Source organism: Planomonospora antibiotica (assembly GCF_014647955.1).
In the GTDB taxonomy this organism is placed as follows: Bacteria; Actinomycetota; Actinomycetes; order Streptosporangiales; family Streptosporangiaceae; genus Planomonospora; species Planomonospora parontospora.
The window spans coordinates 1-55,515 of the sequence record NZ_BMQE01000021.1; the positions used below are offsets into that span (position 1 = coordinate 1).

Annotated in this window: 56 protein-coding genes (1 of these 56 only partly in view); 29 read left to right on the top strand and 27 right to left on the bottom strand. The window is 71.2% G+C overall.

Features of this window, described 5'->3' with window-relative positions:
* Positions 1-354: 354 nt before the first annotated feature.
* Complete coding sequence (locus IEZ06_RS19555) at positions 355-1,521, bottom strand: trypsin-like serine peptidase (RefSeq protein WP_189238148.1); 1,167 nt, start codon at positions 1,519-1,521, stop codon at positions 355-357.
* Between the two features lie 206 nt (positions 1,522-1,727).
* Complete coding sequence (locus IEZ06_RS19560; RefSeq protein ID WP_189238149.1) at positions 1,728-3,299, bottom strand: trypsin-like serine peptidase; 1,572 nt, start codon at positions 3,297-3,299, stop codon at positions 1,728-1,730.
* A 553-nt stretch (positions 3,300-3,852) separates the two neighbouring features.
* Here IEZ06_RS19560 and IEZ06_RS19565 point away from each other — a divergent pair.
* Complete coding sequence (locus IEZ06_RS19565) at positions 3,853-4,149, top strand: type II toxin-antitoxin system VapB family antitoxin (RefSeq protein WP_203872027.1); 297 nt, start codon at positions 3,853-3,855, stop codon at positions 4,147-4,149.
* On the top strand, positions 4,146-4,589 hold the full coding sequence (locus IEZ06_RS19570) for a PIN domain-containing protein (protein ID WP_189238150.1): 444 nt from the start codon (positions 4,146-4,148) through the stop codon (positions 4,587-4,589). The genes IEZ06_RS19565 and IEZ06_RS19570 overlap by 4 nt, the downstream gene beginning before the upstream one ends.
* A gap of 180 nt (positions 4,590-4,769) precedes the next feature.
* Here IEZ06_RS19570 and IEZ06_RS19575 read toward each other — a convergent pair whose 3' ends face one another.
* Positions 4,770-5,921 (bottom strand): trypsin-like serine peptidase, encoded by a 1,152-nt coding sequence (locus IEZ06_RS19575; RefSeq protein ID WP_189238151.1) that lies wholly within the window; start codon positions 5,919-5,921, stop codon positions 4,770-4,772.
* 319 nt (positions 5,922-6,240) lie between these two features.
* On the opposite strand from IEZ06_RS19575, the gene IEZ06_RS19580 reads away from it, so the two are divergent.
* Both IEZ06_RS19580 and IEZ06_RS19585 read left to right on the top strand, forming a co-directional pair.
* Entirely contained in the window at positions 6,241-7,746 is a 1,506-nt protein-coding gene (locus tag IEZ06_RS19580; RefSeq protein WP_189238152.1) for a TLP1 C-terminal extension domain-containing protein, read from the top strand.
* A gap of 35 nt (positions 7,747-7,781) precedes the next feature.
* Positions 7,782-8,738 carry a zinc-binding dehydrogenase gene (locus tag IEZ06_RS19585; protein ID WP_189238153.1) on the top strand — a complete coding sequence of 319 codons (957 nt, stop codon included), beginning with the start codon at positions 7,782-7,784 and terminating at the stop codon, positions 8,736-8,738.
* Between the two features lie 204 nt (positions 8,739-8,942).
* Here the strand turns inward: IEZ06_RS19585 and IEZ06_RS19590 are convergent, their stop codons facing one another.
* The 6 genes from IEZ06_RS19590 to IEZ06_RS19615 form a co-directional block, all read right to left on the bottom strand.
* Entirely contained in the window at positions 8,943-9,674 is a 732-nt protein-coding gene (locus IEZ06_RS19590) for a PadR family transcriptional regulator (protein ID WP_189238154.1), read from the bottom strand.
* Between the two features lie 55 nt (positions 9,675-9,729).
* Complete coding sequence (locus tag IEZ06_RS19595; RefSeq protein WP_189238155.1) at positions 9,730-10,527, bottom strand: DUF4097 family beta strand repeat-containing protein; 798 nt, start codon at positions 10,525-10,527, stop codon at positions 9,730-9,732.
* 138 nt (positions 10,528-10,665) lie between these two features.
* Complete coding sequence (locus tag IEZ06_RS19600) at positions 10,666-10,842, bottom strand: DUF6104 family protein (RefSeq protein ID WP_189238156.1); 177 nt, start codon at positions 10,840-10,842, stop codon at positions 10,666-10,668.
* A 111-nt stretch (positions 10,843-10,953) separates the two neighbouring features.
* Positions 10,954-14,616, bottom strand: coding sequence for a multifunctional oxoglutarate decarboxylase/oxoglutarate dehydrogenase thiamine pyrophosphate-binding subunit/dihydrolipoyllysine-residue succinyltransferase subunit (locus IEZ06_RS19605; RefSeq protein WP_189238157.1), 3,663 nt, complete (start codon positions 14,614-14,616; stop codon positions 10,954-10,956).
* A gap of 191 nt (positions 14,617-14,807) precedes the next feature.
* Positions 14,808-15,470 carry a B3/B4 domain-containing protein gene (locus IEZ06_RS19610; protein WP_189238158.1) on the bottom strand — a complete coding sequence of 221 codons (663 nt, stop codon included), beginning with the start codon at positions 15,468-15,470 and terminating at the stop codon, positions 14,808-14,810.
* A 10-nt stretch (positions 15,471-15,480) separates the two neighbouring features.
* Positions 15,481-15,810, bottom strand: coding sequence for a hypothetical protein (locus tag IEZ06_RS19615; protein ID WP_189238159.1), 330 nt, complete (start codon positions 15,808-15,810; stop codon positions 15,481-15,483).
* Between the two features lie 111 nt (positions 15,811-15,921).
* Between IEZ06_RS19615 and IEZ06_RS19620 the strand changes: the two genes are divergently transcribed.
* The 3 genes from IEZ06_RS19620 to IEZ06_RS19630 all read left to right on the top strand — a co-directional run bounded on the left by IEZ06_RS19620 (position 15,922) and on the right by IEZ06_RS19630 (position 17,786).
* Complete coding sequence (locus IEZ06_RS19620; RefSeq protein ID WP_189238160.1) at positions 15,922-16,722, top strand: transcriptional regulator; 801 nt, start codon at positions 15,922-15,924, stop codon at positions 16,720-16,722.
* A gap of 279 nt (positions 16,723-17,001) precedes the next feature.
* Positions 17,002-17,310: a helix-turn-helix domain-containing protein gene (locus IEZ06_RS19625; protein ID WP_189238161.1), complete on the top strand. Its 309-nt coding sequence runs from the start codon at positions 17,002-17,004 to the stop codon at positions 17,308-17,310.
* Positions 17,311-17,567: 257 nt separating this feature from the next.
* Positions 17,568-17,786 (top strand): hypothetical protein, encoded by a 219-nt coding sequence (locus IEZ06_RS19630; protein WP_189238162.1) that lies wholly within the window; start codon positions 17,568-17,570, stop codon positions 17,784-17,786.
* 162 nt (positions 17,787-17,948) lie between these two features.
* On the opposite strand, the gene IEZ06_RS19635 is transcribed toward IEZ06_RS19630, so the two are convergent.
* Complete coding sequence (locus IEZ06_RS19635) at positions 17,949-20,489, bottom strand: glycoside hydrolase family 9 protein (RefSeq protein WP_189238163.1); 2,541 nt, start codon at positions 20,487-20,489, stop codon at positions 17,949-17,951.
* Positions 20,490-20,770: 281 nt separating this feature from the next.
* Complete coding sequence (locus tag IEZ06_RS19640) at positions 20,771-21,667, bottom strand: glutathione S-transferase family protein (protein WP_189238164.1); 897 nt, start codon at positions 21,665-21,667, stop codon at positions 20,771-20,773.
* Positions 21,668-21,771: 104 nt separating this feature from the next.
* Here IEZ06_RS19640 and IEZ06_RS19645 point away from each other — a divergent pair, with 104 nt between their 5' ends.
* The 8 genes from IEZ06_RS19645 (at position 21,772) to IEZ06_RS19680 (ending at position 30,075) form a co-directional block, all read left to right on the top strand.
* Positions 21,772-22,833, top strand: a complete 1,062-nt coding sequence (locus IEZ06_RS19645) for an MBL fold metallo-hydrolase (protein WP_229798401.1) — start codon at positions 21,772-21,774, stop codon at positions 22,831-22,833.
* Positions 22,834-23,229: 396 nt separating this feature from the next.
* Positions 23,230-24,246 carry an ABC transporter substrate-binding protein gene (locus IEZ06_RS19650; protein WP_203872028.1) on the top strand — a complete coding sequence of 339 codons (1,017 nt, stop codon included), beginning with the start codon at positions 23,230-23,232 and terminating at the stop codon, positions 24,244-24,246.
* A 199-nt stretch (positions 24,247-24,445) separates the two neighbouring features.
* Positions 24,446-25,237, top strand: a complete 792-nt coding sequence (locus IEZ06_RS19655; protein ID WP_373293889.1) for an ABC transporter ATP-binding protein — start codon at positions 24,446-24,448, stop codon at positions 25,235-25,237.
* Positions 25,230-26,096 carry an ABC transporter permease gene (locus IEZ06_RS19660; protein WP_189238167.1) on the top strand — a complete coding sequence of 289 codons (867 nt, stop codon included), beginning with the start codon at positions 25,230-25,232 and terminating at the stop codon, positions 26,094-26,096. Before IEZ06_RS19655 ends, IEZ06_RS19660 begins: the two co-directional genes overlap by 8 nt.
* Positions 26,093-27,421, top strand: a complete 1,329-nt coding sequence (locus IEZ06_RS19665; RefSeq protein WP_189238168.1) for an LLM class flavin-dependent oxidoreductase — start codon at positions 26,093-26,095, stop codon at positions 27,419-27,421. The genes IEZ06_RS19660 and IEZ06_RS19665 overlap by 4 nt, the downstream gene beginning before the upstream one ends.
* Before the next feature lie 61 nt (positions 27,422-27,482).
* Positions 27,483-28,007, top strand: coding sequence for an NADPH-dependent FMN reductase (locus IEZ06_RS19670; protein WP_189238169.1), 525 nt, complete (start codon positions 27,483-27,485; stop codon positions 28,005-28,007).
* Positions 28,004-28,510 carry a flavin reductase family protein gene (locus IEZ06_RS19675; RefSeq protein WP_189238170.1) on the top strand — a complete coding sequence of 169 codons (507 nt, stop codon included), beginning with the start codon at positions 28,004-28,006 and terminating at the stop codon, positions 28,508-28,510. Before IEZ06_RS19670 ends, IEZ06_RS19675 begins: the two co-directional genes overlap by 4 nt.
* Before the next feature lie 182 nt (positions 28,511-28,692).
* Positions 28,693-30,075 (top strand): GAF domain-containing sensor histidine kinase, encoded by a 1,383-nt coding sequence (locus tag IEZ06_RS19680; protein WP_189238171.1) that lies wholly within the window; start codon positions 28,693-28,695, stop codon positions 30,073-30,075.
* Between the two features lie 42 nt (positions 30,076-30,117).
* On the opposite strand, the gene IEZ06_RS19685 is transcribed toward IEZ06_RS19680, so the two are convergent.
* On the bottom strand, positions 30,118-31,239 hold the full coding sequence (locus tag IEZ06_RS19685; protein ID WP_189238172.1) for a S1 family peptidase: 1,122 nt from the start codon (positions 31,237-31,239) through the stop codon (positions 30,118-30,120).
* Positions 31,240-31,546: 307 nt separating this feature from the next.
* Here IEZ06_RS19685 and IEZ06_RS19690 point away from each other — a divergent pair, with 307 nt between their 5' ends.
* Complete coding sequence (locus tag IEZ06_RS19690) at positions 31,547-32,026, top strand: hypothetical protein (protein ID WP_189238173.1); 480 nt, start codon at positions 31,547-31,549, stop codon at positions 32,024-32,026.
* A 145-nt stretch (positions 32,027-32,171) separates the two neighbouring features.
* A complete protein-coding gene (locus tag IEZ06_RS19695) occupies positions 32,172-33,068 on the top strand; it encodes an SDR family oxidoreductase (RefSeq protein ID WP_189238174.1) in 897 nt (298 codons plus the stop codon).
* A gap of 97 nt (positions 33,069-33,165) precedes the next feature.
* Here the strand turns inward: IEZ06_RS19695 and IEZ06_RS19700 are convergent, their stop codons facing one another.
* Genes IEZ06_RS19700 through IEZ06_RS19710 form a run of 3 tightly spaced genes read right to left on the bottom strand, consistent with a single transcriptional unit; the run spans position 33,166 to position 34,474 of the window.
* Positions 33,166-33,609 carry an SRPBCC family protein gene (locus IEZ06_RS19700; RefSeq protein WP_189238175.1) on the bottom strand — a complete coding sequence of 148 codons (444 nt, stop codon included), beginning with the start codon at positions 33,607-33,609 and terminating at the stop codon, positions 33,166-33,168.
* Between the two features lie 47 nt (positions 33,610-33,656).
* Entirely contained in the window at positions 33,657-34,025 is a 369-nt protein-coding gene (locus IEZ06_RS19705) for an ArsR/SmtB family transcription factor (protein WP_189238176.1), read from the bottom strand.
* Positions 34,022-34,474 (bottom strand): SRPBCC family protein, encoded by a 453-nt coding sequence (locus IEZ06_RS19710; protein WP_189238177.1) that lies wholly within the window; start codon positions 34,472-34,474, stop codon positions 34,022-34,024. Before IEZ06_RS19710 ends, IEZ06_RS19705 begins: the two co-directional genes overlap by 4 nt.
* Positions 34,475-34,770: 296 nt before the next feature.
* Between IEZ06_RS19710 and IEZ06_RS19715 the strand changes: the two genes are divergently transcribed.
* The 5 genes from IEZ06_RS19715 to IEZ06_RS19735 all read left to right on the top strand — a co-directional run bounded on the left by IEZ06_RS19715 (position 34,771) and on the right by IEZ06_RS19735 (position 40,742).
* Positions 34,771-36,264, top strand: a complete 1,494-nt coding sequence (locus IEZ06_RS19715) for a sugar ABC transporter ATP-binding protein (RefSeq protein WP_373293890.1) — start codon at positions 34,771-34,773, stop codon at positions 36,262-36,264.
* A complete protein-coding gene (locus tag IEZ06_RS19720; RefSeq protein ID WP_229798405.1) occupies positions 36,261-37,328 on the top strand; it encodes an ABC transporter permease in 1,068 nt (355 codons plus the stop codon). The genes IEZ06_RS19715 and IEZ06_RS19720 overlap by 4 nt, the downstream gene beginning before the upstream one ends.
* A gap of 177 nt (positions 37,329-37,505) precedes the next feature.
* Positions 37,506-38,570: a substrate-binding domain-containing protein gene (locus IEZ06_RS19725; protein WP_189238179.1), complete on the top strand. Its 1,065-nt coding sequence runs from the start codon at positions 37,506-37,508 to the stop codon at positions 38,568-38,570.
* Positions 38,567-39,733: a Gfo/Idh/MocA family protein gene (locus tag IEZ06_RS19730; RefSeq protein ID WP_229798407.1), complete on the top strand. Its 1,167-nt coding sequence runs from the start codon at positions 38,567-38,569 to the stop codon at positions 39,731-39,733. The genes IEZ06_RS19725 and IEZ06_RS19730 overlap by 4 nt, the downstream gene beginning before the upstream one ends.
* Position 39,734: 1 nt before the next feature.
* Positions 39,735-40,742 (top strand): sugar phosphate isomerase/epimerase family protein, encoded by a 1,008-nt coding sequence (locus IEZ06_RS19735; protein ID WP_189238180.1) that lies wholly within the window; start codon positions 39,735-39,737, stop codon positions 40,740-40,742.
* Between the two features lie 72 nt (positions 40,743-40,814).
* Here the strand turns inward: IEZ06_RS19735 and IEZ06_RS19740 are convergent, their stop codons facing one another.
* Positions 40,815-41,177: a VOC family protein gene (locus IEZ06_RS19740; RefSeq protein WP_189238181.1), complete on the bottom strand. Its 363-nt coding sequence runs from the start codon at positions 41,175-41,177 to the stop codon at positions 40,815-40,817.
* 167 nt (positions 41,178-41,344) lie between these two features.
* Between IEZ06_RS19740 and IEZ06_RS19745 the strand changes: the two genes are divergently transcribed.
* A complete protein-coding gene (locus tag IEZ06_RS19745; RefSeq protein WP_229798409.1) occupies positions 41,345-41,797 on the top strand; it encodes a helix-turn-helix domain-containing protein in 453 nt (150 codons plus the stop codon).
* Between the two features lie 18 nt (positions 41,798-41,815).
* Positions 41,816-42,004, top strand: a complete 189-nt coding sequence (locus IEZ06_RS36465; RefSeq protein WP_229798411.1) for a hypothetical protein — start codon at positions 41,816-41,818, stop codon at positions 42,002-42,004.
* 76 nt (positions 42,005-42,080) lie between these two features.
* Here IEZ06_RS36465 and IEZ06_RS37665 read toward each other — a convergent pair whose 3' ends face one another.
* Together IEZ06_RS37665 and IEZ06_RS19760 are read right to left on the bottom strand one after the other, a co-directional pair.
* A complete protein-coding gene (locus tag IEZ06_RS37665; protein WP_189238243.1) occupies positions 42,081-42,269 on the bottom strand; it encodes a type II toxin-antitoxin system RelE family toxin in 189 nt (62 codons plus the stop codon).
* Between the two features lie 124 nt (positions 42,270-42,393).
* The gene (locus tag IEZ06_RS19760) at positions 42,394-43,209 is read right to left on the bottom strand and encodes a dioxygenase family protein (protein ID WP_189238182.1); all 816 of its coding nucleotides are present in this window, start codon (positions 43,207-43,209) and stop codon (positions 42,394-42,396) included.
* 304 nt (positions 43,210-43,513) lie between these two features.
* Here IEZ06_RS19760 and IEZ06_RS19765 point away from each other — a divergent pair, with 304 nt between their 5' ends.
* A complete protein-coding gene (locus IEZ06_RS19765) occupies positions 43,514-44,458 on the top strand; it encodes an AraC-like ligand-binding domain-containing protein (RefSeq protein ID WP_189238183.1) in 945 nt (314 codons plus the stop codon).
* Between the two features lie 212 nt (positions 44,459-44,670).
* Here the strand turns inward: IEZ06_RS19765 and IEZ06_RS19770 are convergent, their stop codons facing one another.
* From IEZ06_RS19770 to IEZ06_RS19780, 3 genes are read right to left on the bottom strand one after another with little or no spacing between them, the layout of a single operon-like run.
* Positions 44,671-45,756 (bottom strand): alcohol dehydrogenase catalytic domain-containing protein, encoded by a 1,086-nt coding sequence (locus tag IEZ06_RS19770; protein WP_189238184.1) that lies wholly within the window; start codon positions 45,754-45,756, stop codon positions 44,671-44,673.
* A gap of 28 nt (positions 45,757-45,784) precedes the next feature.
* Positions 45,785-45,994 (bottom strand): ferredoxin, encoded by a 210-nt coding sequence (locus IEZ06_RS19775; RefSeq protein WP_189238185.1) that lies wholly within the window; start codon positions 45,992-45,994, stop codon positions 45,785-45,787.
* A gap of 14 nt (positions 45,995-46,008) precedes the next feature.
* The gene (locus IEZ06_RS19780) at positions 46,009-46,482 is read right to left on the bottom strand and encodes a pyridoxamine 5'-phosphate oxidase family protein (RefSeq protein ID WP_189238186.1); all 474 of its coding nucleotides are present in this window, start codon (positions 46,480-46,482) and stop codon (positions 46,009-46,011) included.
* Between the two features lie 140 nt (positions 46,483-46,622).
* Here IEZ06_RS19780 and IEZ06_RS19785 point away from each other — a divergent pair, with 140 nt between their 5' ends.
* A complete protein-coding gene (locus tag IEZ06_RS19785; protein ID WP_189238244.1) occupies positions 46,623-47,255 on the top strand; it encodes a class I SAM-dependent methyltransferase in 633 nt (210 codons plus the stop codon).
* 14 nt (positions 47,256-47,269) lie between these two features.
* Here IEZ06_RS19785 and IEZ06_RS19790 read toward each other — a convergent pair whose 3' ends face one another.
* Genes IEZ06_RS19790 through IEZ06_RS19800 form a run of 3 tightly spaced genes read right to left on the bottom strand, consistent with a single transcriptional unit; the run spans position 47,270 to position 50,330 of the window.
* Entirely contained in the window at positions 47,270-48,310 is a 1,041-nt protein-coding gene (locus IEZ06_RS19790) for a prenyltransferase (protein WP_189238187.1), read from the bottom strand.
* A 3-nt stretch (positions 48,311-48,313) separates the two neighbouring features.
* Positions 48,314-49,027 carry a class I SAM-dependent methyltransferase gene (locus IEZ06_RS19795; RefSeq protein ID WP_068897703.1) on the bottom strand — a complete coding sequence of 238 codons (714 nt, stop codon included), beginning with the start codon at positions 49,025-49,027 and terminating at the stop codon, positions 48,314-48,316.
* A 40-nt stretch (positions 49,028-49,067) separates the two neighbouring features.
* A complete protein-coding gene (locus tag IEZ06_RS19800) occupies positions 49,068-50,330 on the bottom strand; it encodes a glycosyltransferase family 4 protein (RefSeq protein WP_189238188.1) in 1,263 nt (420 codons plus the stop codon).
* Positions 50,331-50,636: 306 nt separating this feature from the next.
* Here IEZ06_RS19800 and IEZ06_RS19805 point away from each other — a divergent pair, with 306 nt between their 5' ends.
* Positions 50,637-51,665, top strand: a complete 1,029-nt coding sequence (locus tag IEZ06_RS19805; RefSeq protein WP_189238189.1) for a GDP-mannose 4,6-dehydratase — start codon at positions 50,637-50,639, stop codon at positions 51,663-51,665.
* 196 nt (positions 51,666-51,861) lie between these two features.
* Here IEZ06_RS19805 and IEZ06_RS19810 read toward each other — a convergent pair whose 3' ends face one another.
* Positions 51,862-52,182: a helix-turn-helix domain-containing protein gene (locus IEZ06_RS19810; protein ID WP_189238190.1), complete on the bottom strand. Its 321-nt coding sequence runs from the start codon at positions 52,180-52,182 to the stop codon at positions 51,862-51,864.
* Entirely contained in the window at positions 52,179-52,616 is a 438-nt protein-coding gene (locus tag IEZ06_RS19815) for a type II toxin-antitoxin system RelE/ParE family toxin (RefSeq protein WP_189238191.1), read from the bottom strand. Before IEZ06_RS19815 ends, IEZ06_RS19810 begins: the two co-directional genes overlap by 4 nt.
* A 1-nt stretch (position 52,617) precedes the next feature.
* Between IEZ06_RS19815 and IEZ06_RS19820 the strand changes: the two genes are divergently transcribed.
* Complete coding sequence (locus IEZ06_RS19820) at positions 52,618-53,610, top strand: polyprenyl synthetase family protein (RefSeq protein ID WP_189238192.1); 993 nt, start codon at positions 52,618-52,620, stop codon at positions 53,608-53,610.
* 126 nt (positions 53,611-53,736) lie between these two features.
* Here the strand turns inward: IEZ06_RS19820 and IEZ06_RS19825 are convergent, their stop codons facing one another.
* Positions 53,737-54,933, bottom strand: a complete 1,197-nt coding sequence (locus IEZ06_RS19825; protein ID WP_189238193.1) for a cytochrome P450 — start codon at positions 54,931-54,933, stop codon at positions 53,737-53,739.
* 336 nt (positions 54,934-55,269) lie between these two features.
* Here IEZ06_RS19825 and IEZ06_RS19830 point away from each other — a divergent pair, with 336 nt between their 5' ends.
* A protein-coding gene (locus IEZ06_RS19830) for an aldo/keto reductase (protein ID WP_229798413.1) crosses the window boundary here: on the top strand, positions 55,270-55,515 show its 5' end (the start). Its footprint extends 693 nt past the window's final position; 246 of the gene's 939 nt are visible here — the first part of the coding sequence; it begins with the start codon at positions 55,270-55,272; its stop codon lies off the right edge, out of view.

A 55,515-nucleotide genomic window follows, 5' to 3' on the forward strand; every position in this document is an offset into this window, starting at 1 on the left:
CCCATGCGTCAGTAAAGGGATAGCCAGGAACATACAGGCCCGATCTTGAAAAACGGAAGCCGTTCGGGAACCGGCGAAGTCGGTCACATCCGCCGATACCGTTCCGTGACCTATGGCGACCTCTGAAGGTCCCGCCGTCCTCGGACGTGGATCATGATGTCTTTGCAGCTAGGCCTCAGGTTGGGGCGAATGTGGCCAATGTTGCGTAATCGATCGACTGCTCTCGGTGGCGACACCTCTGTGATGCAGATCACACTGAAGAGGTGGCACCGATTCAGCGTCCGGCACGTCTAAAGGAACTCGAAAGGGGCCCCGACGGATCGTCGCGGCCCCTCTCTCCTCCGGTCGGGCGGGTCAGCCCACGTGCTGGCCTCCCGCGTACCGGTAGACGACGTAGGTCGACAGGCTGAAGTACGGCGAGGAGATCAGGTCGTAGCGCTTGTTGATGTCGGTGTCCCAGGCGAAGCTGTTGACGCCGTTGAGGTAGCCGAGCGCGCGCCCGGTGTCGTAGGCGATCAGCCAGGGACCGCCGCTGGCGCCGGCGGTGAACCCGCATTTCAGTGCGACGCCGTACTCGACCAGGTAGGTCGGGGCCGTCCTCTTCTGGGTCAGCCCGTCACAGGACTTCAGCTCCTGACCGTTGAAGGGCTTGGTGCCGTCGAGGTAGGGGGCGGCGGGGTAACCGAAGGCGAAGGTGTATCTCCCCGGGCCCCGCTTGAAGACCAGGCCCTGCCCGCCGACGTTGTCCTCCAGACTGCCGACGCTCTCCATCTCGTAGGAGCCGGCGGTCTTGCCGGGCTTCCACCGGAAGCCGTCGTGCACGGTGACGAAGGCGTAGTCGTAGTCGTAGTCGCCCTTGCCGACGAAGCTCTCGTGCAGGTTGAGGGAGTGCCCCACGTAGATCCCGTACGGGGTGGCGCCCCTGTCGTAGCCCGGGATGAAGATCCAGTATTCGGCGGACCTGGCCGACTTGGCGTCGTAGGCGCAGTGCGCCGCCGTCGCGACCAGGCTCCGGTTGGCTGAGGCCACCGAGGAGGCGGAGCACCAGTAGTCCTTGCCCCCGATCCGGAAGAACACCTTCCCGACGGTGATGGGGGCGGTGCCGACGGCCGAGGCCCTCTTCTTCGGCGAAGTGGGTTCGATGACCGGAGAGGAGTCCGTGGTGGTCGCGGTGGTGGCGACCGTCTGCTCTCCGGCCGCCGCCGCAGCAGCGGTGGTGGCCCTGCCCGTGCCGCTGGGGGTCGGGGAGGCCGGGGACGGGCTGGAACCGCTCTCACTGGGCTTCACTCCGGGGATCGCCGGGGTGTTGTCCTGCGCCTGCTTGAGCCGCGCCGGGCTCCAGTAGCTCGCGATCCGCTTCATGTCCGCGCTGTTGCGGGTCAGCTTGATGGACGTGACGCCGTTCGGCACCCCGTCGTAAGGACTGGCCTCAGCACCCCCGGGAAAGGCGGACAGCATGGTCACACAGGCGGCGACCAAGGCGCCGAGTGTGACTGCGAGCCGCCGGACGCGGGGGGACATGAGGGCGGTCCTTCCAGGGGTTCAAGACTTGGTAAGGGATGTAAAGAGTGATTTTTCCAGATCAACTGGGTTTTGGGCAGCTTGGTGTATGAATCCGATTCGACATCGTCATCCCGCCAAGCGTGCCCCTCAGGGCGTAAGAGCCCCGTGAAGACGGGGAAGGACCCGGCGGCCACCGGGCCCTCCCCGCATCGGGCCGCGCTTCCTCAGCTCGGGAGCTTCCCGGTCCAGCGGTTGGCGGCGGACTTGTAGATGCCGTAGGTCTCACCGTTGAAGTACGGGGTGGTGACCCGGTCGTAGCGGTCGTTGCCGTCGCTGTCGATGGTGAGGCTCACGACGCCGTTGACGTATCCGGTCCGCTTGCTGTTCTTGTACTGCAGCAGGAAGGGGCTGCCGCTGGCGCCCGGGGTGAAGGCGCACTTGATGGCCTGGTGCTCCTGGGCGTTGTACTTCGGCACGTCCGGGGCGTTGCCGGTCTTGCCGTAGCACCACTTCATGGTGTGCCCGCTGTACGGACGGTGGCCGTCCAGGTGGGCGTAGGCCGGGTAGCCGAAGGTGAAGACCTTCTTGCCCAGCTTCTGGTTCCAGCTGAAGCCCTGGCCGCCGACGTTGTCGCCCAGGCGGCCGGCGTCGGCCATGACGATCACGAAGTACCGGGTGTGGAAGTACAGCTCCTTCACCGTGGTCTTGACCCACTTCTTCACGAAGTACTGGGACTTGAACCAGGCGATCTCGGTGCCGTTGACGTCCTTGGTGGCCTCGAGCTTGCCGAGGAAGCCGCCGTCCGCCTTCTGCTTGACGAGCTTGTCGTACTCCTCCTTGCTGATCGGCGTCCTGACGGTCTTGCGCTCGAACTTGTTGCCGTTCTCCAGGCCCTTGGGCGCCTTGTCGTAGACGCTCTCGACCACCTCGACGGCCGTCAGCTTGACGCCGTTGCGGCCGGTGGCGACGTACTCCTCGATGTACTTCGCGGCGTCGGCCGGCTTGGCGACGTGCTCGACGGTCGGGTCGACCGCCTTCTTCCAGTACGGGCCGAGCTCGCCGTACTTCTCGTAGCCCTTCTCGAACTCGTCCTTGGAGATCGCCCGGTCCTCGGTGTACTTGAAGCCCTTGGCGGCCGTGTACGTGGACTTGCCGACCTCCTTCACGCCCGTCTGCTTGATGCCGTTGTAGACGTTGACGAACGCGTAGTCGTAGTCGTAGTCCTCGTAGACGTCGAAGTCGTGGTGCATGTTGACCCTGGCGCCGACGTAGATGCCCCAGGGGGCCTTGCCCTGGTAGTAGCCGGGGATGAACACGAAGTTGCTGAAGGGCTTGTTCGTGTCGGTGTCGTAGACGCAGTGGCCCGCGGTGGCGACCAGGTTGCGGTACTTCGACTGGATCGAGGTGCCGGAGCACCAGCGTTCCTGGCCCTTGTCGTCGAGGAAGAAGACCTTGCCGACGGTGATGGGCAGGTTGACGTTCCTCGACTTGCCGGCGGACTTGCCGCCCTCGCCGGTCGGCGCGACGATGCCGGGCCTGCCGTCGGCGGAGGCCGTGGTGCCGCCCACCCGCAGCCTGCCGGTGGCGGTGGACTCGGCGAGGTAGGTTTTCGCCTCCTTCAGCTTGGAGGAGGTCCAGTAGCCCGCGATGGCCTGCGCGTTGGCTGACGGGGCGAGTGTCGCGGACTTCAGGTCGGGCTCGGCGTTGGCGGTGCCGGAGAAGGCGCCGCCCGCCACGGAGGCGGCCACGAGAGCACCTCCCAGAGGGAGGGCGAGGTGCTTGACTCGGGGGTTCACGGTAGCTCCTTCTTTGTCATGAGCGCTCGGGTGGCTCACGCGTACGTAAAGAGACAAGAGGAGACCGTACTCAGCAAAGATGGTGTAAAGGAGCAGTAATCCGGCATCGGTATGGACCGTTATGATTTCGTTGCCGAATCGGCGGAACCGAAAGATCTCGGTCGGCGTCCAACCCGCTCCCCATCGGAAATCGTCGGCCAGACCCGCCAGGCGACCGCCTTGAGCTGCGGAGACTCCGAACCGCTCGCTGTTCGGGTGCGGTATCCCCGGGGTGCGGATGGAGCCTTCCATATCCGGGGCTTCGCGAATCGACGGTCAATCCACCGGTCGGTGCTCGGTGGGCTCCTGTCAAGCGTGCGCTTCATCGGGGAGGCCTTCCGGCGGCCCGTCTCCCGGCCTCGCGGCGGAAGGGACTTGCGGTCGTTCCGGCTTGTGATCTCGCGTCGATCCGCAGTCGGGCGAATGCCGTAAGTGGTTATGGTGTGATCGCAGGACGGGGTGCAGGGAGACGACTCCCCTCGGTGATCATGGGCGCTGGTGCTGTCTTCGACGGATGACTGCCCATGGATATCAAAAACGCATCCGACCATATATCATCAGCCTGAGTGATGATATATCTGTCGAGAGGCTTCCTGTGAGTAAGACCCTTATAGACCTTGATGACGAAGCTCTGGCCCTTGCTGCTGAGGAACTCGGTACGGGCACCAAGGTCGCCACTGTCAACGCGGCTCTTCGGGAGATCGCATACCGGCGGGCGGCGAAGAATGTCGCAGCGCTGCTGGATGAACTGGACCTTCCTCTGGGTCGGGACGATGCCTGGCCGGCGGGTGCGCATGAGGGTGTCGCGTGACCCTTTATCTCGTCGACAAGTCGGCGTGGGCGTGGCGGCAGCAGGATCCGGTGGCCCGTGCGGACTTCGACGGCATCCTGACCGAGCACAGTGTTGCCACGTGCCATGTGACGATGCTGGAGATGCTCTACTCCGCACGTAATCCGGCAGAGTACGAGAAGCTGCGGTTCCGGCTGCTCGGGATGAAGCAGCTGCCTGATCGAAAGGACCCCTCCTACGGGGAGGCCCTGGCGCAGGTCATGGATCGGGCGATGGATGTGCAGCGTCTGCTCATGGAGAAGGGGCAGCAGCGGCGGCCTGTGCAAGACCTGATCATTGCCGCATGCGCCGAGCAGGCCGGTGCCACGGTGCTCCACGTGGACAAGGATTACCCGATCATCGCAGCGGTGACCGGCCAGGCGGAACGCCGTCTGGCCACCACTCCGGGAACGGCCGGCTGAACCACCAGGGCCGGGGGTCATGGGGTGTTCCATTGCCATCCTGCTCTCCGTAGTGCTTCCAGGCATGACAGAGAGCGCACATAAGCTCTGGCAGTCAGAAGCGTCAAAGCTTGTATCCGCTGGTGAGGGCAGCAGAGAAGACGGCGCCCAGGTGGTCCGGGCGCCGTCTCCCGAGGAGGGCTACTTGGTCCAGCGGTTGGCCGCGACCTTGTAGACCTGGTAGGTGTCGCCGTTGAAGTACGGCGAGGAGATGCGGTCGTAGCGGTCGTTCTTGTCGGTGTCCCAGGCGACGCTGTTGACGCCGTTGAGGTAGCCGGTCCGGGTGGCGCTCTTGTACTTCAGCAGGAACGGACCGCCGCTGGCGCCCGCGGTGAAGGCGCACCTGAAGCCGACGTGCTCCTGGATGTTGTACTTCGGCGCGGCGGGCATGGCGCCGGTGGTGCCGTAGCACCACTTCATCGTGCGCCCGGTGAACGGCTTGTCGCCGTCGGGGTGGGGCCCGGCCGGGTAGCCGAAGGAGAAGACCTTGTTCTTCACCTTCTGGTTCCAGGCGAAGCCCTGGCCGCCGACGTTGTCACCGAGCCGGCCGACGTTCTTGACGATCGGCTGCCACTTGCCGTCCTTGTCCTTCTCCCAGTTCACCTTGTACCCGGAGTGGACGTTGACGAAGGCGTAGTCGTAGTCGTAGTCCTCCTTCACCACGAAGTCGTCGTGCGCGTTGAACCACTTGGCCGCGTAGATGCCGTACGGGTTCTTGCCGTCCCACGCCTGGTTCCCGTCCCAGTAGGACGGGATGAAGATCCAGTTGTCGTAGAACTGGTTGGTCTTCACGTCGTAGACGCAGTGCGCCGAGGTGGCGACCAGGTTGCGGTACCTGCCCTGGACCGAGGTGCCGGAGCAGTACTTCCAGCTCTTCGGATCCAGCGGGTTCGCCTTGGGCAGCGTGAAGAAGACCCGGCCGACCGTGTTGGGCAGGTTGACCTGCTTGCTCCTGGTGGTCGGTCCGCCTCCCGGGCCGCTCGGCGGGACGGCCCCGGCCTTGCCGGTGGGCCCGGCCGCCGAGGAGGCCTTGCCGCCCCGGACGCTGAGGTCGACGTCGCCGGTGGCGTCGGTGGCCCTGCGCATGCGCTCCGGCGACCAGAAGGAGGTCGCCTCGGCGGGGGTCTCCGACGCGGTGGACGTCACCACGTCGGAGGGGGCGGCGGTGGTGGTGCCGGCCGTGGTGCCGGTGGTGCTCGCGGCGCTCGCGCCGGCGGAGGTGGCGCCCATCGCTCCGGCGACCAGGAGGAGGCCGGTGAGGGGGACGGTGAGGCGCCGTGCTCGGGGATTCAATGGAGCTCCTTTCGTCTTCGGCGGCGGGCGGGACTTCCCGTCGCCAGGAAAACGCTGGGAACGCTACTGAGTGGATCACGAGTTAGGCCATGAATTGACGGGAAAAAGTCTGGGACGGTTCCCTCCGATGCGCTTCCGTTATTGAAATGCCGATTCGCTATCATTTAACGAATGGGCATATCCGCAGGCAGGGGCCGCTGTCGGCGGCTTCGAAAGGCGTCTTCCGTATCACCGGCATCATCGATCGACGTGCATTCCTCCGGTAACTCCGCGCACTTCGCGCTATCCAAACCGAACGACGTTCTGGTTTGATGTCCGCATGAGCGTGGACCCACGGACCCCCTGCCTCGTCGGCGTCGCCCAGCACACCGTCCGCGAGCAGCCGGGGCCGGAACCGCTGGACCTGTGGGAGCTGGTCGCCCGCCGGGCCGCCGCCGACGCGGGGGCTCCCGGCCTGCTGGAGCGGCTCGACTCGATCCAGGTCGTCTACACCGAGTCCTGGCAGTACGACGACCCCGCCGCCCGGCTCGCCGAACGCCTCAAAGCCGCACCCCGCCACCACGCCTACTCCACGGTGAGCGGTACGGCCCCGCAGACGCTCCTCGGCGCGGCCGCCGCCGCGATCGCCGCCGGGGAGACGGACGCGGCCCTGGTCGTCGGGGGCGAGGCGCTGGCGACGAGGAAGGCGTTGCGCAGGGCGGGGGAGCGCCCCGCGTGGAGCCACCGCGCCCATCCCCGGCCGCCCTACGGCTGGGAGCGCCCGCCGCACCCGGCCGAGTTGGCCCACGAGCTCTTCCTGCCCGTGCACACCTACGCGATCATGGAGACCGCGCGCCGGGCCGCGGCCGGGGAGTCCGCCGGGGACGAGCGGGAGGCCCGGGGCAGGATGATGGCCCCGATGACCCGCGTCGCCGCGGCCAACCCGCACGCCTGGCACCGGCGGGCGTGGACGCCGGAGGAGCTCGTCACCCCGGGCCCGGACAACCGCGTCGTCGGCTGGCCGTACACCAAGCGGACCGTCGCGTTCATGGACGTCGACCAGGCCGCTGCCGTGATCATGGTCAGCTCGGGGCTCGCCGACCGGCTCGGGATCGATCGCGACCGCCGCGTCCACCTGCGGGGCTGGGCGTACGCCGAGGACACCTGGGAGGTGGCGGCCCGGCCGGCCTTGGGGGAGTCCCCCGCGATGGCGGCCGCGGCCCGGCACGCACTGGACCGGGCGGGCACGGACCTGGACGGGATCGGCGCGCTGGACCTCTACAGCTGCTTCGCGGTCGCCCTCCGTACGGCCTGCGCCGCGACGGGCCTGGACCCGCTGGACGGGCGGGGGCTGACGGTCACCGGCGGCCTGCCGTACGCCGGGGCCCCGGTCAGCGTCTACGTGCTGCACTCCACCGCGGCGATGGCCGAGCGGCTGCGGGAAGGGGCGGGAGCGCCGGGGCACGGCCTGGTCACCGGGGTGGGGATGCACCTGACCAAGCACACCTGGGCCGTCTGGTCCACCGAGCCGGGCGACGCCTTCCGGGAGGGGCGGGGCGACGGGCTCGCGGCGCTGCGCGGGGCGGGCGGGCCGGTGCACGTCGCCGGGCCCGTGCCGATCGCCGACGTCTTCGAGGGGACGGGGACCGTCGCGGGCTACACCGTCGCGCACGGCAGGGACGGCGCGGCCGAGCGCGGGATCCTGGTCGTGGACCTGCCGGGCGGCGCCCGCGCGCACGCCGTCGTCCGCGACTCCGGGCTGGTCGCCGAGGCCGAGGAGGTCGAACTCGTCGGCCGGGAGGTCCGGCTGACCCCCGACGGGCCGGTGAACGTCGCCACCTGGTGAGGGGATCGGAGAGGGCGGGAGCGTAGGGTGCGGCCATGTTCGCCGTAACCGCAACCCAGACCGATCCCGACAACCCCCTCGCCGGGCTGACGCTCGGCGAACACCCCGAACCGGAGGTCCCCGACGGCTGGACCACCGTCACCGTGAAGGCCGCCGCCCTCAACCACCACGACCTGTGGACCCTCAAGGGCGTGGGCATCCGGCAGGAGCGGCTGCCCATCGTGCTCGGCTGCGACGCCGCCGGGCTCGACGAGGACGGCAACGAGGTCATCGTGCACTCGGTGATCGGTTCGGGGGCCGACGAGACGCTCGACCCGAAGCGGTCGCTGCTCTCGGAGGTGCACGACGGGACCTTCGCCGAGCGGGTCGCCGTGCCCCGGCGGAACCTGGTGCCCAAGCCCGCCGCGCTCGGCTTCGAGGAGGCGGCCTGCCTGCCCACCGCGTGGCTGACCGCCTACCGGATGCTCTTCGACAGGGCGGGGCTGGAGCCCGGCTCGACCGTGCTGGTCCAGGGGGCGGGCGGCGGCGTGGCCACCGCGCTGATCGCGCTGGGCCGGGCCGGCGGCTACCGGGTCTGGGCCACCAGCCGGTCGGAGGCCAAGCGGGCCCGCGCCCTGGAGCTCGGCGCCGACCAGGTCTTCGAGCCCGGCGCCCGGCTGCCCGAGCGGGTGGACGCGGTCATGGAGACCGTGGGCCAGGCCACCTGGGACCACTCCCTCAAGTCACTGCGCCCCGGCGGCCGGATCGTGGTCTCCGGCGCGACCAGCGGCGCCGTGCCCCCGGCCGACCTGAACCGGGTCTTCTTCCTGCAGCTGTCGGTGGTCGGCTCGACCATGGGCAGCCGGGACCAGCTCGCCCGGCTGGCCCGCTTCCTGGAGCAGACCGGCACCCGTCCCCTGATCGACCGGGTGCTCCCGCTGGCGCAGGCCCGCGAGGGCTTCGCGGCCATGCACGGGGGCGAGGTCTTCGGGAAGGTCGTCTTCACTCCCTGAGCGCGCCGGGGTCACCGGGTGCGCGAGGTCCGCGGAGTGCGCGGAGCACGCCGGGCACGCCGTGCACGCCGGGCGCGCTGTGTGCGGCCACGTGTGCCGAGTGCGCCGAGTGTGCCGTGCAGGCCATGTGCGCCGCGTGCGCCGAGGGCGGCGAGGGCGGCGGCCCCGCCCTGAGGAGGGGCGGGGCCGCCCGCATCAGGAGGATCACCGCAGGGCGTCGCGGATCCGGCGGGCCGCGTCGTAGAGCGCGTCCTGCGCGGCGGCCAGCGTCTCCTCCGTGACCTGCCGGCCCGCCGCGTCCCCGCGGACCTCCTCGGCGAACTCGGCGAGCATCTGCCCGAGCCGGTCGTCGCCGGCGGAGGAACCGGGCCCGGTGAAGCCGGTGGCCCAGATGCGCCGCCACTCCCGCTGCCAGCGCTCGGTCTCGTGCCTCCACTCCTGGCCGTGCCGCTTCCACTCGGCCTTCTGCTCCCGCCAGGCCTCGCGCTGCTCCCGCTTGGCCCGCCGGAACTCGTCCTTGGCCGCGCGCTCCTCCTGCTTGGCGCTCTGCCGCACGTCGCGGGCCATCTGGGTGAGCTCCTCGCGCAGCGACCGGACCGTGTCGCGCACGTCCTCCTTGACCTCGCGGGCGATGTCGCGGACGGAGTCGGAGATCTCCTGCTCCAGCTCGGCCAGCTCGTCCATCCTGGCCTCCAGCTCGGCGCGGCCGGCTTCGGTGAGGGTGAAGACCTTCTTGCCGGCCACGACCTCGTGGGTGACCAGGCCCTCCTCCTCCAGCCGGGCCAGGCGCGGGTAGATCGTGCCGGGCGAGGGGGAGTAGACGCCGAGGAAGCGGTCCTGGAGCAGCCGGATCACCTCGTAGCCGTGGCGGGGGCTCTCCTGGAGCAGCTTGAGCAGGTAGAGCCGGAGCCGCCCGTGGCCGAAGACGGGGCTCATGACGCCCTCCCGCCCGGGACCGTGCCGGAGGCGCGGCCGGTGTCGAACGAGCCGTTCACGAAGGGTCTCCCTTCAGGAGAGTGACGTCGCCGGAGACGGTGGTGGCCGACAGGGAGGCCATGCCCCCGCCGATCCGGCCGGTGAGCGCCTTCCTGCCGGGCTGGTCCACCCGGTCGAGCCCGGGGAAGGCGGTGCCGATCCGGCCGGAGGTGGAGCGGATCGCGACGTCGGTCTCCACGGAGTGCGGGAGCCGTACGACGACCTCGCCGGAGACGCTGTTCAGCGTGACGTGGCCGGTCGGCGGGAGCTCCAGGTCGGCGGTGATCCGGCCGGAGACGGTGCCGGCCTTCAGCCGGCGGGGCCTGCCCCGGGCGACGGTCAGGTCGCCCGAGACGCTCTTGAAGGACAGGTCGCCGACCAGCCCGCGGCTCTCCACGGGGCCGGAGACGGTGTCGGCGTTGATCTCACCGCTCACCCCGTCGAGCACGACCTCGCCGGAGACGCTCTTGACCGCGGTGCGGGCTTCGAAACCGGCCACGACGGCCGAGGCGGAGACCACCCCGGCGCCGACCGGGCAGTCCTTCGGCACGGTGAGCGTCAGCACGCTCTCCCGGCGGCCGGGGCGGAGCCAGCTGAGCAGCCCGTCCCAGGTGAGGTCCTTGTAGGAGACGGTGAGCGTGCCGTCGTCGTCGTGCGTCACGATCAACGGGATGTCTCCGACGGAGGTGACCTCCAGTGCGGGCGGGCCGTCGCTGGCCAGCACCGCCAGCCTGCCCGCCACGATCCACACGTTCAACCCGCTCACCGGGCCGAACGTGATCTGCTCGGGTTTTCCGACCGTCCATTCACGCATGTCCGTGACCTCCTTGTGGAAGACACGATATGTCGCGTCATTCGGGAGGTCAAGATATATCGTGTTTTATCCGCCGGGAGCCGATCCGTCCTGGGCCGTTCCCGTGTCGTCCGCCTCGCCGCCGGCCGTTCCCCGCCGCTACTCGTCCTCGTCGTCCAGCCGGGCCAGCCAGGTGGCCAGCCGGTCCACCGGGATCTCGAACTCGGGGTTGAGGTCCACGAACTCGCGCAGCCGCTCGGCCAGCCAGCCGATGCCGACCTCCTCCTCGCCGCGGCGGGTGACGAGCTCCTCGATGCCCCGGTCGGTGAAGTACATCGTTTCCCTCCTGATAGCGGGAGGTCCCCCACAGCCGTGCTGTGGGGGACCTCCCGGGTGGACTCCGAAGATCCGGGCCGGGAGCCGCCGTCGCGGCCCCCGGCGCCCGGATCAGGCGTAGACCTCCGACAGCATCTGGCGCAGTTCCACCTCGTGCGTGGAGTGCGACCCGGTGGCCGGGGACGAGTTGGCCTTGCGGGAGACCCGCTTGATCGGCCGGCCGCCGAACACGTGGGGGTTCTCGGCCAGCTTGAGCGCCAGGAACGGCCACGGCCCCATGTTGGCCGGCTCGTCCTGCGCCCAGATCAGCTCGACGTCCCCGTAGCGGTCCAGCTCCGTCGTCAGCGGGTTCGCCGGGAACGGGTAGAGCCGCTCCAGGCGGACGATCGCCACGTCGGTACGGCCCTGCGCCTCGCGGGCCGCGGCCAGGTCGTAGTAGATCTTGCCGGAGCAGAGCACGACCTTGCGCACGCCCGCCGGGTCCACCGTGGTGTCGCCGATGACCGGCCGGAACGAGCCGGACGTGAAGTCGGCGACCGGCGAGACCGCCGCCTTGTGCCGCAGCAGCGACTTGGGCGTGAAGACCACCAGCGGCCGGTGCCGGTTCGACTTCGTCTGCCAGCGCAGCAGGTGGAAGTAGTTGGCCGGGAGCGTCGGCTGGGCCACGGTCATGTTGTCCTGGGCGCACATCTGCAGGAAGCGCTCGATGCGGGCCGAGGAGTGGTCCGGGCCCTGGCCCTCGTAGCCGTGCGGCAGCAGCAGGGTCACGCCGGAGCGCTGGCCCCACTTCTGCTCGCCCGCGGTGATGTACTCGTCGATGACCGACTGGGCGCCGTTGACGAAGTCGCCGAACTGCGCCTCCCAGCAGACCAGGGCCTCGGGGCGCTCCACGCTGTAGCCGTACTCGAAGCCGAGCGCGGCGTACTCGCTGAGCAGCGAGTCGTAGACGTAGAACTTGGTGGTGCCCTCGTTGAACGTCTTGAGCGGGGTGTGCTCCTCGCCCGTGACGCGGTCCACGAGCACCGCGTGCCGCTGCACGAAGGTGCCGCGCCGGGAGTCCTGGCCCACCAGGCGGACCGGGTGGCCGTCGATCAGCAGCGAGCCGAAGGCCAGGGTCTCGCCCATGCCCCAGTCGATGCGGTCCTCGGCGACCATCTGGCCGCGGCGCTGGATGACCGGGAGCAGGCGCGGGTGGACGGTGAAGCCCTCCGGCAGGTTGAGCTGGGTGTCGACGATCCGCTTGATGGTCTCCTCGGACACGCCCGTCGGGGTGTCCTCGTGCGACCAGGGGATGGCCTCCAGGTCGGTCGGGCGGGCGAACTCGCCCGTCTGCTCCCTGGTCGCCTCGCGGGTCTCGGCGAAGGCGTTCTCCAGCTTGGCCTGGTAGTCGCGGAGCGCGCTCTCGGCCTCCTCCACCGTGATGTCGCCCCGGCCGATCAGCGCCTCGGTGTAGAGCTTGCGGGTGGAGCGCTTGGCGTCGATCAGGTCGTACATCAGCGGCTGGGTGAAGCTGGGGTTGTCGGCCTCGTTGTGGCCCCGGCGCCGGTAGCAGATGAGGTCGATCACGACGTCCTTGCGGAACGCCTTGCGGTACTCGAAGGCCAGGCGGCCGACCCGGACCACGGCTTCGGGGTCGTCCCCGTTGACGTGGAAGATCGGGGCCTGGATCATCCGGGCGACGTCGGTGGCGTACACGCTGGAGCGGGAGCTCGCCGGGCTGGTGGTGAAGCCGACCTGGTTGTTGACCACGATGTGCACGGTGCCGCCGGTGCGGTAGCCGCGCAGCTGCGACAGGTTCAGCGTCTCGGCCACCACGCCCTGGCCGGCGAAGGCCGCGTCGCCGTGGATGAGCACCGGCAGGACGCTGAAGCCCTCCTCGCCGCGCTCCAGCAGGTCCTGCTTGGCGCGGACCACGCCCTCCAGGACCGGGTCGACCGTCTCCAGGTGGGAGGGGTTGGCCACGACCGAGGTCTTGAGCTTGGAGCCGTCGGGCGAGACGAAGTCGCCGGTGGCGCCCAGGTGGTACTTCACGTCGCCGGAGCCGTGCGAGGTGCGCGGGTCGAGGTTGCCCTCGAACTCGCCGAAGATCTGCCCGTAGGACTTGCCGACGATGTTGGCCAGCACGTTGAGGCGGCCGCGGTGGGCCATGCCGATGACGGCCTCGTCCAGGCTGTCCTGGGCGGCGGCGCAGAGCACCGAGTCGACCAGCGGGATCAGCGACTCGCCGCCCTCCAGCGAGAAGCGCTTCTGGCCGACGAACTTGGTCTGCAGGAACGTCTCGAACGCCTCGGCGGTGTTGAGCCGCTCCAGGACGCGCAGCTGCTCCTCGCGCGCGGGCTTGTCGTACGGCCGCTCCACCCGCGCCTGGATCCAGGCCCGCTCCTCGGGGTTCTGGATGTGCATGTACTCGACGCCGATGGTGCGGCAGTAGGAGTCGCGCAGCACGCCCAGGATGTCGCGGAGCTTCATCAGCGGCTTGCCGCCGAAGCCGCCGGTGGCGAACTCGCGCTCCAGGTCCCACAGGGTCAGCCCGTGCGACTTGATGTCGAGGTCGGGGTGCTTGCGCTGCTTGTACTCCAGCGGGTCGGTGTCGGCCATGAGGTGGCCGCGGACCCGGTAGGCGTGGATCAGCTCCAGCACGCGCGCGGACTTGGCCACGTCGTCGTCGTGCGTGGTCGAGATGTCCCGGACCCAGCGGACCGGCTCGTAGGGGATCCGGAGGGACTCGAAGATCTCGTCGTAGAAGGAGTTCTCCTCGCCCAGGAGCAGGCGGTGGATCTGGCGCAGGAAGTCGCCCGACTGGGCACCCTGGATGATCCGGTGGTCGTAGGTGCTGGTGAGCGTCATGATCTTGCTCACCGCGAGGCGGGAGAGCGTCTCGGGGGAGGCGCCCTGGTACTCGGCGGGGTACTCCATCGCGCCGACGCCGATGATCGTGCCCTGGCCGGGCATCAGGCGCGGCACCGAGTGCACGGTGCCGATGGTGCCCGGGTTGGTCAGCGAGATCGTCGTGCCCGCGAAGTCGTCGACGCCGAGCTTGCCGGCCCTGGCCTTGCGCACGATGTCCTCGTACGCCGTCCAGAACTGGCGGAAGTCCATCTGCTCGCAGGCCTTGATCGACGGCACCAGGAGCTGGCGGGTGTCGCCCTTCTGGATGTCGATGGCCAGGCCCAGGTTGACGTGCTCGGGCTTGACCAGCACCGGCTTGCCGTCGACCTCGGTGTAGGAGTGGTTCATCTCCGGCAGGACCGCGAGGGCCTTGACGACGGCGAACCCGATGAGGTGCGTGAACGACACCTTGCCGCCGCGGCCGCGGGACAGGTGGTTGTTGATCACGATGCGGTTGTCGATGAGCAGCTTCGCCGGGACGGCGCGTACGCTGGTGGCCGTCGGGACTACGAGGCTGGCCTCCATGTTCAGCGCGGTCCTGGCGGCCGCGCCACGGAGTCGGACTTCCTCGGCACCGGCGGGCAACTGCGTCTCCTGCTTGGGCTTGTCCGCCGGGGCTGCCTGGGCCTTCGGCGCTGTGGGGGTGGTCGTCGCGGCGGCCGGGGTGGCCGGGGCCGTGGCGGGGGTCGGGGGAGCGGCCGCAGCCGTTCCCTGGGCCGCGGCTCTGCCGGACCCGGAATCAGGGGTGTAGTCAGCGAAGAAGTTCCACCAGGCACGGTCCACGGACTCGGGATCCTGGAGGTACTTCTGGTACAGCTCGTCGACAAGCCATTCGTTTTGACCGAAGGCTGCCAGCGGGTTTGTCCGCGACGACTCAGACGACACGGCGGAAATCGCCCTCTTCCGCAGATCGGCGTTGATGATAAGAGAACCTGTCCAAGGCTACTCTCCTGGGCATGGGCCCGCGCCAGTCTGGCCGCAGCCCCCGGAACGATCCTCTCAGAACAGCTGAAAACGGTCACGTTCGGGGGGTCTGACCGGAAGGTGTGAGTAGGGTCACCCTCCTGCCGGGCGTGTCAGGCGGTGATCAGGCGGGTCTCGGCGTGCAGGCCGGGGGTGATCTCCTCCAGCAGGACGGTCAGCTCGTTCCCGGCGGCCCGGAGCTCCTCCAGCGACATGGGGGCCAGCCGCTCCAGCAGGAACAGGGCGTCGGAGGTCTCCTCGGTGATCCGGGTCCGCACGCACTGCCGCCAGTTCCACCGCCGGCAGGTGACGCCCAGGTCGTCCCGCCAGACCACCTCGCCGATCTCCGGGTGGTCGATCGCGGGCTCGCCCTTCTCGACCACCTCGAACGGCTCGTCCCCCGCCGCCCGCACCAGCCTGGCGGTGCCCGCGTAACGCGCCAGGTCCTCGCCGCCGATCGGCAGGCCGTGGCCGACGCTGACCGCGTTGTAGGCGTCCACCACCAGGTTGATCTCCGGCAGCGGCATCCGCCGGACCAGCGCGTCCACCGACGGCCGGGTCCGCTGCGGCTTGGCGCCGAAGGCCCGGTAGGCGTCCCGCCACGCCTCGACCTTCGGGTCGTCCGGCGCCACCGCCCGGTCGGCCGCCTCGGCCAGCCACGCCCGGGACCTGTCGTCCGTCGGGCCGTTGCGCAGGCCGTACACCGCCATGGCCAGCACCGCGAAGTCCGGCCTGAGCTCGGTGACGGCCGGATCCACCCAGATGTCCTCGATCACGTCCGCCAGTTTAGGACTCCTCCGGGCCCGAGGGCGTGCCCGTCCGCTCGCGGTGCGACCGGGCGGCCTCAGGACACCGGAGCGGCCGCCGCGCACGCCTGATCGCGGGACGCGCGGTCGCGGTCGCGGTCGCGGCGGCCGGTACGGCCAGCACGGCGAAGGCGACGAGCACCGCCGCCGTTCCCCCCACGGAGAAGGAGGTCGGCATGTCGACGGCGAGCAGGACGGCACGCATCAGCAGCCGGGCCGCGATGCCGACGACCAGACCCGCGGCCAGCACCCCGCCCAGCACGGCCGCGACCGTCCGCACGACCCTGAGCCGTTTCCTGCTTTCCTGCATGGAATCCTCCCGCTTTGGTGATAGAAGGGGGGTTATAGAGGCTTACTGCGCAAGGCGGTGAGTGCGGTTCGCAGTGCATTCGACGCCTGCCGATACGACGACCTGTCAGCCATGCTGCCCAAGGTCGCGGCCATGGCTCAGGCGACCGTTGCACAAGTTGACGGACGAGAACGTGATCAGGCTCGTGCCCACCTCGCCGACGCCTACATGCTCACCAGCGAGCTCGCCGTCAAGCTCAATCAGGACGGCATGGCCTGGGTCGCCGCCGATCGAGCTCTCAATACGGCGACCGTCTCGGGTGACCCGTTCGCGATCGCCGGATCGTCCCGCGCGGTGGCGATCGCGATGCGCCGTCAGGGGCGGCATGACGGTGCGGTCGACGTGCTCACTCGCGCGGCGCTCGGGCTTGAGGCCGATCGGGGCTCTCCTGAACCCGAAACCCTTCAGATCTACGCCGCGCTGTTGTGCACCGCTGCCTACGCCTGTGCCCAGAGCGGCCGCCGCGCCCAGTCGCTCGGTCTGATCGAGGAGGCGGAGCAGGCCACGGCGCGCCTTCCGGAGCACACCGCTCGAGGCAGGCTTCCCACGCCGGCCAACGTCGCCGTCTACCGCATCGGCATCCACACCGCGCTCGGTGAGCCGGGAGTCGCTCTCGATCATGCTCGTAAGGTGGACACCGGTCTACTGCCCACTCCCGAACGGCATGCTCGCTGGTGCGTGGACATGGCACGTGCTTGGGAGCAGTTCGGCCGCCGGGACCGTGCCGTCACCGCACTCCTCGCCGCCGAACGGACCACGCCTCAGGAGGTCCGCCGCCCCTCGGTCGTCGCGTTGATCTCGGGAATGCGGTACGGCACCGGTCCGGTCCCGCCCGAGCTTCACGCCTTGGCCGCGCGTAGCGGCCTGACCTGATCGGGTGGGACGGCGCCCGCACGAGCCGGTTTCCAGGGGTGCTGTCGAGATGATCGAAAATGGCGATCACTTTCCATAGTTCTTTCAAAAAAAGCTCGATATTTGAAAGAAGCGAGCTAGTCTGGTCATATGGCTGAACGTGATGAGCAATCCCGGCTGGTTGTGGAAGACCTGGCCGATCTACTGTCCCTGGCCCGATGCCGCGCGACGGATCGAGCTCTTCAGGCCACGATCCGGCGGATGTCGCTCCGGCATGACCAAGGGCCTCAGCCTTCGGCGGTGAGGCTGGCCTGCGCGGCGGAGATGCTCGGTGTCAGCGTGCCCACGGTTCGTTCCTGGGTGGCGCACGGGGTTCTGCAGGCCGTACCGGGAGAGAAGGTCACCAAGGTCTCCGCGACCTCGCTGGCCAGGGCGGTGGCCGTCGTCCGGGAGATGCAGGAGGGCGAGACCGGGCGCCGCAGGCTGGCACGCGTCATCGACGCGCTGAGAGATCGCGACCTGCTCGAACAGGCCCAGGAGGCCGCCCGGGAATCGGAGGACCTCCTTGAGTACGGTGACAACGAGCTGACAGAGCTTCTCCGTCGGTGAGCAGGGGAAACCCACGATCCGGCGGCCGTGAGGAGCGATCGAAGTTCACCGTTCTGGTTCCCAAGAGCGTAGATGCGGTCGTACGCGACGCGGGAACCCCTCGACGGGTGCGAGAGGCATTCGTCCAGGTGTATCGGGAGGTGGGACGGCGGGGGTGCGCCGCCGCGCACTACCGTCTGTCCGGTCCAGGCAACTGGCCGCGGTTCTGCGTGATCCGGCTGTCCGACGGGTGGAGGCTCGTCCTCTCCTTCCCTGAAGTGGACACCGTGGTGTTCCTGGTTCTGGACAGGCATGACAACCGCACGGATCCCTACGCGTTCCTGGAGGAGGCGTTCGACCTGCCCGGACGTGCGGGACATCGGGCCCAGGCGGGCCAGGTGAAGCCGGCATGCTGCGGTGACGATGGTGGGCCACCGCTGACCGAAGATCAGGATCTGATGGCCGCGATCGACCAGATGGTGCGGCGAAGGTTCTGAGCCCGAGAAGAGCGGTCGCGGGACCGGGCTGCCACCGGTCAATGTGCTTCCCGTCGCAGGACGGGCCTTCCGGGGAACGGGCAGGGCGGCCGCCGGAGGAGTGCGGCCGCCCTGGTCTCGGGGGGCGTCCGCCCGGCGGGGTTCCGCCGGGCGGGAGGGGGGCTACCGGGCGAGGGTCCCGTTGAGGATGAAGCGCTCCGGCTTGGGGTTGGGGCCGGGCGCGTCGGCGCCGATGAAGCCGACGGTGACCGAGCGGCCGGGCTTGATCACGCGGTTCCACTCCAGGTTCTTCGCGGTCACCGTCGCGCCGTCCTGGGACAGGTCGGCGTTCCAGTGCCGGCGCACCTGCTGGCCGCCGAGGAAGGACCACTTCAGGGTCCAGCCCTCGATCGGCTCGTCACCGGTGTTGGTGATGGTGATCTGGGTGTTGAACCCGTCGGGCCACTGGCCGTGGTTGGTGTAGGTCACCTTGACGTCGCCGGTCGGGACGGGGTCGGCGAGGAAGGAGGCGATCCAGGAGAGCGGGGAGTTCCAGTTGATGGTCAGCTCGTTGGTGGACCACGACTCGATGTCGTCGAGGTAGCAGAACTGCGGCTTGCAGCCCTGGAGCTTGGCCTGGGCGACCGGGTCCTGGATGGCGGAGTTCGGGCCGCCCGACAGGGTGCCCTTCGGCGGGTTCGGCAGGTCCGGGTTGAGCTGGCGGGCGTACCAGCGGCTGTGCTGGTTCTTGGCGGCGACCTCGCCGTAGCCGGTGACGTAGGACTGGTTGAGCGCGTTGCGGCCCAGGATGTAGTCCATGCCCTCCAGCACGGCCTCGCGGTACTTCGCCTCACCGCTGATGTCGTGCGCGACGGCCATCACGACCATGTTGTTCAGGACGAGGTTGTTGGAGCCCCAGTCGAAGTCCGGCGGGTTGTACGGCAGGCCGTACGCGCTGGCCTTCTGCACCGCCAGGTACTTGTCCGCGCCCTCCAGCACCGAGGCGCGCACCCGGGCGCGGTCGGGCAGGGCGTTGGGCACGGCGGCGAGCTGGAGCCTGCCGAGCTGGGCGGTGTTGCCCCAGTCGAAGCCCCGGTCGCGCCAGATGTCGGCGGTGTGGTGCGGGGAGGCCAGCACGAAGTCCCTGAACTCCTTGTCGCCGGTGGTGATGTAGAGCTCGGCGGCGGCCCAGTAGAACTCGTCGGTCACGTCGTTGTCGGGGTAGGCGCCGCCGCCGGTGCCGTCGGCCGGGTCGGCGTAGCGGGCCGGGTCGGCCTTGGCCGCGGCCCACGCCTTCTTGGCCGCCGCGAGGTTCCGCGCGGCGAACGCGGCGTCGTACGGCGCGAAGAGCCGGGCCGCCTGGGCGGCGGTGGCCGCCAGGTTGAGGGTGGCGGCGGTGGAGACGGGGTGCAGCTCGCGCTTCTGCGGGTCGAGGTGGGGCAGGAGCGGCAGGCCGGTCCAGGCCGCGTCGTGGATCTTGTGGTGGACCATCCCGGCGTGCGGCCTGCCGTCCGGGACCTGCATGCTGAGCAGGAACTCCTGCTCCCAGCGGGCCTCGTCGAGGATGTCCGGCACGCCGTTGCCGCTCTCGGGGATGTCCAGGTCCCCGTCGGCATGCGTGCCGTCGGCCTTGGCCCGCTCGAAGGTGGACATGATCTGGTGGACGGAGATGCCGCCGTTGACGACGTACTTGCCGTGGTCGCCCGCGTCGTACCAGCCGCCCCGGACGTCGAGGGTGTAGTCGCAGACGCCGGCCTGGCAGGGCACCTGGGTGTCGCCCTGGTTCGGGGCGGCGCCGAGGTGGCCGGCGGGCCTGCCGTACCCGGGACGCAGGTCGTCGAGGATCTCGATGCCGCTGCGCTGGGTGTAGTAGAACTTCAGCGCGTCGGTCTTCAGGTCGTCGTAGAGGCCGGCGGCGATGTCGAACGGGCGGCTGGTCTCACCGTCGGCGGTGAGCGTGTAGCCGGTGCCGGCGGCCTCGACCGAGCCGAAGTCGATCGAGTGCACGTTCTGGCCGGAGCTGGCGTCCACGCCGCGCGGCACGGTCTCGCCCTTGGCGACCGTCTGGCCGTCGCGCTCCAGCTTCCAGGCCACGGCCTCGGTCTTCTCGGTGACCAGGGTGGCGTTCTTCGGGCCGGACGGCAGGTAGCCGACCATGTTCACCCGGACGCGGGGTCCGGTGTCGGGGGTGTAGACGTCGGGTTCGGCTCCGCCCTTGAGCGAGACGTTGTCCACGCAGAACCTCCAGGGGGTCGCGCTGCCGCCGACCTGGAAGGCCACCTGGGCGTTCGGCAGGTCCACGGGCGCGGTGAACGTGTACGAGTAGTCGTTGCCGGACACGCTCAGCTCGGGGTTGACCGCCAGGAACTGGGTCCACGGATCCACCGGGAGCTGGACCAGGGCCTTGGCGACCCTGCCGGGGGACGCGACGCCGAAGAACGAGAACTCGTAGGTCTCGTCCTTGACCAGGGGGATGTCGTTCTGGCCGATGATGACGTCCCACGGGTTGGCGGTCTCGCCGGGGATGTCGGCGCAGAGCCGTCCGTCGTCGAGCTCGAGCGTGGTGTTGGCGGTGCTCCACCAGGGAGCGGTACCGGTGTCGAAGGTGCCGTTGACGATCTGCTCGGGCCCTTCGGCGGCGGCGGTCGCGGAGACCGGCGCCAGTGCGACCGCGGCCAGCGCGGTGGAGAGGCAGAGAGTGAGCCAGGCGGGGGGTCTGATCACGGGGGGAGTCCTTCGGGAAGGGTGGCGCGACCATGTGGGAGCGCTCCCACGTGTGGAGTCCACCGATTGTTTCCAGGCGGTTTCCGCCCCGTCAACGGAGCGGCGCCGCGATCTCCCGGCTGACCGGCCCGATGTCCGCTTTGCCCGATGAAACTTTCATGGACCGCACCCGCCGCCGCTCTCCGCCCGCATCACCCGCCCGGCCGCCGCGGGCGGTGCGGGCGGTGCGGCACGCGGGGCCCGGTACGGCACGCGGCGGCCGGCGGGGGTCCGGTGGCGGCTCAGGGCGCGGTCCAGTCGATGTCGGGGCCCTGCGGCACGATCCCGGTCGGATTGATGTTCGTCTGCGTCACGTAGTAGTGCCGCTTGATGTGGTCGAAGTCGGTGGTGTCGCGGAAGGCCGGGATCGCGTACAGGCGGCGCGCGTACGCCCACAGCGCCGGGTGGTCGACCAGGCGGCGGATCGCGCACTTGAAGTGGGAGTGGTAGACGGCGTCGAAGCGGGCGAGCGTGGTGTAGGTCCGCACGTCGCTCTCGGTCAGCGCCTCGCCGTGCAGGTACGGCCGGCCGTCCGACAGCCGCTCCTCCAGCATGCCGAGCGTGGCGAAGACGCCCGTGACCGCCTCGTCGTAGGCCTCCTGAGAGGTGGCGAACCCCGCCTTGTAGACGCCGTTGTTGAGCCCGTGGAAGACGGCGTCGTTCAGCGCGTCGATCCGTTCGCGCAGCGGCTCCGGGTAGAGGTCGGGCGCGCCCTCGGCGTGCCAGGGCGCGAAGGCGGTCTCCAGGGTGAGCGTGATCTGCGGGTAGTCGTTGGTGACCAGGCGCTCCGCCGTACGGTCCCAGACGCAGGGCACGGTGTAGCGGCCCCGGTAGCCGGGGTCGCTCGCCAGGTAGAGCTCGGAGAGGAACTCGGCCCCGGTGACCGGGTCCCCGCCGGGCACGCGCCAGCCGCGCTCGTCCCTGATCGGGTCCACGATCGTCACCCCGACCACCTCCTGGAGGCCGAGCAGTTCGCGGACGATGAGCGCGCGCTGCGCCCACGGGCAGGCGTAGGAGGCGTAGATCTGGTAGCGGCCGGGCTCGGGCGGGTGCTCGCCGCCCTCCTCGATCCGGGCGGTGAAGCGGTTGGGCTGGCGGACGAACCGCCCGTCGGCAGAGGTCTCACGTTCCAGCTTCATGATTCCGACCGTACGGGATCTGCGGCTTCCGCCCGCGAGGGGCCCCGCATAGAACATAATTCGGTTCAGCGGGCACAATCGGGGGCGACGAAGGGAGATCGGCGATGACCATGGTGACGCCGGCCAGCGAGGCGCAGCGGGACGCGTGGCGGAGCAAGGCGCTGCCGGAGGTGGAGCGGGTCCGGCCGGGACTGTGGTCGATCCCGGTGCCGCTGCCCATCCCCCTGCGCTACGTGCTGGTCTACGCGCTGGAGCTGCCCGGCGGGGTGGCGCTCGTGGACGCGGGCTGGAACACCGACGAGGCGTACGGCGCGCTGGCCGCCGGGCTGAAGGTCGCCGGATACGAGATGACCGACGTCAGGGCGGTGCTGGTCACCCACATCCATCCCGACCACTACGGCCTGGCCGGGCGGATCCGGGAGGTGTCGGGGGCCTGGATCGGGCTGCACCCGGCGGACGCGCGCCTGATCCACGGCCGCTACGACTCCGCGGCCGTCGACGCGCTGGTGGAGCAGGAACGGGCGCTGCTGGAGCGCTCCGGGGTGCCCGCGGAGACCCTGGACGAGCTGGCCGGCGCCTCGCTGATGATCCGGCAGTTCGTGACCATGGCCGGACCCGACCGGCTGATCGAGGACGGCGACCGCCTCGACCTGCCCGGCTGGGACCTGCGCGCGATCTGGACGCCCGGCCACTCGCCGGGGCACCTGTGCTTCGCCGAGCCGGAGCGGCGGCTGCTGTTCTCCGGCGACCACGTGCTGGCGAAGATCACTCCGATCGTGGCCGTGCACGCGCAGTCCGTGCCCAACCCGCTGGCCGACTACCTCGACTCGCTGGCGGTGGTGCGCAAGCTCGACGTGGACGAGGTGCTGCCCGCGCACGAGTACCGGTTCCTGGAGCTGGCCGAGCGGGTCGACCGCGTGACGGGCCACCACGAGGAGCGGCTGGCCGAGATCGAGGCGCTGGTCGGCGCGACCGGCGGGGGCGTCACCTGCTGGGCCGCGGCCACCCGGCTGACCTGGTCGCGGCCGTGGGAGACCATCCCGCCGCACATGCGCCGGGCGGCCAACAACGAGACCCTGGCCCACCTGGTCTGGCTGGAGGCGCGGGGCCGCCTGCGCCGCGTCTCCGGCGGCCCGGACGAGCCCGAGCTCTGGTACCCCGCCTGATCCGCTCCCCGTCCCGGGCGGTCGTCGAGCCGGTCGAGCTCGGCCCGTAGCCGCTCGCTCCCCGTCCCGGGCCCGGGGCTTTCCGCGGACCTCCGCGGCGATCCCCGGCGGCGGCCCCCGCGGGGGCTCGCCCGCCTATTTTCATGCAAAGCAAGTAGGAAATGTTGACTTAGTGCTCCGGGGTGCGTACCTTCATGGGCATGGGCCTTTACCTGACCCGGTGCGCACACGTGGACTTCTGCCGCGTCGCCAGCGCCCAGTGTCTGTGATCACGAGCTGACGCGAGTCCCGTCCCCGGCACGGCCGCCGCTGCCCGTGCCCTCCCTCATGACGTGAGCCCTCCGGCGTGCACCGCCCGGCGCGAGCATGCCCAGATTCCGCAAGGACCGAATCCCCGTGATCAGAACCAGGCACGTCCTCCTCTCCGTACTGCTGGCCGGCTCCCTGACCGCCTGCTCCGCCGCCTCCGGGGCCACCGGGAGTGGCGGCGAGGTGACCGAGATCCGCTACCAGGGCTGGGTCGGCCAGGTCACCTACCCCGAGCTCGCCGAGAGCCTGGGCTACCTCGGAGACCTCAGACTGAAGTGGGTCGGCAACACGATCTCCGGCCCGCAGGACATCCAGGCGACCGCGACCGGCCAGGTCGACGCCGGCGGCGCCTTCAACGGCGCGATCGTCAAGCTCCGGGCGAGCGGCGCCCGGGTCAAGGCGGTGGTCGGCTACTACGGCGTCGACAAGGAGGCCTACACCGGCTTCTACGTGCTGGACGGCAGTCCCGTCACGACACCGCGCGACCTGATCGGCAAGAAGATCGGCGTCAACACCCTCGGCGCGCACAGCGAGGCCGTCACCAAGGAGTACCTCAAGCGGGGCGGCCTCACCCCGGAGGAGGTCGACAAGGTCGAGCTGGTCGTCGTGCCGCCGGTCAACACCGAGCAGGCGCTGCGGCAGAAGCAGATCGACGTCGCCTCGCTCAGCGGCATCCTCCGCGACAAGGCGCTCTCGCGCGGCGGGATCCACCCGCTCTACACCGACGTCGACCTCTTCGGGCCGTTCACCGCGGGCAGCTTCGTGCTCCGCGAGGACTTCATCGAGGAGAACCCGAAGACCACGAAGAAGTTCGTGGACGCCTTCGCCAGGGCGGTCGAGTGGACGCAGTCGCGCCCGAGGGAGGAGGTGGTCGCCAAGTACAAGGAGATCATCGCCAAGCGCGGGCGGAACGAGGACGCCTCGGCCATCGACTTCTGGAAGAGCAGCGGGGTGGCCGGCAAGGGCGGGGTGATCGCCGACAGGGAGTTCCGGACCTGGATCGACTGGCTGGAGCGCGAGGGCGACGTCAAGCCCGGCCAGGTCGAGGCGGCCGACATCTACACCAACGAGTTCAACCCCTTCAGGCCCGGGAGCACCTCGTGAACCGGGACCTCGACCGGCGGCGTGCCCGGACGGCGCAGCAGGAGGAACGATGACCGTCACCCCGACCCGGACCGAGACCCGGACCGAGACCCGGACGCACGGCCCGGCGGAGAACCCGGCGGCGGAGAGCCCGGCGGCGGAGAGCCCGGCGGAGGACCGGGCGGCGGAGAGCCCGGCGGAGGACCGGGCGGAGGTCCAGGTGAAGATCGGCGTCCGCGGCGTCGGCAAGGTCTTCCGGATCCGCGGGGCCGACCGGCCCTTCACCGCGGTCGACGGCGTCGACCTGGACGTGCGGGACGGGGAGTTCCTCACCCTGGTCGGCCCGAGCGGCTGCGGGAAGTCCACCCTGCTCGACCTGATCGCCGGCCTCACCGCCCCGACCACCGGCCGGATCCTCATCGACGGCCGGGCCGTCACCGGTCCCGGCCTGGACCGCGGGATCGTCTTCCAGCAGTACGCCCTCTTCCCGTGGCGCACGGCCCTGGCCAACATCGAGTTCGGCCTGGAGGCGAAGGCCGTACCGAAGAAGGAGCGCCGGGAGCGGGCGCGGCACTACCTGGACCTGGTCGGGCTGACCGGGTTCGAGCACCGCTACCCGCACGAGCTGTCCGGCGGCATGCGCCAGCGGGTGGCGATCGCCCGCAGCCTCGCCTTCGACCCGGGCGTGCTGCTGATGGACGAGCCGTTCGCCGCGCTCGACGCGCAGACCAGGGAGTCGCTCCAGGAGGAGCTGCTGCGCATCTGGGAGAAGACGGGAAAGACCATCGTGTTCATCACCCACGGCATCGACGAGGCCGTCTACCTCGGTCAGCGGGTCGCGGTGATGACATCCCGGCCGGGCCGGATCAAGAAGGTCATCGACATCGCGTTCGACTCGCGCGAGGGCGACCTGCGCGCGGACCCGCGCTTCGGCGCCTACCGGCACGAGATCTGGACCCTGCTGCGCGACGAGGTCGCCGCGGCCCAGGAACAGGAGCGGACCATTGGCTGACACGCTCGCCGCCCCCGCGTCCACGCGGGGGGACGCGCCCACCGCCGACGACCGGGCGACCAACTTCTTCAGGGTCGCCGCCGGGACGCGCTTCCCGGCGCTGGCGCGGCCGGCGCTGCTGCTGCGCCGGACCGCGGCCCTGGCCCTGCTGGCCGCGCTCTGGGAGGCGCTGCCCCGGATCGGCGCGGTGGACCGGGTGTTCGCCCCGCCGCTGTCGGAGGTCCTGGTCGCCTGGTACGACCTGCTGGTCGGCGGGCAGCTCGTCGAGCACTTCCAGGCGTCCCTGATCAGGTCGCTGTCGGGCTTCGCCCTGGCCATCGCGCTGACCATCCCGCTCGGCCTGGCGATCGGCTGGTACCGGCCGGTCGCCGACTTCCTCAGCCCGGTACTGGAGCTGTTCCGCAACACCTCGGCCGTCGCCCTGCTGCCCGTCTTCATCCTGGTCTTCGGCCTGGGCGAGCCATCGAAGATCATCTTCGTGTTCTACGCCTGCGCCTGGCCGATCCTGCTCAACACCATCAGCGGCGTGCGGACCGTGGAACCGCTGCTGGTCAAGTCGGCCCGGTCCATGGGACTCGGCCCCTTCCGCCTCTTCCAGAAGGTCATCCTGCCCGCCGCGGTGCCGACCGTCTTCACCGGCATCCGGCTGGCCGGGGCCTACTCGATCCTCGTGCTGCTGTTCGCCGAGATGGTGGGGGCCAAGGCCGGACTCGGCTACCTCATCCAGGACGCCCAGTTCAGCTTCCGCATCCCCGACATGTACGCCGGGATCATCACCATCTCCGTGCTCGGCCTGCTGTTCAACCTGCTGCTCGTCACCGTGGAGCGCCGCTTCTCGACGTGGAGGACCACCTCATGACCGCCCGCAAGCTGCACCTGAACGCCTTCCTGATGGGCGTCGGCCACCACGAGGCCGCCTGGCGGCACCCGCGGACCGAGCCCTCCCACCTCACCGACGTCCGGCACTACCAGCGGCTCGCCCTGGCCGCCGAGCGGGGCAGGCTCGACTCGGTCTTCCTGGCCGACGGCCTGGCCCTGCAGGGCGACGTCCGGCACAACGCGCTCGGCGGGCTCGAACCCCTCACCCTGCTGTCCGCGCTGGCCGCCGTCACCGACCACGTCGGCCTGATCGCGACCGTCTCCACCACCTACAACGAGCCGTTCCACGTGGCCCGCAAGTTCGCCTCGCTGGACCACATCAGCGGCGGCCGCGCCGGGTGGAACATCGTCACCTCCGCCGGCGAGGCCGAGGCGCACAACTTCGGGATCGAACGCCCCGCGCACGCCGAGCGCTACGCCAGGGCGGCGGAGTTCCTGGAGGTCGTCACCGGGCTCTGGGACAGCTGGGAGGACGACGCGATCCTGGGCGACCGCCGCAGCGGGCGGTACGCCGACACCGGCAGGATCCACCCCCTCGACCACGCCGGCGCCCACTTCCGGGTGCGCGGCCCGCTGAACACCTCCCGCCCCCCGCAGGGCCACCCCCTGCTGGTCCAGGCCGGGTCGTCGGAGGGCGGCAAGGAGTTCGCCGCCCGCTTCGCCGAGGCGGTCTTCACCGCCCAGCAGACCCTCGCCGAGGGCCGGGAGTTCTACGCCGACCTCAAGGGCCGCCTGGCCCGGTACGGCAGGCACGAGGACGAACTGCTGGTCCTGCCCGGCATCTCCCCGATCATCGGCTCCACCGAGCGGGAGGCGCTCCGCCTGGAACGGGAGCTGGAGGAGCTCGTCATCCCGGCGTACGGCCTCAGCCAGCTCTCCCACATGGTGGGCATCGAGCTGACGGAGGACGCGCTGGACCGGCCGCTGCCCGAGGTCTCCGCCGAGACGGAGGGGGCGCAGAGCCGCCGCAGGCTCGTCATCGACCTCGCCCGCCGGGAGCGGCTGACGGTGCGGCAGCTCCTCGGCCGCCTGGCGGGCGGACGGGGGCACCGGGTCGTGGCCGGGACCCCGGAGCGGATCGCCGACGAGATCCAGACCTGGTTCGAGGGCGGCGCGGCCGACGGCTTCAACATCATGCCGCCGCTGCTCCCGAGCGGCCTGGAGGACTTCGTCGACCACGTCGTCCCGGTGCTGCAGGCCCGCGGCCTGTTCCGCACCGAGTACGAGGGCCGGACCCTGCGGGAGAACTACGGGCTGGAGCGCCCCGCCTCCCGCCACGCGCGGAAGGTCGCGGTGGCCTCGTGAACGCGCCGCGGGACGAGCAGGCCACGGGTGCGGGTCCGCACCGGGAGACGGGAGGAGAGCGATGAGCGTCGTGACCCTGGTGGGCAACCCGCGCAGCGGGTCGCGCACGCACGAGGCGGCGGTCCGCGCCGCCGGGACGCTGGCCGGGCGCATCGGCCACGACGGGCCCGGCGAGGTGGTCGACCTGTCCGCGCTGGCGCCGCTGCTGCTGGCGCCCGGCGCGTCGGCCGGCGTGGAGGTCGCGCTGGAGCAGGTCGCCGAGGCGCAGGTGCTGGTCGTGGCGAGCCCGGTCTACAAGGGCGGCTACACCGGGCTGCTCAAGGCGTTCCTCGACCGGCTGCCGGGCGGGGCGCTGGCCGGGACCGTCGCCCTCCCGCTGCTGGTGATGGGGGACGCCCGGCACTCCCTGGCGGTGGAGGTGCACCTGCGGCCGCTCCTGGTCGAGCTGGGCGCCGCGGTGCCCACGCCGGGGCTGGCACTGCTGGAGTCGCAGCTGGCCGACCTGGACGCGCACCTCGGCCCCTGGGCCGACCGGGTGGCGCCCCAGACGGCCGCCCTCCTGGCGGAGCGGAGCGTGGCCCGATGACCGAGACGCTGCCGGAGCAGGCGGTCGACGCGGAGCGGTTCCGCCGGGCGCTGGCCGTGCACGCGGCCGGGGTCGTGGTGGTGACGGCGCAGGCCGAGGGCGTGCCGGTCGGCCTGACGGCCACCTCGTTCTCCTCGGTGAGCCTGGAGCCGCCGCTGGTCTCCTTCTACGTGGACCGGGCCTCGACCACCTGGCCCTGGCTCCGCCAGGCGGGGCACTTCGCGGTCAACATCCTGGCCGGCGACCAGGCCGACCTCGCCTCCCGGTTCGCCCGCAGGGGTATCGACCGCTTCGCCCCGCCCACCCGGTGGCGCCCCGGCCCGCTGGGCGTCCCCCTGCTGGGCGGCGTCTCCGCCCACCTGGTCTGCGCCCCGCACTCCACCGCGGAGATCGGCGACCACGTCCTCGTCGTCGGCCTCGTGACCGAGGCCCGCCTCGGCGTGGAGCACCGTCCGCTCCTCTACCACCAGGGCCGGTTCGGCCGGTTCGCCCCGCACGTCTGACATCCCCGCACCCGACGGAGCCCCTCCGGCGGGTGCGGGCCCGCCGGAGGGCCGCGCCGGAGGCCCGGACGGCCACCGGTGCGGCCCGGGGCATAACCTGGCTGTGAACCGGCGGCCGGGGGAGGCCGGACGGGGTCCCCCGGCCCGGCGGCGGTTCCGGAAGCCCGGGGGAGGCGCGATCGATGGCGGAGACGCCGACACCGCCCGACGAGGCCGAGCGGCTGCGGGATCTGGACGAGCTGGGGGCGCTGGAGGCCCCGCTCGAACCCGACTTCGACGCCGTCGCCACGCTGGCCGCGCACATTTGCCGGGCCCCGGTCGCGCTGGTCAACCTGCTGGACGGGGAGCGGCAGTACTTCAGGGGCAGGGCGGGCACCACCTGGACCTGTGCCGACCGGAGCAGCGGCTACTGCCAGTACGCGATCTTCGGGCGGGAGCTGCTGGAGATCCCCGACACGCTGGCCGACCCGCGCTACCGCGAGAACGCCGTCGCGCAGGGCGAGCCGTACGTCCGCTACTACGCGGGCATGCCGCTGGTCAGCGGCCGGGGGCACGCCCTGGGCACCGTGTGCGTGGTGGACCACCGCCCGCGCCGGCTGACCGCCGAGCAGCGGGAGACCCTGGGGATCCTGGCCGGGAGCGTCGTCACGATGCTGGAACTGCACCGGCGCGCCCGCGACGCCGGGAGGACCGGGACCGCGCGCCCGCCGGAGCTGGAGCGGCTCAAGGACCGGTTCCTGACCAGCATCAACCACGAGCTGCGCACCCCGATGACCTCGATCCGCAGCGCCCTGCAGCTCCTGCGGGAGGGCGGCCTGGACGAGGACACCGAGCGCCGCTTCCTGCTGGTGATGGAGCGCAACAACGAGCGCCTGCTGGGCCTGCTGGACGAGCTGCTCCTGGTGACCAGCCTCAACGCCGGAACCGCCCTCTTCTCGCCGCGCCGGGTCGACCTGGCGGAGACCGTACGGCGGGCGGTGGACGACGTCGCCGACGGCGCACGGCGCCGGCGGCACACCCTGCGCGTGCACGCCCGGAGCGGGGTGGCGGTGCGCGCCGACGCGGAGCGGCTGCGGCTCGCGCTGCGGCACGTGCTGGACAACGCGGTCAAGTTCACCCCGCCCGGCGGTGCGATCGACGTCGCGGTCACGGCGGATCCGCGGCCCGCCGTGGAGGTGCGCGACACCGGCATCGGCATCCGGCCCGAGGACCTGGACCGCGTCCTGGAGGACTTCTACCGCGCTCCGGAGGCGGAGGAGCGGGCCATCGGCGGCACCGGGCTGGGCCTGGCCATCGCCGACAAGGTTCTCCGGCTGCACGGGGGCGAGGTGCGGGTGGAGAGCGAACCCGGCAGGGGCACCCGCGTGCGCCTCACCCTGCCGGTGTTCACGGGTCCCGGCCCGGATCGGGCGTCCTCCCCTGACTCCTCCGGCTCCGACTCCTCCGGCTCCGACTCCTCCGGCCCGGACGCTTCCGGCCCGGACGCTTCCGGCCCGGACGCTTCCGGCCCGGACGCTTCCGGGCGGGCGGGGGACGGCGGCGAGGCCGCCACCGGAACCCGGTGACGGCCTCGTGTCGTCCTCCCCGGCCCTGCGGCCGGACCGCGGTCAGCCGACGCGGAGCGTCAGTCCGTACGCCGAGAGGATCTCGTTGACCGGCTGGTGGTAAGTGGTGCCGCCGGTGGTGCAGTTGCCGGAGCCGCCCGAGGTCACGCCCTGGGCCTGGCTGCCGGAGATGAACGAGCCGCCGGAGTCGCCGGGCTGGGCGCAGACCGTGGTGCGGGTCAGGCCGCTGACCGTGCCCTGCGGGTACCGGACGCTGCTGTTGTGCTGCTGGATGACGCCGCAGCGCCAGCCGGTGGTCGAGCCGGAGCGGCAGATGGACGCGCCGACCACGGCCTGGGCGGACCCGCGGACGATGACGTTGGCGCCGCCCGAGCCCCGCACCCACGGCTGGGGGGTGTGGCCGGGGGTGGCGACCCACGCGTAGTCGTTGCCGGGGAACGAGGAGCCCTGGAAGGTGCCGGTCGGGTTGGTGGTCCTGGCGCCGGCCCTGCCGCAGTGCCCGGCGGTGACGAAGCCGGGGGTGCTGCCGCGGGTGACGGAGAAGCCGACGCTGCACCGGCTGGAGCCGATGTAGTAGGCCGTGCCGCCGATGATGTTCATGAAGGGCTGCGGCTGCTCGCCGGAGACCTCCACCCGGACCGTGCCGGCCTCCACGCCCGCGGCGGCGGCGAGCGCCTCACCCGCGGCCTGGTCCGCGGCCTTGATCACCACGCTGTTGGTGGGGACGTCGACGTACCACAGGGCGGCCCCGGCCTTGGCCTCCTCGGAAGCCTGGTCGAGCCGGTCCTTGGCGGCGTTGAGCTGGGCCAGCGTCCGGGTGACGACCAGCGGCCGGGCGCCCTGCGCCTTGATCGCCTCGGTCTGCGCCGGGTCGGTGGTGGCGACGGTGAGCCGGGAGGCGTCCCCGTTGAGCCAGGAGCCGGCGTAGGCCTCGCCGAGGGAGGAGTTCAGGGAGGAGTCCGCCCGGGCGGCGCGTTCCTCGTTGGCCAGCCGGGTGACGGCCTGCTGCTCGCTGAGCCCGAGGTCGCGCTGGAGGGCCTCGAGCATCGAGGCCCCCGGCGCGGAGGGGGAGGGTCCGGACTGCGCGGAGGCGGTGGTCGTGGTACCGGCCAGGCAGAGGGCCACGAGGGCGGTCCCGGCCAGCAGGGAGCGTTGACTGAGCATGTGCACTCCTGTGTGAGGGGTGCCGTCAAGGTATTCCCCGGACCCGGGCGGTGTGATGTAGCAAAAGCTTCCTATCGCGGTGTTATGGGGCCGTGAGGCGCCCTGCGGACGACGGATCGTGTGGTGACGGGCATTGTTCTCACGACGGGGCGTGCACTTGCCGCTCCCGGTGCCTCCAGCCGGGGACCACCGGATCGGAATCCGTTCTCCTCCGCGGACGCCTCCACCGCGAAAAGGCGGATCGGAACGGCCTGCGAATGCCGTACGTTCATCATCGGGAGCGGTTGTCGAGCCCTTTGGAGGGCAATTGTCAGTCGAGGACATGGTGGACCTGGGCCAACTCGTCATGGCGGGGCTCGCCTTTGTCATCGCGATTCAAACCATCCGGTACGCGGCCCGGCAGACCGCCGCGGTGGCGGAGCAGGCGAAGGTCGGCAACGAGATGGCCGGCACGTCCAACCTGAACCTCGTCCTCGCCGGACATCATCAGGTCATGCAGTTGCTGATCGACCATCCGGAGCTGTATCCCTATTTCCGCGAGTCCAAGCCGCCGCCTCGGCGCGGGAAGGTCCGGAACCGGATTCTCGTGACCGCGGAAATGCTCGCCGATGTCCTGAACACGGGGATGCACGTGTCACGGCAGATTCCCGAGGCGAACGGTGGCCTGGATCCGTGGCCCGGCTATTGCTCCGACGTGATGAGCACCTGTCCTGCGTTGCGGGAGATGGTGGAAGAGCACCCGGACTGGTGGCCCAACCTCAGCGCTCTGGGATCGCCGCCGAAGTAGGAGGCGGGCGGCGGCATGTGCGGCACGCAGTCGGCGTCCAGGGCGAGGATCCGCCCCTGGGGTCTGGGCGGGGCCGTGGCTTCGCGGGGACGGGCGGGCTATCCTGTCCTCCGACTAGAACTTTATTCTCGTAGGAGGGCTGCTCATGTCAGAGCTGCGGTTCGACGGCAGGGTCGCGGTCGTCACCGGCGCCGGGCACGGCCTCGGCCGGTCGCACGCGCTGTCCCTGGCCGAGCGCGGCGCCAAGGTGGTCGTCAACGACCTCGGCGGCGCGCTGGACGGCACCGGCGCGTCCACCGGCCCGGCCGCCGAGGTGGTCGAGCTGATCACCAAGAACGGCGGCGAGGCGGTCGTGAGCGGTGACAACGTCGCCACCCCGGAGGGCGCCAAGGCGATCGTGCAGTCCGCGATCGACGCCTTCGGACGGGTCGACATCGTCGTCAACAACGCGGGCATCCTGCGGGACAGGTCGTTCGGCAAGATGAGCGTCGAGGAGTGGGACGCCGTCATCGCCGTCCACCTCCGCGGCGCGTTCCTGGTCACCCACGCGGCCTTCTCCCACCTGAAGGAGCAGGCCTACGGCCGGATCGTCAACACCTCCTCGCCGTCCGGCCTGTTCGGCAGCTTCGGCCAGGCGAACTACTCCACGGCCAAGATGGGCCTGGTGGGCCTGACCAAGACCCTCGGGCTCGAGGGCGCCCGGGCGAACATCCGGGTCAACGCGATCGCGCCGATCGCCTGGACCCGGATGACCGAGTCGCTGCTCCCGGCCGAGTTCGAGGCCAGGTTCACCGCGGAGCGGATCAGCCCGCTGGTGGCGTACCTGGCGCACGAGTCCTGCGAGACCAGCGGCGAGGTCTTCAGCGTCGGCGCCGGCCGGGTCGCGCGGGTGTTCGTCGCGGAGGGGCCGGGCTGGAAGCAGGACGACCACACCGCCGAGGACATCAGGGACAACTGGGAGGCCATCATGGCCGAGCAGCCCTACCTGACGCCGACCACCCTCGGCCAGCAGTCGGGTGCGTCGTTGAAGGCCATGCTCTGACGCCTCGACGCCTCGACGCCTCGACGCTTCGACGCTTCGACGCCTCGGCGCCTCGCCCCGGTGGTCCGGGGCGAGGCCCGCGGTCCCGGACCGGACGTCAGTCCCAGTCGTCGATCTTGACGTCGTGGGGGTGCGGGGCGCCCTTCCCGGTCTCGGCCAGCGACTTCAGGCTCATCAGGTAGGTCGCCCACTTGGTGCTGCAGTGGTGCATGAACGCCACCGGCTCCCTCCAGCCCTCGTGCTTGAAGAGAACGACGGTGCGGTCGCCGGACCGAGCGAGGTTCCAGTCCACGTGCGTGCCGATCCACTCCTCGGGTCCGTCGATCACCTCCCACCGCACGCGCTCGGCCGGGCGGAGCTCGGTGACCTTCATGTCGAACCCGCCGGCCTCGAACCGGAAGCAGAGCACGCCGCCGAGGCCGTCGCCCTCGCCCTGCGTGTCCGTCGTCCACCAGCCGGTGAGCCCTTCGACGGTGGTCAGGGCCGTGTAGACCTCGGCCGCCGGTGATTCGATCCCCACCCTGTGCAGGATGTCCGCCATTTTCGATCCCTCTTTCCGATGTCGGTTCTCGTCCGGGTCCGGTGGATTCACCGCTGTGCGCCGGGCGGGCTCTCACCGCGCGGGCCCTCGCCCTGCCGGATCGCCTCGGCGATCCGCTTGATGCGCTGGAGCCTGGCGTCCCAGGCCGCCCCCACCGAGGACAGCTGGGCGACCGCGCGGGCGAGTTGCGCCTCGTCCACCCGGTATCTCCTCTCCCGCCCGGCGGGTGACGCGTGCACCAGGCCGACGCGGTCGAGCACGCCGAGGTGCTTCGCGACGGCCTGGCGTGTCACGGGCAGCCGCTCGCTGAGGCTGGTGGCGGTGCCGCTGCCGTCCGCCAGGAGGAGGTCGAGCATCCGCCGACGGGTCGGGTCCCCGACCGCGGACCACAGGTCGTCGTCGACGGCGGCGGTCACGGGGCCGACACCAGCCGCGCGGCGTACTCCCCGAGGCGGGGGACGAAGAGGTCCCAGCCGGAGACGTGATCGCGGTACCGCTCCGCCAGCTTGGCGGCCTCCCAGCCCATCTCCCGGAACCCGGTCTCGGTGAGCCGGAGCCTGGTGCCCGCGCCCGACGGGGTGAGCTCGAAGGTGATCAGCAGGGAGGCGGCGGAGGCGTCGGCCTCGCCGTCGGGATAGCACCAGCGGAACGAGAAGCGCCGGGGCGGCTCGGCGTCCACCACGGTGATCGGGAGGACGTCCGTCCTGTCGCCCCAGACGAGCTCGCCGACGGCGCCGGGAGTCGCCTCGACGTCGGCGCCGTCGCTCCACCACTGCGAGATGTGCTCGGGGCGGCTGACGACCTCGAAGACCACCCCGGGCGGGGCGTCGACGTGGATCTCGCGTTCGATGCTGCCGTACTCCATGCTCTGTGCGCCCTCTCGATGTGCAACTTTCGGTTGCTCTTCACGCTAGCGGGCGATCCGCAGTGATGCAACCTCTGGTTGCGTGTGGCGTGCGGCAGGAAGGGCGGCCCGCCGGACCCCCGCCCACCGGTGCTCCTACTTTTGCTGAAATCAGCGAAAGTATGACGACTTTCGATAAAAGGGTCTTCACAAGCAGCCGGAACAGGATTAGCTTCTGCATCACCAACTCCGAATCCCGGATGTTGGGAGCTTCCGAGACGGGAGGGCCCGTGTCCGGAGACACCCCTCTGCTGCTGATGCGGGGGATCGTCAAGCAGTTCCCCGGCGTCCGCGCCCTCGACGGGGTCGACCTGGAGGTGCGGCGCGGTGAGGTGCACTGCCTGCTGGGCCAGAACGGCGCGGGCAAGTCCACCCTCATCAAGATCCTCTCCGGGGCGCACCAGCCCGACGAGGGCGTCATCACGCTGGGCGGGCAGGAGACGCGCCTGGCGACGCCGACGGCCGCGATCCGGGCCGGCATCTCCACGATCTACCAGGAGCTCGACCTGGTCGACGGCCTCAGCGTGGCCGAGAACGTCTTCCTCGGCCACGAGCGCGCCAGGCTCGGCTTCGTCCGCTCCCGTGAGGCCAACCGCGCCGCGCACGCGCTCCTCGCCCGGCTCGGGCACCCCGAGATCCGCCCGTCCACCGAGGTCGGCCGGCTCTCGCCGGCCGCCAAGCAGGTCGTCAGCATGGCCCGGGCCCTCTCCCACGACACCCGGCTGATCATCATGGACGAGCCCTCGGCGGCCCTGGCCCACGACGAGGTCGACAACCTCTTCCGGATCGTCCGGGAGCTGACCTCCCAGGGCGTCGCCGTCGTCTACATCTCCCACCGGCTGGAGGAGATCCGGGAGATCGGCGACCGGGTGACGGTCCTGAAGGACGGCCGGACGGTGGCGGTCGGCCTGCCCGCCCGGACCACCGCCACCTCCGAGATCGTCTCCCTGATGACCGGCCGCACGGTCGAGTACGTCTTCCCGCCGCGCCGCCCGTGCTCCGCAGCGGACCCGGACGCGACCGAGGTGCTGAGGGTCGAGGGGCTCACCGCGCCGGGGCTCTTCGCCGACGTCTCCTTCACGGTCCGGGCCGGAGAGATCGTGGGCCTGGCCGGACTGGTCGGTTCGGGCCGGTCGGAGATCGTCGAGGCGGTGTACGGCGCGCGCCGCGCCTCGGGCGCCGTCGTGCTGGACGGGCGCCCCCTGGGGCGCGGCGGCGGCACGACGGCCGCCGTCCGGCTCGGCATGGGCCTGGCCCCGGAGGAGCGCAAGGCCCAGGCGCTGCTGCTGGACCAGAGCGTCACCCGCAACATCACGCTGGCCGGTCTCGGCCGCTACTCCCGGTTCGGCTGGCTCGACCGCCGCCGCGAGGGCGCGGAGGCGCGGGAGCTGATCGAGACCCTCGGCATCCGGCCGGCCGACCCGGACCGGCCGGTCCGGACGCTGTCGGGCGGCAACCAGCAGAAGGCGGTGCTCGCCCGGTGGCTGGTCGGCGACCGCCGGCTGCTCCTGCTGGACGAGCCGACCCGCGGCGTGGACGTCGGCGCCCGCGCGGAGCTGTACGCCGTCATCCGGAGGCTGGCCGACACCGGGATCGGCGTGCTGCTGGTCTCCAGCGAGGTGCCCGAGGTCCTCGGCCTGGCCGACCGGGTGCTGGTGGTCCGGGAGGGCCGGATCATCCACGAGTCCGACGCCCGCGACCTGGACGAGCGCCGGGTCCTCGACATGATCATGGAAGGGAGCGCACTGTGACCGACACCCGCGGGCCGCGGGCCGGCGAGGACGCGAAGAGCGGTGCGGCGGTGCAGGCCGGGACGCCCGCGCAGGGGCCGGGCGCCCCGCGGAACCCGCTGGGAGCGCTGGGCGGGCCGCTGGCCCGGCTGGGCGAGGCCCGGCACCTCGGCCTGGTGGCGGCGCTGGTGCTGCTGGCGCTGGTCGGCCTGGTGACCCGGCCGGACAACTTCGCCACCGCCTCCAACCTGGTCAGCATCCTGTCCCTGGCCGCCACCATCGGCGTGATCACCGTCGGCATGACGTTCGTGATCATCGGCGGCGGCATCGACCTGTCCGTGGGCGCGATCATGGCGCTCGCCTCGGTCTGGGCCACCACGCTGGCCACCCAGTCCTACGGACCGTTCGTGATGATCGTCTGCGCGGTCCTGGTCGGGACCGGGGCCGGTCTGGTCAACGGGCTGCTCATCGCCTACGGGCGGCTGGTGCCGTTCATCGCCACGCTCGCCATGCTGGTCGCGGCCCGGGGCCTGGCCCAGCGCATGTCGGACCGGCGGACCCAGCTGGTCCAGCAGGGCAACGAGGCGATCGTGGAGCTGTCCACGACCCGGGTGCTCGGCCTGCCGCTGCTGGTCTACGTCTTCGCGCTGGTGGTCGCCGCGGGCTGGCTGCTGCTCAACCGCACCACCTTCGGCCGCCGCACCTACGCGGTCGGCGGCAACCCCGAGGCCGCCCGGCTGGCCGGCATCGACGTGCGCAGGCACACCATGCTGCTGTACGCGCTGTCGGGGCTGTGCTGCGGCATCGCCGCCGTGCTCATCATGGCCAGGACCACCACCGGCTCCTCCACCCACGGCGACCTGTACGAGCTGGACGCGATCGCCGCCGTCATCATCGGCGGCACGCTCCTCACCGGGGGCCGGGGCTCGATCATCGGCTCGATCCTCGGACTGCTGATCTTCACGCTGATCACGAACCTCTTCATCCTCAACGGGCTCAACACCAGCGACCAGCTGATCGCCAAGGGATTGATCATCGTCGTGGCCGTGCTGCTCCAGCGGCGCGGCCTGCGCTCGCCCACCTGAAAGACCGGTGCCCCCCGCGGACCGGTCAGGGGCCCGCGGGGCGCACCTCCACCCGGAACCCCGCACGGCAAGGGGCCCGCCGGGGCGCACCTCCACCCGGAACCCCGCACGGCAAGGGGCCCGCCGGGGCGCACCTCCACCTGGAACCCCCCGCACGGCAGCAGAAGGAGCACGATCATGTCCAACCCACTCGCCCGCCGGGGATTCCTCGTCGGCGGGGCGGTCATCGGGGCGGGAGCCCTGGTGACCGCCTGCACGAGCAACGAGCCCGCCGCCCAGCCGAGCGCCGCCGCCGCGCCGTCGAGCGCCCCGGCCGCCGGGAGCGGCAACGACACGCCCGGTGAGAAGGTCGTCATCGGCTTCTCCGCCCCGGCCGCCGACCACGGCTGGATCGCCGCGATCGCCAAGAACGCCGAGGCCGCGGCCAAGCAGTACACCGACGTGGAGTTCAAGCCGGTCGAGCCGACCAACGACATCAACGCGCAGATCTCCGCCGTCGAGTCGCTCATCGCGGCCAAGGTCTCCGCGCTGGTGATCCTGCCCAACGACGGCCAGCAGCTCAACCAGATCGCCCGCCGCGCGAGCGACGCGGGCATCCCGGTGGTCAACCTGGACCGCGTCTTCCCCGACAAGCTCTCCTACCGGACCTGGATCGGCGGCGACAACTACGGCATGGGCGTGGCCGCCGGGCACTACATCGGAAAGCGGCTCAAGGACAAGGGCGTGGCGAACCCGGTGATCCTGGAGATCCAGGGCATCGCGACGCTTCCGCTCACCCAGGACCGGAGCAAGGGCTTCGCCGACGCGCTCAAGACGTACGGCTTCAGCGTGACGGCCCAGCAGGACGCCCAGTTCACCGTGGAGTCCGGCACCGAGGTCGCCGGGAACCTGCTCCAGGCGCACAAGAAGATCGACGCGCTGTGGAACCACGACGACGACCAGGGCATCGGCGTGCTGGCCGCGATCAAGGAGGCCGGCCGGAACGAGTTCTTCATGGTCGGCGGGGCGGGCTCGGCCAACGCGATGCGCGACATCCAGGCCGGCACGGGCGTGCTGGAGGCCACCGTGACCTACAGCCCGACGATGGCCTCCTCCGCCGTCAAGCTGGCCCGGCTCATCGCCCAGGGGAAGGGTATGAGCGACCTGGTGGAGAACCAGGTGCCGCAGTCCATCACGCTGGCCTCGGAGACCATCACCAAGGAGAACGTCGCCGAGTACCTGCCGCTGGGGTTCGAATCGTGAAGCCGGTCATCGGGGTGGGCATGGTCGGGCACGCGTTCATGGGGCGGGTGCACTCCCAGGCCTGGCGGAGCGTCTCCGCCTTCTTCGACCTGCCCGTGGTCCCGTCCATGGCGGTGCTCGGCGGGCGCTCGCCGGAACGCACGGCAGAGGCCGCGCGGCGGCTCGGCTGGGCGGCGGCCGAGACGGACTGGAAGCGGCTCGTCCAGCGCGACGACGTGCAGATCGTGGACGTCTGCACGCCCGGCGACTCGCACGCCGAGATCGCGATCGCGGCGCTGGCCGCGGGCAAGCACGTCATCTGCGAGAAACCGCTGGCCAACACGGTCGCCGAGGCCGAGGCGATGGCGGAGGCGGCCCGGGAGGCGGCGGCGCGGGGCGTGCGCGCGATGGTCGCCTTCAACTACCGGCGGGTCCCGGCGGTGGCGCTGGCCCGGCGGTTCGTGGCCGAGGGGAGGCTGGGGGAAGTGCGCCACGTCCGGGCGCAGTACCTCCAGGACTGGATCGCGGACCCGGAGTTCCCGCTGGTCTGGCGGTTGCGCCGGGACCGCGCGGGCTCGGGCGCGCTCGGCGACATCGGGGCGCACATCGTGGACACCGCCCAGTTCGTCACCGGCCGGAACCTGGTGGGCGTCTCGGCGCTAACCGAGACGTTCGTCCGGGAGCGCCCGCTGGCGGACGCCTCGGAGGGCCTCGCGGGTGGGAGCCGTACCGGGGAGAAGGGGACGGTCGACGTCGACGACGCCGCGCTGTTCATCGGGCGGCTGGAGGGCGGGGCGCTGGCCTCGTTCGAGGCCACCCGTTTCGCCGCCGGGCGCAAGAACGCGCTGCGGATCGAGGTCAACGGCTCGAAGGGGAGCCTGGCCTTCGACTTCGAGGCGATGAACGAGCTGTGGTTCCACGACCACACGCTCGACGGGGCCGAGGCGGGCTTCCGGCGGATCATGGTCACCGAGCCCGGCCACCCGTACGCGGGGGCCTGGTGGCCGCCGGGGCACGGGCTCGGCTACGAGCACACCTTCACCCACGAGGTGAAGGACTTCCTGGAGGCGGTCGCCGCCGGCACCGACCCCGCGCCGTCCTTCGAGGACGGGCTGCGGGTGCAGCGGGTGCTGGCGGCGGTCGAGGCGAGCGCGGCCGACGAGAGCCGCTGGACGGTGGTGTGAGATGAGCAGGCCGATCACGTTGTTCACCGGCCAGTGGGCCGACCTGCCCTTCGAGGAGGTCTGCCGGCTGGCCGCCGAGTGGGGCTACGACGGGCTGGAGATCGCCTGCTGGGGCGACCACTTCGAGGTCGACAAGGCCCTGGCGGACGACTCCTATGTCGGGCGGAAGCTGGAGACGCTCGCCAAGTACGACCTGAAGGTGTGGGCGGTCTCCAACCACCTCGTCGGCCAGGCGGTCTGCGACCACCCGATCGACGAGCGGCACCGGGCCATCCTGCCCGCGCGGATCTGGGGCTCCGGGGACCCCGAGGAGGTGCGGCGGGCGGCGGCCGAGGAGATGAAGGACACCGCGCGGGCCGCGGCGAAGCTGGGCGTGGACACGGTCGTGGGCTTCACCGGGTCGTCGATCTGGCACACGGTCGCGATGTTCCCGCCGGTGCCGGCGTCGATGGTGGAGGCGGGCTACGCCGACTTCGCCGACCGGTGGAACCCGATCCTGGACGTGTTCGACGAGGTCGGGGTCCGCTTCGCGCACGAGGTGCACCCGAGCGAGATCGCCTACGACTACCACACGACGGTGCGGACCCTGGAGGCGATCGGCCGCCGGGAGGCGTTCGGGCTGAACTGGGACCCGTCCCACATGGTCTGGCAGGACCTGGACCCGGTCGGCTTCATCCTGGACTTCGCCGACCGGATCTACCACGTGGACTGCAAGGACGCCAAGGTCAGGTGCGGCGACGGGCGGCGCGGGCGGCTCGCCTCCCACCTGCCCTGGGCGGACCTGCGGCGCGGCTGGGACTTCGTCTCCACCGGGCGCGGGGACGTGCCCTGGGAGGACTGCTTCCGGGCGCTGAACTCCATCGGGTACGGCGGGCCGATCTCGATCGAGTGGGAGGACGCCGGGATGGACCGCCTGGACGGCGCGCCCGAGGCGCTGGACTTCGTCCGGCGGCTCAACGCCATCACGCCCCCGGCGGCCTCGTTCGACGCGGCCTTCAGCGGGGAGTGAGCGGAACCGGGCCCCCGCCCGGATCGCTCACCTGTCGAAATCGGCGGTGCGGCACCGGGACGGCCCCCGCCGTCAGGTCCGCCGGGCCGCACTGCTCCGAATCAGGCAGAACGGGTGCCCGGCCGGGTCGAGCATGACGACCAGGTCGGGATCGTCCGGGTCCTGATGCCGAGCCGGCCCGGCTCCCAGCGGCAGCAGCTGCTGCGCGGCGGCGTGAGGATCCTCGACGACATACTCGAAGTGCGAGTGCAGCGGCACTTCGGGCGAAGGCCACGTCGGGGGCCGGTAGTCCGGAACGGCCCGGAATATGATCAATCGGCCCTCGGCGTCCACGTGTGCCTCGTCAGCGGTCTGTCGTGTCACCTCTCCACCGAGCAGTACCGCGTAGAAATCCGCCATGACGCTCGGATCGGGACAGTCGACCGTCAGGGCCATCCACTCGACCAGCCCCGGCCGTCGTTGATCGTTTCTCATATGACCATCCTGCCGTCCCATGGGCTGCCATGAGTGAGGCATCGCGGTACGGATGGTCGGGCAAGCGTGGTTGCGCATGCCATTTCGCCGGCCACAGGTTACACTTATTTCAGATATGTCCGCAGGAGGTGATCGTGTCCCGTGCCGGGGTTCTCGCCCACGCAGTCCGGATCGAGGCCGATCATGAGGATCGCGAGTTGCTCGCCCATCTCGAGACGGTCGCCCAGCATGCGCAGCTCGTGTTGCGCGGAGACGACGGCCGTGATGTCGTGCTGCCCGAATCGCTCGTGAGTCTCGTGCTCGCCGCGGCTCACGATCTCGCGAAGGGGAATGCCGTCTTCGCCCTGCCGGTGGAGACCCGGCTGACTCCGAACGAGGCCGCACAGCTACTCGGCCTGTCGCGCCCCTTCGTCGCCCGGCTGCTCGACGAGGGTGAAATCCCTTCGCAGCACTTGCCCGGTAGTCGTCATCGACTGGTCCGTCTTGCCGACGTCCTGGAGTTCCAGGCCCTCCGCGAGCGCCGTGCCGAGGGCCGCCGCAGGATCATGGAGATCGTTGAAGAGGAGGATCCGCCCTACTGACCTCCGGAGGGACTGACCATGGCGCGGGTCTTCGTCGATACGAACGTGCTGTTTCCGTTCTCGCTCATGGACTTGATGCTCGCCCTGGCCGAGGACGCGGTGCACACTGTGCTGGTCGCCGATCATCAGGAGATCGAGTCGTACGCGGGGGACCGGACCGGACACAACGGCCGCCATCCACATGAAGGTGATGACTTGCTTCGGTAGGGACTGGTCCACGGACTGCATGCCCCACTGCCGGCCGAGCTGTCAGGGGTACCGCGGGCCGTAGCACCGTGGACCATCAGGGGCGGTAGGCGTCCCGGCGGTGTTTGATCGTCTGGATCGACACGGTGTGCTTGTCCTCGTCGATGCGGTAGACGACTCGGTAGGTCCCCCGCCGGGCGACGTGCAGGCCGTCGTACGGCTCCTGGAGAGGTTTGCCGACACGCCACGGCTCCCGTAAGGCGTCCCGCGGTGTCCGTCTGCGGATGAACGCCTCCGGGTCCGGGCCGGTTCCCGCGCGGCCCGGTGCGCCCGGTCCGGTTCCCGCACCGGAACCGGCCGGAGCCGGGCCGCGTGCCTCGCCGGGAACGCGGACCGGCGGTCCGGGCGGGTCAGGCGCGCTGCCACAGGGAGGGGACGTTCGGCGGCTCCCATCCGGTCTGCGCGGTGTGCGCCTGGAGGCAGCGGTAGGTCGCGCCCCCGTAGGCGACCCGGTCCCCGGCGGCGTAGGCCGTACCGGCCCGCCAGGTCCCGCCGGGCGGCGTGCTCGGCGACGGGCTGGTCGTGGGCGTCCCGGCGACGTCGAGCACGAAGTCGAACGTCCCCTCCCGCACGCCCCCGGCCGTGCGCACGTTCATCAGCAGCGACGGGTCGAAGATGGTGTCGGTGTTGTTGCGCGGCTCGCCGGGGAAGTAGAGCTGGGTGGTCAGGATCCGCGACTGGCCCGGCGCCTGGAGCTTGACGTGGATGTGCCGCGTCCGCCCCGGGTAGAGACCGGGGACGATGGTGGTCAGCCGGTACGACCCGTCCGCGCCGGTGAACAGGTGGCCGCGCAGGGTGAACCGGACGTTGTCGTAGTTGCCGGAGTTGTCGGCCTGCCAGAAGTCCATGAGCACCCGGCTCAGCGGGCGGCACGCGCGGTCGAAGACGTGGCCGCTGACGACCAGCCGGGTACCGGACACCCCGGCGGTGAGATCGTCGCGCTCGGGGGAGTTCGGCTTGAAGTACGGTCCCTCGGTCTGGGCCACGGTCGTCCTGCCGGGGGTGCAGGCCAGCGGCGCGTCCGCCGGGGCCGCCGACGCGGCGCCCGCGCGGGAGGCGGCGCCGGCCACCGCCGGCGCGGCCAGAGCGCCCAGGCCCACCGCGGTGATGAACCTCTTACGGCTGAGGCCGGGCTGCTCGCCGGCCCGGTGCGGGTTCTCGCTCATCGTGCTCCTTGTCGGGGGAGGGGGCGGGGGACGGGCCGCGTCGGAGGCCGCGGCGGCCCGTCCCTGACGTGTATATCCACCGCGTCCGCCGCGGACGTGGCCGCGCGTGCCAGGGTGTTGGCGTGGAGCGCCGGGCCGCCGCGGCCCTTCCCCCGGCGGGGGCCGGTCGTTCCATAACCCGTGACGGGGACACGGATGGGATTTCCGGCGCCCGGCTCGGGGGGAGAGGCTGGGCGGGCCGCGACCGGCGGCACCGGAAGGCTCAGCGGGACGCTCGGAGAGCCCACGAGACCGGGGAGGGGCCATGCCCACCTTCGTCAGCACGGCCGGCACGCCGGCCCGGGAGCAGGCCGCGTTCTGGCGGGACGTCGTGTCACGGGCCTTCGGCCCGCTGGAGCTGCGGACCGACGACCGGGAGGGGTTCGCGGGCCGGATCGTGGGCCGTACCCTGGGCCCGGTCCAGGTCAGCGACGTGCGCGCGCCCGCCCACGTGGTGAGCCGCGCCGCGCGGCACGGCCTGCGGGACGGCATGGAGCACTACAAGCTGTCCCTGCTGCTGCGCGGTTCGGGGGTGGTCGAGCAGGCGGGCAGGCACGTCGAGGTCGGCTCCGGCGACCTGGTGCTCTACGATCTGGCCCGCCCGGTCAGGTTCGCGCTCCAGGACCACCACCTGCTGGCCCTGACCATCCCCCGGTCCGTGATCCTGCTGCCGCCCGCGCGGGTGGCGGAACTGGCGGGCACGCTGCTGGGCAGCAGGGAGGGCCCGGGGAGCCTGGCGGTCTCCTTCCTGAGCGCACTGGCGGTCCACGGCGGTCCGGCGGACGGCCCGTACGGCGTGCACTTCGGCGAGGCCCTGGTCAACGTGGTGACCGGGGCGCTGTGCGAGCGGCTCGACGGCACACCGCCGCCCGGCGGCGCGCACGCCGAGGCGTACGCGCGGATCGTGGACTGGATCGAGCGGAACCTGCACCGCCCCGATCTGTCCCCGGCCGTCATCGCGCAGGCCCATCACGTCTCGGTCCGCCAGCTCCACCGGATCTTCCAGGCGGCGGGCGGCACGGTGACCGCGCACGTGCGCGCCCGCCGCCTGGACCACTGCCGCCGGGAGCTGGCCGCCGCGGGGCCCCGCGGCGAGGGGGTGGGGGAGATCGCCGCCCGCTGGGGCTTCACCGACGCCACCTCGTTCAGCCGGGCCTTCCGCCGGGCCTACGGCCGCGCGCCGCGCGACTGGCGGGACCGGCGGGACTGAGGGGGAGGGCCCGCCCGGCCGGCTCGCGGCCGGGTGATCCGGACAGGACAGTGACGGGGCCTCTGGTCAGGATCCCATGAGGTCGCGTGCCGCGTCCGGTGAGTGCGGACGAACGCCTCCCGGACGGAGCCGGCAGATCGGGTTGAAGACACCGTGGTCGGTCAGGCCGAGAACCAGGCTCCACCGGGAGGCGTTCCCCTGCATGCTCACTGTCAGTCCAGGACGACGACCTGGCGCAGGACCTCGCCGCCGCGCAGGGCCGCGACGGCGTCGTTGAGGTCGGCGAGCCTGATCCGGGAGCTGATCATGCTCTCCAGGTCGAGCTTGCCGGCCTTGTACAGCCCGGCGAGGAACGGGAAGTCCCGGCGGACGTCCGAGCCGCCGTACATCGAGCTGAGGATGTTCTTGCCCTCGAACAGCAGGCTGAAGGCGCTCAGCGGGACGGTGTCGTCCATCGCGCCCGCGCCGACGACGATCATGTCGCCGCCGCGGCGGGTCGCCTGCCAGGCGGTCATGATCGCGGCGGACTTGCCGACGGCCTCGAAGCCGTAGTCGAAGCCCCGGCCCCCGGTCAGCGTGCCGATCGCGTCCATCAGCTGGTCGGGCGTGACCGCGTGGGTGGCGCCGACCTTCTCGGCCAGCTCGTGCTTGGACTCCAGCGGGTCGATCGCCAGGATCGTGGTGGCCCCGGAGATCCGGGCTCCCTGGATGATCGACAGGCCGATCCCGCCGCAGCCGACCACGGCCACGGTCGAGCCCGCGCGGACCCTGGCGGTGTTGAGCGCCGCGCCGACGCCGGTGGTGACGCCGCAGCCGATCAGCGCCGCCACCTCGAAGGGCACGTCGGGGTCGACCTTGACCGCGCCCTGCCAGGGCACGACGATCTCCTCGCACCAGGTGCCGCAGCCGGCCATGCCGAACGCCGGGGTGTCGCCGCCGTAGCGGAAGCGGGCGTTGACGAAGCTGTCCATGACGTAGGTCATGCACAGGAACGGCTGGTTCACCAGGCAGTTGGAGCAGGTGCCGCAGGCCGGGGTCCAGTTGACGATGACGTGGTCGCCGGGCTGGACCGTGGTCACGTGGTCGCCGACCTCGACGACCTCGCCCGCGCCCTCGTGCCCGGGGATGACCGGGAGCGGCATCGGCAGCACGCCGCTCAGCACCGACAGGTCGGAGTGGCAGACGCCGGTGGCCCTGACCTTGATCCGGACGTCCGCCGGGCCCACCGGGGCCAGGGTGAAGTCGTCGCGGATGTCGAGCTTGTCGTCGCCGACGGCGTGGAGCAGCGCACCGCGCATGGGGGCCTCCTGGGTCCTGGGTCCGGGGTTATGCCGTCTCCTCGGGGGTCTCCTCGAGGGAGAGGGCGGCTTTGGGGCAGGACCGCACGGCGTGCCGGACGCGGTCCATCATCTCCGGCGGCGGCTCAGGCAGCAGCACGTGCAGCTGGTCGTCGTCGTCGACGTCGAAGACCTCCGGGGCGAGTCCCATGCAGACGGCGTTGGCCTCGCAGACCAGATAGTCGACTTTGATCTTCATGAGCGTGAACCTCCTCAACCGGATTGGATCGGCGTGCCGAGCTTACGGTGGTCCCAGGAGACCACCCGGGTGGGCTCGACGACGAACGCGACCCTTTTCCGGCCGGTGTGGGCGACGTACTCGGAGACGAGCTCCTCGGAGTCCGGCATCCCGGCCATCCGCCGGGTCACGCCCATGCCGACGCGCAGCACGCCCTCCGGGTCGCCGATCGTGCGCGCGACGCCGTACACCAGGACTCCGCGCAGCTCGGCGTAGTCGTCCCCGGCCTCGATGAGGCAGCTCACCCGGGCGTCCCGCTGGATGTTGCGGGTCTTCTGGGCCTTGCCGTAGGTCCAGAAGGCGATCTTCCCCTCGTCCAGCCCGTAGAACATGGTGACCATGTGGGGCATGCCGTCCGGGTTGATCGTGCCGAGCTGGAGCTTCCGCGACTCCGCGATGAAGGCGGTGACCTCGTCGTCGGACATCGCTATGCGCGCGCGCTGATTCACGGTGCAAAGTAGAACATGTTCCACAAGGCCCGGCAAGAGTCGTTCCGAATGTAGTTCGGCGTGGGTAGGCTGCTCGGATGAGCAACGCCACCGGGCCCTCCGACCTGCCCGCGGACCCGCGCCCCGGCACGCCGCCGAGCATGCCCGCGGACCTGCTGCAGGCCGCCCACCGCGCCAAGGGGTTCATGCCCCGGGCCGAGGGGATCGCCCTGTTCGAGACCGCCGCCGAGTACGGCTCGCGCGGGCCGATCTGCGAGATCGGCACCTACTGCGGGAAGTCCGCCGTCTACCTCGGCGCGGGCGCCCGCCTGTCCGGCTCCGTCGTCCTGACCGTGGACCACCACCGGGGCTCGGAGGAGATCCAGCCGGGCTGGGCCCACCACGACCCCACGCTGGTCGACCCCCGCTTCGGCAAGATGGACTCCCTGCCCACCTTCCGCTGCACGATCGCCGCGGCCGGGCTGGAGGAGGAGGTCATCGCGATCGTCGGCAGGTCCGAGCGGGTCGCCGAGCTGTGGAACACCCCGCTGGGGATGCTGTTCATCGACGGCGGCCACTCCGAGGAGCCGGTCACCAAGGACTACGAGGGCTGGGCCCCGCACGTGGTGCAGGGCGGCGCGCTGGTCTTCCACGACATCTACCCCGACCCGGCCGACGGCGGGCAGGCGCCGTACCGCGTCCACCAGAGGGCGCTGGCCTCCGGGGCGTTCAAGGAGGTCCGGCGGGAGGGCTCGCTCCGGGTGCTGGAGCGGATCGGCCCCGGCATCGGCTGACGGGCCCCGCCGGGTCAGCCGGGGGAGCGGGCGTGGCTGCAGCCGCAGGCCGCGGTGGGGCGGTCCGTCGCGTAGGCGCCCGCGTCGCGGAAGAGACCCGACGCGGGGGTGAGGCCGTACAGCGCGTCGGCGGCGAGCACGACGGCGGCCGCGGTGTAGGCCGAGCGCTCGTGCGGGAACCACTTCTCGTTCACGAACTGCCAGCCGGTCCAGTAGGACCCGTCCTCGTGCCGCAGGTGCTGCATGTCGGTGAAGAGCTTCTCGGCCCGGTCCCGGTCGCCCAGCGCGTCCAGCGCCAGCACCAGCTCGCACGTCTCCGCGCCGGTCACCCAGGGCTGGTCGGAGACGCAGCGGATGCCCAGGCCCGGTTCGACGAACGTGTCCCACTCCTCGGCCAGCCGGGCGTGGGCCGCCGGACCGCGCAGGGCGCCGCCGAGGATCGGGTAGTACCAGTCCATCGAGAAGCGGCTCTTGTCGGCGAACGCCTCGGGATGGGCGGCCAGCACGTGGCCGAGCTGGTCGGCCGCGAGCTCCCAGTCGGGCTGCGGGTCGCCCAGGTGCTCGCCGAGCAGCACGCCGCAGCGCAGGCCCTGGTGGATGGAGGCGCAGCCGGTCAGCAGGGCGTAGGAGGCCGCCCGGCCGTCCGCGGCCCGCTCCCAGACGATCTCGCCCCGGGTGGTCTGCAGGCCGACCGTGAAGTCGAGGGCGGAGCGCACGACGGGCCACATCTCGCGGGCGAAGCCCTCGTCGCCGGTGACCAGCAGCTCGTGCCAGACGCCGACCGCGACGTAGGCCGCGTGGTTGGACTCCCCGCCGTGCTCGACGGCCCTGCCCCCGACCAGCTTCATCGGCCAGGACCCGTCGGCCCGCTGGGTGCGGACCAGCCAGTCGTAGCCCCTGCGGACCGGCTCGGCCAGTCCGGCCACGCTCATCGCCATCAGGCACTCGACGTGGTTCCAGGCGTCCACGTGGCCCTCGGGCCAGGGGACGCCGCCGTCGGCCTCCTGCACGGCCGCGATGCTGCCCGCGGTCTGCGCGACCCGCTGCCGGTCCACGGCTCAGGCGGGCTTCCGGACGTAGAGCACGACGCTCTTGCCGATGAGCGGGTTGAGCAGCGCTTCGGCGATGCGGGTGGCGGCCGGGCGCTTCATGATGTCCCAGACGAGGATCTCGTGGTACGCCTTGGCCAGCGGGTGGTCGTCGTTGTTCACGCCGACGGCGCACTTGATCCACCAGTACGGCGCGTGCAGGCCGTGGGCGTGGTGGTGCGGGCCGATGACGAACCCGGTGGCCTTGAGCTTCGCGCCGAGCTCGGCGAGCGTGTAGATCCGCACGTGCCCGCCGGGGGCGGTGTGGTAGTCCTCGTCCAGCGCCCAGCAGATCCGCTCGGGCAGGAAGCTCGGCACCGTGACCGCGGCCAGGCCGCCCGGCTTGAGCACCCGGAAGATCTCCCGCATCGCCGCCATGTCGTCGGGGATGTGCTCCAGGACCTCGGCGGCGATCACCCGGTCGAAGCTGGCGTCCTCGAACGGCATGTCCAGCGCGTCGCCGGTCACCGTCTCGGCGGTCGCCTCGTCGGGCACCTCGCCGGCCTGCTCCATCGCGGCGAACATGGTCGCCACGCCCTTCAGCTCCTCGGCGTCCATGTCGAAGGCCACCACGTCGGCGCCCCGGCGCAGCACCTCGAAGGCGTGCCGCCCGCCGCCGCAGCCGAGATCGAGGACTCGGGTCCCGGGCCCGACGGGCAACCGGCCGAAGTCGACAGTCAGCACTTGCCGCTCCTTGCAGAGATCCAGCTGGGAAAGGGGTCGATCAGGTCGTGCGGGTCGTGCGGGTCGCGGCGTGGGCCTGGATGGCCTCGCGGTAGGCCTCCACGGTCCGCTGCGCGACGACCTTCCAGGTGTAGCGCTCCATGGCGCGCTCGTAGCCGCGCCGGCCGACCTCGGCCCGCTCCTCGGGGGAGTCGTGCAGGCGGCGCAGCGCGGCGGCCAGCTCCTCGGGGTCGCCGGGGGCGACCTGCACCGCGGCGTCGCCGACGACCTCCGGCAGCGCGCCGGTCCGCGAGGCGACGAGCGGGGTCCCGCAGGCCATGTGCTCGACGGCCGGGAGCGAGAAGCCCTCGTAGAGCGAGGGGACGACCGCGATCTCCGAGGTGGCGATCAGCTCGCCCAGCTCGGTGTCGGAGATGCCGTGCACGAACCGGACTCGGTCGGCCAGGGAGAGCTCGGCCACCAGCTTCTCGGTCGGGCCGCCCGGGGTCGGCCTGCTCACCACGGTCAGGTTCACGTCGCGCTCGGTGGCGAGCTTGGCCACCGCGCGCAGCAGCGTCGCCACGCCCTTCATCGGCGAGTCGGCGCTGGCCACCGCGACGATCGAGCCGGGACGCTTGGGCAGCTCCGGGCGCGGGTGGAAGTAGCGGGTGTCCACGCCCAGCGGGATGAGCCGCATGTTGGCCTGCGGGACGTTGAAGTCGCGGTGGATGTCGGCGAGGGAGGACTCGCTGACGGTCAGGATCGGGTTCAGCCGCGGGGCGACCTTGGCCTGCATGCGCACGAAGCCGTACCAGCGCCGCATCGAGAACTGCTTGCGCAGCGGGGCGGCCTTGAGCTCGATCCGCCGGTCCACGCTGATCGGGTGGTGGATGGTGCCGACCACCGGGAAGAGCTTCTGGATGCCGAGCAGGCCGTACCCGAGCGTCTGGTTGTCCTGGACGACATCGAAGTCGCCGACCCGCTTGGCCAGCTCGCGGCGGGCGCGCAGGCTGAAGGTCAGCGGCTCGGGGAACCCGGCGGTCCACATGGTCGCGACCTCGAGCACGTCGATCCAGTCGCGGAACTCGCGCAGCCCCGGGGTGCGGAACGGGTCCTCGTCGCGATAGAGGTCGAGGCTGGGGACCTTGGTGAGGACGACCCCCTCGTCGAGCTCGGGGTAGGGCTGGCCGGAGAAGACCTCGACGCGGTGGCCGAGGGCGACCAGCTCACGGCTGAGGTGGCGCAGGTAGACCCCCTGGCCGCCGCAGGTCGGCTTGCTCCGGTAGGACAGCAGAGCGATCCGCAGCGAGTCCGCACCTGGCACGGCAACCCCTTCCTCACCCTGTCCGGGTGAGGACAGGTACCGTGAAAGATGACCTTAGACCTCGGACCCTACCATTCGGTAGGTCTCACCCTTCTAATGTGGAATTGTGCTCAGTGTCACTTTCATGGCATACGAGCTGCGACGTTGGCGCGACCGATCGCAATTCGGTGAAACGGGTTCTAGTGACACGCCGCCCGGTATGGTGCCCATAACAGGGCAGGGCGGTACATTCGCCAGTCAACGGCACACTGTCCGGGTAGGACCCGGTCCGGGAGCAAGCCCCGCCCGACGAGCAAGGAGGACGCGTTGGCCAGGCGCGCGCTGATCACCGGCATCACCGGGCAGGACGGTTCCTACCTGGCCGAATGCCTGCTGGACGAGGGCTACGAGGTCTGGGGGCTCGTCCGGGGGCAGGCCAACCCGCGCGTCTCCCGGGTGCGCAGGCTCCTGCAGGACGTCCAGCTGGTCCGCGGCGACCTGCTCGACCAGGGCTCGCTCATCTCCGCGGTGGAGAAGGTCCAGCCCGACGAGGTCTACAACCTGGGCGCCATCTCGTTCGTGCCGATGTCGTGGGAGCAGGCCGAGCTGACCGCCGAGGTCACCGGCATGGGCGTGCTGCGCATGCTGGAGGCCATCCGCGTCTGCTCGGGGATCTCCTCCTCGCGGACCGTCAACGGCTCCGGCCAGATCCGGTTCTACCAGGCGTCGTCCTCGGAGATGTTCGGGCAGGTCCGGGAGACCCCGCAGGCGGAGACCACCCCGTTCCACCCCCGCTCGCCGTACGGCGTGGCCAAGGCCTACGGCCACTTCCTGACGCAGAACTACCGCGAGTCCTACGGGATGTTCGCGGTCAGCGGCATCCTGTTCAACCACGAGTCGCCGCGCCGCGGCGCCGAGTTCGTCACCCGCAAGGTCTCCCTCGGCGTGGCCCGCATCAAGCTCGGCCTGGCCTCCGAGCTCCGCCTGGGCAACCTGGAGGCCCGCCGCGACTGGGGCTACGCCGGCGACTACGTCCGGGCGATGCACCTGATGCTCCAGGCCGAGACGCCCGAGGACTACGTCATCGGCACCGGCCGGACCCAGTCGGTGCGGGAGCTCGTCGAGGCGGCGTTCTCCGCCGCGGGCCTCGACTGGGAGCGCTACGTCGTCTGCGACCAGGCCCTGCACCGCCCGGCCGAGGTCGACCTGCTCTGCGCCGACCCGAAGAAGGCCCGCGTCCAGCTCGGCTGGGAGCCCTCGGTCTCCTTCGAGGAACTGGTCGCCATGATGGTCGAGGCCGACGTCAAGCTCCTGTCCGAGGGCGGCGACCCCGACCAGGACTCCTCCTGGCCCTGAGCGCCGCCCGGCTTTCGAATGGCGGGCGCCTTCCCACGGAGCGCGCTGATCGGCGTTGCCGATGGCCGGGCACCTGGCGATCCGCCCTCGTGCCGCCGTCGCATATGCGAGCGGGCGCCGGGCTTCCGCGCCAGGATCATCGCCCTGCCCTATGGAGGCGGAGCCGCCCTGGTCACGGCAGGTGACCCGTGAGCGGTCAGCTGACCTTGAGCTGCTCGTCGCCGAAATCGGCGATCAGCTTAAGCGTGCCGCCGAGGGCGGCGACATAGCGGTCCAGGACCTCGCGGGTCGACACGTCGCCCTTCTCGATCTGGGACACCCGGGCCACGGAGATGCCCATGCGATCGGCGACCTGGGCTTGGGTGAGACCTCGGCGCTTGCGCATCTCGCTCAGCCGCCAGCCTTGTGCCTGGGCGCGCAACTGCTGCACTTCGGTCTCGAACCGCTCCGGGCCGCCTGCGGTTTCGATCGCCTGCTCCAGATGGCCGCTCTCGCGCCATCTGCGGTAGTTGCTCATCGGCCCATCTCCTTCTGCCGCTCCACCAGGTAGAGGTCGTACAGCCGTTCGGCTCGCGGGATCGCCGTCCGGTACCAGCGTTGCCAGTTACCCGCCTTGTCGCCGGCCACCAGCAAGATTGCCGCTCTCCAGGGATCGAAGACGAACAGGATGCGGATCTCGCTACGGCCGGTGGAACCCGGTCTCAGCTCCTTCATGTCGGGAATCGTGGAACCTGTGACGGTGTCCACGAGCGGACGACCCTCTGCCGGGCCATTGCGTTCCAATATCAAGATCGCTTGGTTGACCGGCTTGCGGGAAGCGTGGTCGGTCTCGCTGAGAGGGGTCTCAGCGGTCCTCAGCTCCGGCTCAGCCGGGCTCAGCGTCTCCTCAGGGGGGTTCGGGCAGCGTGGCGGGTGATCCCCGCAGGAGGGGTTCCGCCACCAGGAGGTCATCGTGCCCGTCCATGTCACGCGTCCCGCGGGTCCGGAGGAGGTTCTCGCCGGTCCGGCCGTCTCCGCCGGGCTCCGGCGGGTGGAGAGGCGCCTGCGGAGCCTGAGCGCCTCGTCCCGGCTGCCGTCCGTCAGCCGCGCGGTCACCCGGATCACCGGGGCCGGGGGCAAGCGGCTGCGGCCCGCGCTGACCCTGGCGGCGGCACTCGCCCTGGGCGGGCGGATCGACCGGCGGACGGTGACCGCGGCGGCGTGCGTGGAGCTCGTCCACGCGGGGTCGCTGGTCCACGACGACCTGATGGACGGGGCGGCCGAGCGCCGCGGCGTGCGGACCCTCAACGCCGAGCTGGGCGACGCCCGGGCGCTGGTGGTGGGCGACTTCATGCTGGCCAGGGCCGCGCTGACCGCGCTCTCCTCGCTCTCCAGGCCGGTGGCCGAGACGCTGGCCGCCACCGTCGTCGAGCTGGCCGAGGGCCAGTTCCAGGAGGCGGCCGAGCTCTTCGACGCCGGCCGCACCCCCGAGAGCGCCCTGTGCTCCGTCCGCCGCAAGACGGCCTCCCTGTTCCGGGCGAGCTGCCTGGTCGCGCACCCGGACGGGCAGGCCCTGGCGGAGTACGGCGAGCGGTTCGGCATGATGTTCCAGATCCTGGACGACCTGCTGGACCTGGGCTCCACCGCGGAGCTGCTCGGCAAACCCGCCGGCAACGACCTGCGGCAGGGCGTCTACACCCTGCCGCTGCTCACGGCCGTGCGGGGGGAGTGCGCCGATCTGCGCCCGTTCCTGGGGCGGCGGCTGACCGAGGACGAGATCGGAGCCGTCCTGGCCCGGCTCAGGGCGGGCTCCATGGCGGAGGAGACGATCGCGCACTGCCGCGGCCTGGCGGCGGACGCCGTCGCCGCGCTGCCTTCCGGCATCGCCGACCCCGAGGCCGCCGAAGCCCTGCACCGCCTGCCGTACGCCTGCCTCGACAGGGCGGAGTCCCTGCTCCTCAGGTGAGGCCGGACCCCGCCGGCCGGGGCGGACCCCGCCGGCCGGGGCGGGGCCCGTCGGCGGGGGCGGGACCTGTCGGTCGGGGCGGGGCCCGTCAACCGAGCCGGGCCCGTCGGGTGAGGCCGGATCCCGTCAGCCGAGGTCGACCGGGAGCTCCTTGATGCCGTTGATGAAGTTGGAGCGCAGGCGGCGGGCCGGGCCGGTCTGGGAGATCTTCGGCAGCCGCTCGGCCAGCACCTCGAACAGGACCCGGAGCTCCAGCTTGGCGAGGTGGTTGCCGAGGCAGAAGTGGGCCCCTCCGCCGCCGAAGCCGATGTGCGGGTTGGGGTCGCGGCCGATGTCGAAGACGCCGGGGGAGTCGAACACGGACTCGTCGCGGTTGGCCGAGCCGTAGAAGACCACGACCTTGTCGTTCTCGCGGACCTGCCGGTCCCCGATCACCGTGTCGGCGGTCGCCGTGCGGCGGAAGAGGTTGACCGGCGAGACCCAGCGGACGATCTCGTCGGCCGCGGCGGGCGCCAGCGCCGGCTCGGACACCAGGCGGGACCACTGCTCGGGGTGCTCGAAGAGCGCCAGCATGCCGCCGGAGGCCGCGTTGCGGGTCGTCTCGTTGCCCGCGACCACCAGGAGCAGCACGAACAGGTCGAACTCGTTCTCGTCGAGCGCCTCGCCGTCCTCGGCGGGCTGCAGGAGCCTGGTGATGATGTCGTCGCGCGGCTCCGCGCGCCGCTGGGCGGCCAGGGCGTTGGCGTAGGCGTAGACCTCCGAGGCCGCGTCGCGTCCCTGCGACGGGTCGGCCGCGTAGTCCGGGTCCTCGGCGCCGATCATCTGGTTGGACCAGGTGAAGAGCTTGTCGCGGTCCTCGACGGGCGCGCCGAGCAGCTCGCAGATGACGTAGAGCGGGAGCGGGGCGGCGATGTCCCGGACGAAGTCGACCGGGCCGCGGCCCCTGGCCTCGTCCACCAGGTCGTGGCAGATGTCGCGGATGTGCTGCTCCAGCCGCCCGATGACCCGCGGGGTGAAGCCCCGGTTGACCAGGGAGCGCCGCCGGGTGTGCTCCGGGGGGTCCTGGTTGAGCATCATCATCCGCTGGAGCTCGCGCTCCTCCTCGGGCATCTCGTTGATCAGCGCGAGCTTGCGGTGGGAGGAGAACAGATCGGAACGGCGGGAGACGTGGACCACGTCGGCGTGCCGGGTCACCGCCCAGAATCCGGGACCGTCGGGGTCGGGGTGCCAGTGGACGGGGTCGTTGGCGCGCAGCCAGGAGAACTGCTCGTGGGGAGGCCCGTGCTTCGCGTAGAAGTCCTGGTCGATGACGTTGATGTCCATCTGCTCTCCCATGCGGGCCGTACGGGCGGCTTCCCCGGCGTCCTGCGCGGCATCGGGACGCGGTCCGGCCGCGTCCCGACCGGCGGTGCATCCGGGGATCACTGATCGATCACTTGGCCGAACACGTTTCTGAAACGTGTTCTATTACGGTCCGGGGGGAGAGTCAAGGGCGGGGCCGCTGGTTGTCCCGTCCCGGACTCGTCCGGTCGCGTGACGCCGCCCTACCCGTACGGCGCCGCCTTATCCGCCGGCCGGGGCGCCGGAGCCGTGATCGGCTAGGCTCCCGCCGGGCGGCGGGAGCCGTACCCGGGCATCTCCCGCGGAACGGAGCACGTGGTGGGCATCAGCGCGGACATCGGCAGGTACGGCTTCGGCACCGGACCCATCGGCAACCTGTTCACCGCGGTGGACGACGAGACGGCACGGGCGGCGGTGGACGCCGCCTACGAGGCCGGGATCCGGCTGTTCGACACCGCGCCGCACTACGGGCTCGGCCTGGCGGAGCGGCGGCTCGGCGCGGCCCTGGCGGGCCGTCCCCGCGACTCCTACACGCTCTCCACCAAGGTGGGCCGCCTGCTCGTG

Excerpts from the sequence above, each read along its gene's own strand:
- IEZ06_RS19640 (WP_189238164.1), bottom strand. The coding sequence starts at position 21,667 with ATGAAGCTGGAACGTGAGACCTCTGCCGACGGGCGGTTCGTCCGCCAG.
- IEZ06_RS19715 (WP_373293890.1), top strand. The coding sequence starts at position 34,771 with ATGCGGGGGATCGTCAAGCAGTTCCCCGGCGTCCGCGCCCTCGACGGG.
- IEZ06_RS19770 (WP_189238184.1), bottom strand. The coding sequence starts at position 45,756 with ATGCGCGGTGCGCTGCTCCACGCCGTCGGCGACGACAAGCTCGACATC.
- IEZ06_RS19645 (WP_229798401.1), top strand. The coding sequence starts at position 21,772 with ATGACCATGGTGACGCCGGCCAGCGAGGCGCAGCGGGACGCGTGGCGG.
- IEZ06_RS19735 (WP_189238180.1), top strand. The coding sequence starts at position 39,735 with ATGAGCAGGCCGATCACGTTGTTCACCGGCCAGTGGGCCGACCTGCCC.
- IEZ06_RS19765 (WP_189238183.1), top strand. The coding sequence starts at position 43,514 with ATGCCCACCTTCGTCAGCACGGCCGGCACGCCGGCCCGGGAGCAGGCC.
- IEZ06_RS19775 (WP_189238185.1), bottom strand. The coding sequence starts at position 45,994 with ATGAAGATCAAAGTCGACTATCTGGTCTGCGAGGCCAACGCCGTCTGC.
- IEZ06_RS19725 (WP_189238179.1), top strand. The coding sequence starts at position 37,506 with ATGTCCAACCCACTCGCCCGCCGGGGATTCCTCGTCGGCGGGGCGGTC.
- IEZ06_RS19585 (WP_189238153.1), top strand. The coding sequence starts at position 7,782 with ATGTTCGCCGTAACCGCAACCCAGACCGATCCCGACAACCCCCTCGCC.
- IEZ06_RS19600 (WP_189238156.1), bottom strand. The coding sequence starts at position 10,842 with ATGTACTTCACCGACCGGGGCATCGAGGAGCTCGTCACCCGCCGCGGC.
- IEZ06_RS36465 (WP_229798411.1), top strand. The coding sequence starts at position 41,816 with ATGGCGCGGGTCTTCGTCGATACGAACGTGCTGTTTCCGTTCTCGCTC.
- IEZ06_RS19675 (WP_189238170.1), top strand. The coding sequence starts at position 28,004 with ATGACCGAGACGCTGCCGGAGCAGGCGGTCGACGCGGAGCGGTTCCGC.
- IEZ06_RS19615 (WP_189238159.1), bottom strand. The coding sequence starts at position 15,810 with ATGCAGGAAAGCAGGAAACGGCTCAGGGTCGTGCGGACGGTCGCGGCC.
- IEZ06_RS19810 (WP_189238190.1), bottom strand. The coding sequence starts at position 52,182 with ATGAGCAACTACCGCAGATGGCGCGAGAGCGGCCATCTGGAGCAGGCG.
- IEZ06_RS19565 (WP_203872027.1), top strand. The coding sequence starts at position 3,853 with ATGACTGCCCATGGATATCAAAAACGCATCCGACCATATATCATCAGC.
- IEZ06_RS19680 (WP_189238171.1), top strand. The coding sequence starts at position 28,693 with ATGGCGGAGACGCCGACACCGCCCGACGAGGCCGAGCGGCTGCGGGAT.
- IEZ06_RS19685 (WP_189238172.1), bottom strand. The coding sequence starts at position 31,239 with ATGCTCAGTCAACGCTCCCTGCTGGCCGGGACCGCCCTCGTGGCCCTC.
- IEZ06_RS19700 (WP_189238175.1), bottom strand. The coding sequence starts at position 33,609 with ATGGCGGACATCCTGCACAGGGTGGGGATCGAATCACCGGCGGCCGAG.
- IEZ06_RS19665 (WP_189238168.1), top strand. The coding sequence starts at position 26,093 with ATGACCGCCCGCAAGCTGCACCTGAACGCCTTCCTGATGGGCGTCGGC.
- IEZ06_RS19590 (WP_189238154.1), bottom strand. The coding sequence starts at position 9,674 with ATGAGCCCCGTCTTCGGCCACGGGCGGCTCCGGCTCTACCTGCTCAAG.
- IEZ06_RS19595 (WP_189238155.1), bottom strand. The coding sequence starts at position 10,527 with ATGCGTGAATGGACGGTCGGAAAACCCGAGCAGATCACGTTCGGCCCG.
- IEZ06_RS19670 (WP_189238169.1), top strand. The coding sequence starts at position 27,483 with ATGAGCGTCGTGACCCTGGTGGGCAACCCGCGCAGCGGGTCGCGCACG.
- IEZ06_RS19785 (WP_189238244.1), top strand. The coding sequence starts at position 46,623 with ATGCCCGCGGACCTGCTGCAGGCCGCCCACCGCGCCAAGGGGTTCATG.
- IEZ06_RS19760 (WP_189238182.1), bottom strand. The coding sequence starts at position 43,209 with ATGAGCGAGAACCCGCACCGGGCCGGCGAGCAGCCCGGCCTCAGCCGT.
- IEZ06_RS19740 (WP_189238181.1), bottom strand. The coding sequence starts at position 41,177 with ATGGCCCTGACGGTCGACTGTCCCGATCCGAGCGTCATGGCGGATTTC.
- IEZ06_RS19825 (WP_189238193.1), bottom strand. The coding sequence starts at position 54,933 with ATGGACATCAACGTCATCGACCAGGACTTCTACGCGAAGCACGGGCCT.
- IEZ06_RS19815 (WP_189238191.1), bottom strand. The coding sequence starts at position 52,616 with ATGACCTCCTGGTGGCGGAACCCCTCCTGCGGGGATCACCCGCCACGC.
- IEZ06_RS19555 (WP_189238148.1), bottom strand. The coding sequence starts at position 1,521 with ATGTCCCCCCGCGTCCGGCGGCTCGCAGTCACACTCGGCGCCTTGGTC.
- IEZ06_RS19620 (WP_189238160.1), top strand. The coding sequence starts at position 15,922 with ATGCTGCCCAAGGTCGCGGCCATGGCTCAGGCGACCGTTGCACAAGTT.
- IEZ06_RS19710 (WP_189238177.1), bottom strand. The coding sequence starts at position 34,474 with ATGGAGTACGGCAGCATCGAACGCGAGATCCACGTCGACGCCCCGCCC.
- IEZ06_RS19695 (WP_189238174.1), top strand. The coding sequence starts at position 32,172 with ATGTCAGAGCTGCGGTTCGACGGCAGGGTCGCGGTCGTCACCGGCGCC.
- IEZ06_RS19580 (WP_189238152.1), top strand. The coding sequence starts at position 6,241 with ATGAGCGTGGACCCACGGACCCCCTGCCTCGTCGGCGTCGCCCAGCAC.